General features: G+C 71.6%; 54 protein-coding genes and 1 pseudogene (2 of these 55 cut by a window edge). 20 read left to right on the forward strand and 35 right to left on the reverse strand.

The window, feature by feature from the left end; translation table 11 throughout:
• Positions 1–285: the 5' end (the start) of a prepilin peptidase gene (locus tag ACFVSL_RS04295; protein ID WP_386938785.1), read on the reverse strand. Its footprint begins 375 nt before the window's first position; only the first 285 of its 660 coding nucleotides appear in the window; its start codon is at positions 283–285; its stop codon lies beyond the left edge, outside the window.
• A 107-nt stretch (positions 286–392) separates the two neighbouring features.
• On the opposite strand from ACFVSL_RS04295, the gene ACFVSL_RS04300 reads away from it, so the two are divergent.
• On the forward strand, positions 393–845 hold the full coding sequence (locus tag ACFVSL_RS04300; protein WP_386938786.1) for an acetyltransferase: 453 nt from the start codon (positions 393–395) through the stop codon (positions 843–845).
• A 50-nt stretch (positions 846–895) separates the two neighbouring features.
• Here the strand turns inward: ACFVSL_RS04300 and ACFVSL_RS04305 are convergent, their stop codons facing one another.
• The 7 genes from ACFVSL_RS04305 to ACFVSL_RS04335 form a co-directional block, all read right to left on the reverse strand.
• Positions 896–2278: an FAD-dependent oxidoreductase gene (locus ACFVSL_RS04305; protein ID WP_386938787.1), complete on the reverse strand. Its 1383-nt coding sequence runs from the start codon at positions 2276–2278 to the stop codon at positions 896–898.
• Between the two features lie 52 nt (positions 2279–2330).
• Positions 2331–3458 (reverse strand): polyprenyl synthetase family protein, encoded by a 1128-nt coding sequence (locus ACFVSL_RS04310; protein WP_386938789.1) that lies wholly within the window; start codon positions 3456–3458, stop codon positions 2331–2333.
• 87 nt (positions 3459–3545) lie between these two features.
• On the reverse strand, positions 3546–4265 hold the full coding sequence (locus tag ACFVSL_RS04315) for a class I SAM-dependent methyltransferase (protein WP_386938791.1): 720 nt from the start codon (positions 4263–4265) through the stop codon (positions 3546–3548).
• Positions 4266–4323: 58 nt separating this feature from the next.
• Positions 4324–5568 (reverse strand): isochorismate synthase MenF, encoded by a 1245-nt coding sequence (locus ACFVSL_RS04320; RefSeq protein WP_386938792.1) that lies wholly within the window; start codon positions 5566–5568, stop codon positions 4324–4326.
• Between the two features lie 43 nt (positions 5569–5611).
• On the reverse strand, positions 5612–6469 hold the full coding sequence (locus tag ACFVSL_RS04325; protein WP_386938794.1) for a polyphosphate kinase 2 family protein: 858 nt from the start codon (positions 6467–6469) through the stop codon (positions 5612–5614).
• 263 nt (positions 6470–6732) lie between these two features.
• Positions 6733–8793 (reverse strand): 2-succinyl-5-enolpyruvyl-6-hydroxy-3-cyclohexene-1-carboxylic-acid synthase, encoded by a 2061-nt coding sequence (gene menD, locus ACFVSL_RS04330; protein WP_386938796.1) that lies wholly within the window; start codon positions 8791–8793, stop codon positions 6733–6735.
• Positions 8786–9223, reverse strand: a complete 438-nt coding sequence (locus ACFVSL_RS04335; protein ID WP_386938798.1) for a PLD nuclease N-terminal domain-containing protein — start codon at positions 9221–9223, stop codon at positions 8786–8788. Before ACFVSL_RS04335 ends, menD begins: the two co-directional genes overlap by 8 nt.
• A 72-nt stretch (positions 9224–9295) precedes the next feature.
• Between ACFVSL_RS04335 and ACFVSL_RS04340 the strand changes: the two genes are divergently transcribed.
• On the forward strand, positions 9296–9592 hold the full coding sequence (locus ACFVSL_RS04340) for a DUF4229 domain-containing protein (RefSeq protein WP_386938800.1): 297 nt from the start codon (positions 9296–9298) through the stop codon (positions 9590–9592).
• Positions 9593–9642: 50 nt separating this feature from the next.
• Here the strand turns inward: ACFVSL_RS04340 and ACFVSL_RS04345 are convergent, their stop codons facing one another.
• Positions 9643–10626 (reverse strand): 1,4-dihydroxy-2-naphthoate polyprenyltransferase, encoded by a 984-nt coding sequence (locus tag ACFVSL_RS04345; protein WP_386939318.1) that lies wholly within the window; start codon positions 10624–10626, stop codon positions 9643–9645.
• A 291-nt stretch (positions 10627–10917) separates the two neighbouring features.
• On the opposite strand from ACFVSL_RS04345, the gene ACFVSL_RS04350 reads away from it, so the two are divergent.
• Positions 10918–11376 (forward strand): hypothetical protein, encoded by a 459-nt coding sequence (locus ACFVSL_RS04350; protein WP_386938801.1) that lies wholly within the window; start codon positions 10918–10920, stop codon positions 11374–11376.
• 91 nt (positions 11377–11467) lie between these two features.
• Here the strand turns inward: ACFVSL_RS04350 and ACFVSL_RS04355 are convergent, their stop codons facing one another.
• From ACFVSL_RS04355 to ACFVSL_RS04365, 3 genes are read right to left on the reverse strand one after another with little or no spacing between them, the layout of a single operon-like run.
• Positions 11468–12643, reverse strand: a complete 1176-nt coding sequence (locus tag ACFVSL_RS04355) for an AMP-binding protein (protein WP_386938803.1) — start codon at positions 12641–12643, stop codon at positions 11468–11470.
• Between the two features lie 43 nt (positions 12644–12686).
• Positions 12687–13604: a 1,4-dihydroxy-2-naphthoyl-CoA synthase gene (locus ACFVSL_RS04360; RefSeq protein ID WP_386938805.1), complete on the reverse strand. Its 918-nt coding sequence runs from the start codon at positions 13602–13604 to the stop codon at positions 12687–12689.
• A 9-nt stretch (positions 13605–13613) separates the two neighbouring features.
• A complete protein-coding gene (locus tag ACFVSL_RS04365) occupies positions 13614–13814 on the reverse strand; it encodes a hypothetical protein (protein ID WP_386938807.1) in 201 nt (66 codons plus the stop codon).
• A gap of 59 nt (positions 13815–13873) precedes the next feature.
• On the opposite strand from ACFVSL_RS04365, the gene ACFVSL_RS04370 reads away from it, so the two are divergent.
• Positions 13874–14881: an o-succinylbenzoate synthase gene (locus ACFVSL_RS04370; RefSeq protein ID WP_386938809.1), complete on the forward strand. Its 1008-nt coding sequence runs from the start codon at positions 13874–13876 to the stop codon at positions 14879–14881.
• Between the two features lie 27 nt (positions 14882–14908).
• On the opposite strand, the gene ACFVSL_RS04375 is transcribed toward ACFVSL_RS04370, so the two are convergent.
• Positions 14909–15184: a hypothetical protein gene (locus ACFVSL_RS04375; RefSeq protein ID WP_386938811.1), complete on the reverse strand. Its 276-nt coding sequence runs from the start codon at positions 15182–15184 to the stop codon at positions 14909–14911.
• Between the two features lie 44 nt (positions 15185–15228).
• A complete protein-coding gene (locus ACFVSL_RS04380) occupies positions 15229–15591 on the reverse strand; it encodes a MerR family transcriptional regulator (RefSeq protein WP_386938813.1) in 363 nt (120 codons plus the stop codon).
• 57 nt (positions 15592–15648) lie between these two features.
• On the opposite strand from ACFVSL_RS04380, the gene ACFVSL_RS04385 reads away from it, so the two are divergent.
• Entirely contained in the window at positions 15649–16857 is a 1209-nt protein-coding gene (locus tag ACFVSL_RS04385) for an MFS transporter (RefSeq protein ID WP_386938815.1), read from the forward strand.
• Positions 16858–17028: 171 nt separating this feature from the next.
• Positions 17029–17454 carry a hypothetical protein gene (locus ACFVSL_RS04390; RefSeq protein WP_386938817.1) on the forward strand — a complete coding sequence of 142 codons (426 nt, stop codon included), beginning with the start codon at positions 17029–17031 and terminating at the stop codon, positions 17452–17454.
• 182 nt (positions 17455–17636) lie between these two features.
• Here ACFVSL_RS04390 and pulA read toward each other — a convergent pair whose 3' ends face one another.
• The 13 genes from pulA to ACFVSL_RS04455 form a co-directional block, all read right to left on the reverse strand.
• Positions 17637–23726, reverse strand: a complete 6090-nt coding sequence (gene pulA, locus ACFVSL_RS04395; RefSeq protein ID WP_386938819.1) for a pullulanase-type alpha-1,6-glucosidase — start codon at positions 23724–23726, stop codon at positions 17637–17639.
• A gap of 177 nt (positions 23727–23903) precedes the next feature.
• A complete protein-coding gene (locus ACFVSL_RS04400; RefSeq protein WP_386938821.1) occupies positions 23904–24152 on the reverse strand; it encodes a hypothetical protein in 249 nt (82 codons plus the stop codon).
• Between the two features lie 117 nt (positions 24153–24269).
• Entirely contained in the window at positions 24270–26852 is a 2583-nt protein-coding gene (locus tag ACFVSL_RS04405) for an ATP-binding protein (RefSeq protein WP_386938823.1), read from the reverse strand.
• Between the two features lie 424 nt (positions 26853–27276).
• Positions 27277–28308 (reverse strand): c-type cytochrome biogenesis protein CcsB, encoded by a 1032-nt coding sequence (gene ccsB, locus ACFVSL_RS04410; RefSeq protein WP_386939320.1) that lies wholly within the window; start codon positions 28306–28308, stop codon positions 27277–27279.
• 80 nt (positions 28309–28388) lie between these two features.
• Positions 28389–30080 carry a cytochrome c biogenesis protein ResB gene (locus tag ACFVSL_RS04415; protein ID WP_386938825.1) on the reverse strand — a complete coding sequence of 564 codons (1692 nt, stop codon included), beginning with the start codon at positions 30078–30080 and terminating at the stop codon, positions 28389–28391.
• Positions 30064–30819: a cytochrome c biogenesis CcdA family protein gene (locus ACFVSL_RS04420; protein WP_386938827.1), complete on the reverse strand. Its 756-nt coding sequence runs from the start codon at positions 30817–30819 to the stop codon at positions 30064–30066. Before ACFVSL_RS04420 ends, ACFVSL_RS04415 begins: the two co-directional genes overlap by 17 nt.
• 1 nt (position 30820) lies before the next feature.
• Positions 30821–31414 carry a TlpA family protein disulfide reductase gene (locus tag ACFVSL_RS04425; RefSeq protein WP_386938829.1) on the reverse strand — a complete coding sequence of 198 codons (594 nt, stop codon included), beginning with the start codon at positions 31412–31414 and terminating at the stop codon, positions 30821–30823.
• Positions 31411–32076 (reverse strand): histidine phosphatase family protein, encoded by a 666-nt coding sequence (locus ACFVSL_RS04430; RefSeq protein ID WP_386938832.1) that lies wholly within the window; start codon positions 32074–32076, stop codon positions 31411–31413. The genes ACFVSL_RS04425 and ACFVSL_RS04430 overlap by 4 nt, the downstream gene beginning before the upstream one ends.
• A 129-nt stretch (positions 32077–32205) precedes the next feature.
• The gene (locus ACFVSL_RS04435) at positions 32206–32544 is read right to left on the reverse strand and encodes a hypothetical protein (RefSeq protein WP_386938834.1); all 339 of its coding nucleotides are present in this window, start codon (positions 32542–32544) and stop codon (positions 32206–32208) included.
• Positions 32545–32611: 67 nt separating this feature from the next.
• Entirely contained in the window at positions 32612–33091 is a 480-nt protein-coding gene (locus ACFVSL_RS04440) for a DUF4265 domain-containing protein (protein WP_386938836.1), read from the reverse strand.
• The gene (locus ACFVSL_RS04445; protein ID WP_386938838.1) at positions 33075–34037 is read right to left on the reverse strand and encodes a Dyp-type peroxidase; all 963 of its coding nucleotides are present in this window, start codon (positions 34035–34037) and stop codon (positions 33075–33077) included. The genes ACFVSL_RS04440 and ACFVSL_RS04445 overlap by 17 nt, the downstream gene beginning before the upstream one ends.
• 77 nt (positions 34038–34114) lie before the next feature.
• Positions 34115–34495, reverse strand: coding sequence for a DUF6984 family protein (locus ACFVSL_RS04450; protein ID WP_386938839.1), 381 nt, complete (start codon positions 34493–34495; stop codon positions 34115–34117).
• Positions 34477–34785, reverse strand: a complete 309-nt coding sequence (locus tag ACFVSL_RS04455) for a hypothetical protein (RefSeq protein ID WP_386938841.1) — start codon at positions 34783–34785, stop codon at positions 34477–34479. Before ACFVSL_RS04455 ends, ACFVSL_RS04450 begins: the two co-directional genes overlap by 19 nt.
• Before the next feature lie 193 nt (positions 34786–34978).
• Between ACFVSL_RS04455 and aspS the strand changes: the two genes are divergently transcribed.
• From aspS to ACFVSL_RS04470, 3 genes are read left to right on the forward strand one after another with little or no spacing between them, the layout of a single operon-like run.
• On the forward strand, positions 34979–36328 hold the full coding sequence (aspS, locus tag ACFVSL_RS04460; protein ID WP_386938843.1) for an aspartate--tRNA(Asn) ligase: 1350 nt from the start codon (positions 34979–34981) through the stop codon (positions 36326–36328).
• A 54-nt stretch (positions 36329–36382) separates the two neighbouring features.
• Positions 36383–38083 (forward strand): SulP family inorganic anion transporter, encoded by a 1701-nt coding sequence (locus tag ACFVSL_RS04465; protein WP_386938845.1) that lies wholly within the window; start codon positions 36383–36385, stop codon positions 38081–38083.
• A 9-nt stretch (positions 38084–38092) separates the two neighbouring features.
• On the forward strand, positions 38093–39013 hold the full coding sequence (locus ACFVSL_RS04470; RefSeq protein WP_386938847.1) for a formylglycine-generating enzyme family protein: 921 nt from the start codon (positions 38093–38095) through the stop codon (positions 39011–39013).
• A 363-nt stretch (positions 39014–39376) separates the two neighbouring features.
• Here ACFVSL_RS04470 and ACFVSL_RS04475 read toward each other — a convergent pair whose 3' ends face one another.
• From ACFVSL_RS04475 to ACFVSL_RS04505, 7 genes and pseudogenes are all read right to left on the reverse strand, one after another.
• Positions 39377–41008: a SulP family inorganic anion transporter gene (locus ACFVSL_RS04475; protein ID WP_386938849.1), complete on the reverse strand. Its 1632-nt coding sequence runs from the start codon at positions 41006–41008 to the stop codon at positions 39377–39379.
• Positions 41009–41012: 4 nt separating this feature from the next.
• Positions 41013–41933, reverse strand: coding sequence for an HAD family hydrolase (locus tag ACFVSL_RS04480; RefSeq protein WP_386938851.1), 921 nt, complete (start codon positions 41931–41933; stop codon positions 41013–41015).
• Positions 41934–42009: 76 nt separating this feature from the next.
• Positions 42010–44352, reverse strand: a complete 2343-nt coding sequence (locus ACFVSL_RS04485) for an arylsulfatase (RefSeq protein WP_386938852.1) — start codon at positions 44350–44352, stop codon at positions 42010–42012.
• Between the two features lie 115 nt (positions 44353–44467).
• Positions 44468–45430, reverse strand: a complete 963-nt coding sequence (locus ACFVSL_RS04490) for a Rieske 2Fe-2S domain-containing protein (protein ID WP_386938854.1) — start codon at positions 45428–45430, stop codon at positions 44468–44470.
• An 80-nt stretch (positions 45431–45510) separates the two neighbouring features.
• Positions 45511–45996: pseudogene (locus tag ACFVSL_RS04495) on the reverse strand (NAD(P)/FAD-dependent oxidoreductase); the annotation flags it as partial.
• A gap of 67 nt (positions 45997–46063) precedes the next feature.
• Positions 46064–46333 carry a glutaredoxin family protein gene (locus tag ACFVSL_RS04500; RefSeq protein ID WP_386938856.1) on the reverse strand — a complete coding sequence of 90 codons (270 nt, stop codon included), beginning with the start codon at positions 46331–46333 and terminating at the stop codon, positions 46064–46066.
• 81 nt (positions 46334–46414) lie between these two features.
• The gene (locus tag ACFVSL_RS04505) at positions 46415–46513 is read right to left on the reverse strand and encodes a 30S ribosomal protein bS22 (RefSeq protein ID WP_003792170.1); all 99 of its coding nucleotides are present in this window, start codon (positions 46511–46513) and stop codon (positions 46415–46417) included.
• A 157-nt stretch (positions 46514–46670) separates the two neighbouring features.
• Between ACFVSL_RS04505 and ACFVSL_RS04510 the strand changes: the two genes are divergently transcribed.
• Together ACFVSL_RS04510 and ACFVSL_RS04515 are read left to right on the forward strand one after the other, a co-directional pair.
• Entirely contained in the window at positions 46671–47180 is a 510-nt protein-coding gene (locus ACFVSL_RS04510; protein ID WP_386938858.1) for a GNAT family N-acetyltransferase, read from the forward strand.
• A 55-nt stretch (positions 47181–47235) separates the two neighbouring features.
• Complete coding sequence (locus tag ACFVSL_RS04515; protein WP_386938860.1) at positions 47236–47718, forward strand: DUF1772 domain-containing protein; 483 nt, start codon at positions 47236–47238, stop codon at positions 47716–47718.
• A 7-nt stretch (positions 47719–47725) separates the two neighbouring features.
• On the opposite strand, the gene ACFVSL_RS04520 is transcribed toward ACFVSL_RS04515, so the two are convergent.
• Positions 47726–48142, reverse strand: a complete 417-nt coding sequence (locus tag ACFVSL_RS04520; RefSeq protein WP_386938862.1) for an ArsR/SmtB family transcription factor — start codon at positions 48140–48142, stop codon at positions 47726–47728.
• A gap of 73 nt (positions 48143–48215) precedes the next feature.
• Between ACFVSL_RS04520 and ACFVSL_RS04525 the strand changes: the two genes are divergently transcribed.
• The 9 genes from ACFVSL_RS04525 to kdpB form a co-directional block, all read left to right on the forward strand.
• The gene (locus tag ACFVSL_RS04525) at positions 48216–49658 is read left to right on the forward strand and encodes a TrkH family potassium uptake protein (protein WP_386938864.1); all 1443 of its coding nucleotides are present in this window, start codon (positions 48216–48218) and stop codon (positions 49656–49658) included.
• Positions 49651–50319 carry a potassium channel family protein gene (locus tag ACFVSL_RS04530; protein ID WP_376941983.1) on the forward strand — a complete coding sequence of 223 codons (669 nt, stop codon included), beginning with the start codon at positions 49651–49653 and terminating at the stop codon, positions 50317–50319. Before ACFVSL_RS04525 ends, ACFVSL_RS04530 begins: the two co-directional genes overlap by 8 nt.
• Positions 50320–50418: 99 nt before the next feature.
• Positions 50419–51375 (forward strand): ATP-binding cassette domain-containing protein, encoded by a 957-nt coding sequence (locus ACFVSL_RS04535; protein ID WP_386938866.1) that lies wholly within the window; start codon positions 50419–50421, stop codon positions 51373–51375.
• Positions 51372–52994 (forward strand): ABC transporter permease, encoded by a 1623-nt coding sequence (locus tag ACFVSL_RS04540; protein WP_386938868.1) that lies wholly within the window; start codon positions 51372–51374, stop codon positions 52992–52994. The genes ACFVSL_RS04535 and ACFVSL_RS04540 overlap by 4 nt, the downstream gene beginning before the upstream one ends.
• Positions 52995–53022: 28 nt before the next feature.
• Complete coding sequence (locus ACFVSL_RS04545; protein ID WP_386938869.1) at positions 53023–53544, forward strand: GbsR/MarR family transcriptional regulator; 522 nt, start codon at positions 53023–53025, stop codon at positions 53542–53544.
• A gap of 107 nt (positions 53545–53651) precedes the next feature.
• Positions 53652–53843, forward strand: coding sequence for a hypothetical protein (locus tag ACFVSL_RS04550; protein ID WP_386938870.1), 192 nt, complete (start codon positions 53652–53654; stop codon positions 53841–53843).
• Entirely contained in the window at positions 53840–53929 is a 90-nt protein-coding gene (locus tag ACFVSL_RS04555; RefSeq protein ID WP_386938872.1) for a potassium-transporting ATPase subunit F, read from the forward strand. The genes ACFVSL_RS04550 and ACFVSL_RS04555 overlap by 4 nt, the downstream gene beginning before the upstream one ends.
• Positions 53929–55602 carry a potassium-transporting ATPase subunit KdpA gene (gene kdpA, locus ACFVSL_RS04560; RefSeq protein ID WP_386938874.1) on the forward strand — a complete coding sequence of 558 codons (1674 nt, stop codon included), beginning with the start codon at positions 53929–53931 and terminating at the stop codon, positions 55600–55602. Before ACFVSL_RS04555 ends, kdpA begins: the two co-directional genes overlap by 1 nt.
• 2 nt (positions 55603–55604) lie before the next feature.
• Positions 55605–56328 carry the beginning of a potassium-transporting ATPase subunit KdpB gene (gene kdpB / locus ACFVSL_RS04565; protein WP_386938876.1) on the forward strand. The gene runs 1457 nt beyond the window's last position, so the window shows 724 of its 2181 coding nt (coding positions 1–724); the start codon lies at positions 55605–55607; its stop codon lies off the right edge, out of view.

Below are 56328 nucleotides of genomic sequence, written 5' to 3' on the forward strand. Positions count from 1 at the left end.
CACCGCGTTCGGCAGCCGCTTCTCGACGAGGTCGACGATGGAGAGCACCGTCGCGCAGGCGGCGAACGCGAGCAGCGCCGGCAGCAGCCAGTCGAGGCCGAAGCGCAGCCCGAGCAGGCCGAAGGTCGCCGCGGTCGTCACGGCGGCGGCGATGCGCAGGGTGGTGCGCCGAGGCATCCGCTCGCCCGTGATCGAGTGCGCCGACCACGCGGCCAACGGCCACCAGCCGATCGCGAAGCCGGCCACCGCGAGGGTGAGCGCGGTCAGCGGCACGAGCATCGGCATGCTGAGCAGCGTAGCGCCGACGGGACGCGCAGCGGCGGCGCCGTGCACAGGGCCGTCGAGCGGAGCCCGGTAGGATGACGGGTTCGCACCACCCGAGGAGATCCCCCGTGCCCGAACTGCGCATCCGCCCGTCGATCGGCGTCGCCGAGTACCCGGCGCTCGTCGCCATCTGGCGCGGGGCGGTCGACGCGACGCACGGCTTCCTCACCGAGGCGGATCGCGACGAGATCGAGGCGCATCTCGCGACCGACTACTTCCCCGCCGTCGCGCTCTCGGTCGCGGAGCTCGACGGCGAGCCCGTCGGCTTCGCCGGCACGCTCGACGGTGGTCTCGAGATGCTGTTCGTCAACGCCGACCGCCGGGGCGGCGGAATCGGCTCGGCGCTCCTCGCCCACGCGATCGCCGAGCACGGCGTGACCCGCGTCGACGTCAACGAGCAGAACGACGCGGCCACCGGCTTCTACCTCCGCCACGGGTTCGAGGTCGCCGGTCGCAGCGAGACCGACGAGGCGGGTCGGCCGTACCCCCTGCTGCATCTGCGGCTCAGCGCCTCGCGCTGAGGGCTGAGTCGGTCTCGATACGCTTCGCTACTCGACCTCCGGGGGCCGCGCTACGCAACCTCGCCGCGCGAGATGTCGACCATCTCGTCGCGGGGCACGACCTTGATGCGCACGCGCCCCTCGGCCTGGCCGAGCTCCTGCTCGTGCCCGTCGAGGCGGTGCCAGCCGTCGAGGTCGGTCCAGCGGATTCCGCGCGACTCGAGCAGCTCGACGACCGACTCCTCCGACGGCGACTCGGGGCGCCACCAGTTGCCGAGGTCGTTGATGACGTGCTTGATCGTCTCCATCGCGTCCGACTTGGTGTGGCCGATCAGGCCGACCGGGCCGCGCTTGATCCAGCCGGTCGCGTAGACGCCGTACATCTGGCGCGACTCGCCCGTCTGCTTGTCGCGCATGAGCACCTGGCCCTCGTGGTTCGGGATGACGCCGAACTTCTTGTCGAAGGGGATTCCGGGCAGCGGCGAGCCGAAGTACCCGACCGCGCGGTACACGGCCTGGATCGGCAGCTCGCGGATCTCGCCGGTGCCGACGACCCCGCCGGCGCCGTCGGACTCGGTGCGCTCCCAGCGGATGCCGCCGACGTGCCCGTCGCCGTCGTCGACGATCTCGAGCGGCTTCGCGAAGAAGTGCAGGTGCAGGCGGCGCGAGGCCTGGCCGACCTCGCGCTGGCGCCACTGGTTCAGCACCTTGTCGATGACGAAGACCTGCTTGTTGCCCGACACCGCCGCGCGGGCCGCGTCGTCGTAGTCGAAGTCCTCGTCGTAGACGATCATGTCGACGTCGCGCAGCTCGCCCAGCTCGCGCAGCTCGAGCGGCGTGAACTTCACCGAGGTCGGGCCGCGACGGCCGAACACGTGCACGTCGGTCACGGGCGAGGCCGCGAGGCCGGCCGCGACGTTCGCGGGGATCTCGGTCGGCATCAGGTCTTCGACGTGCTTCGCGAGGATGCGCGAGACGTCGAGCGCCACGTTGCCATTGCCGATCACGGCGACCTCGCGGGCCTCGAGCGGCCACGTGCGCGGGAAGTCGGGGTGCCCGTCGAACCAGCTCACGAACTCGGCGGCCCCGTACGAGCCCTCGAGCTCGATGCCCGGGATGTTCAGCGAGGCATCCTTCACCGCACCGGTCGCGAAGATGACCGCGTTGTAGTGCTTCTTGAGGTCGTCGAGCGTGATGTCCTCACCGAAGCGCACGTTGCCGAAGATGCGGATGTCGCCGCGGTCGAGCACCTCGCGAAGCGCCGTGATGATGCCCTTGATGCGCGGGTGGTCGGGGGCGACGCCGTAGCGCACGAGCCCGTAGGGCGCGGGGAGGTGGTCGAACAGGTCGATCGACACGTCGAAGTTGCGCTCGGCCTTCAGCAGGATGTCGGCGGCGTAGATTCCGGCGGGGCCCGCCCCGACGATCGCCAGTCGCAGCTTGTTCCTCGTCACAACTCTCCTCGCATTCGAAACTCGGAGACGGCGGGCGCGGTCGGCGCCGCCGTCAGCTCTGCCGCTCGACGATCGTCTCGGCGAACCGCGTGAGCGCCTTCTTCACACTTCCTTCGGGCAGCGGGGCGAGCGCCGCGACCGCCTCGGCGGCCCAGCGGTGCGCCTCGGCGAGCGTCGCCTTCGTGGCCTCGTGCTCGCGCAGCTCGGCGACGATCGCGTCGACCGTCGCACGCGACGGCACGATGCGCGAGGCGAGCGTGTTCGTGTCGAGCGGGTCGCCGAGGTCGGCGGTCGCCGCGGTCACGGTGATCACGTCGCGCTCGATGCGCGCGAGCAGGTCGGCGGATGCCTCGTCGGTCTTCGCCATCTCGGCGAGACGCAGGAGCGGCAGCGTGACGACGCCGGCGCGCAGGTCGGTGCCGGGCACCTTGCCGGTCTCCTCGGGCTGCGGAGACAGGTCGATCACGTCGTCGATGAGCTGGAACGCGACGCCGATCTTCTCGCCGAACTCGACGATGGGCGCCTCGTAGGCGGGATCGGCGCCCGAGAACACGACGCCCGATTGCGCGGCCGCCGCGATGAGCGAGCCGGTCTTGTCGGCGAGCACCTGGATGTAGTGCTCGATCGGGTCGTCGGCCTCGGTCGGGCCGACCGTCTCGTGCAGCTGGCCGAGCACGAGGCGCTCGAAGGTGTCGGCCTGCATGCGGATCGCGCGCTCGCCGAGGCTCGCCATGAGCTGGCTCGCACGCGCGAAGAGCAGGTCGCCCGTGAGGATGGCGACGGAGTTGCCCCACACCGCGTGCGCTGCGGGCACTCCGCGGCGGCGGTCGGAGTCGTCCATGACGTCGTCGTGGTACAGCGAGCCCAGGTGCGTGATCTCGATCGCCTCTGCGGCGGTGATCACGTCGTCGGTCGCGCCGGCGCCGAGCTGCGCGGTGAGCAGCGTCAGCATCGGGCGCACCCGCTTGCCGCCGGCCTCGAGCAGATAGCGCGTCGAGACGTCGGCGATGGAGTCGGCGAACTGCACCTCGCGGACGAGGCCGGACTCGACGCGTTCGATGCCGGCGTCGATCGCCCGGGCCATCGCCTTGTCTGCCGCGGACGCGAAGACGCGCTCGCTCAGACCCAGGTTGGCGGCGAGCGCGGAGCCGCGACGGGCGACCGGGTGGCTCGGATTCACGTCTCCCAGCCTACCCGTGCGCGCATGCGCGCCCGTGTCAGCGACGGCGAACGGATGTCGCGTGGTTCGCCCTGCCGGCGGTCGGGGCTACTCGACCACCGGCTGGAGCGGCTTGCGCCCGCGGTGCAGCGCGACGACGCCCATCGTGAGATTGCGCCACGCGACGTCGGCGTAGCCGGCCTCGCGGATCCACGCGGCGAGCTCGGGCTGCTTCGGCCACGCGTTGATCGACTCGTTGAGGTACTCGTAGGCCGTGTCGTTCGAGCTCGAGAGCTTCACGAGCGGCGGCATCACGTACCGCTGGTACACGCCGTAGCCGAACTGCACGAACTGCGTCGGCGGGGTCGAGAACTCGCAGATCACGAGCCGGCCCCCGGGCTTCGTCACGCGGAAGAACTCGGCGATCGCCTGTCTGGGCTCGTTCACGTTGCGCAGGCCGAACGAGATGGTCACGGCGTCGAAGGAGTCGTCGTCGAAGGGGAGCTTCGTGGCGTCGGCCTCGACGAAGACCAGGTTGGGCACGTGCGCCTGCCTGCGGCGACCGACCTCGATCATGCCCGGCGAGAAGTCGGCGGCGACGACCGAGGCGCCCGACTTCGCGAGGCTCGCGCTCGAGGTGCCCGTGCCGGCGGCGACGTCGAGGATGCGCTCGCCCGGCTTCGGGTCGACCGCGCGCGTGGTCGCGACGCGCCAGAGCGGGGCGTTGCCGACCGAGAGCACGTTGTTGGTGCGGTCGTACGCGGCGGCGACGCGATCGAACATCGCCGACACCTCGCGGGGGTCCTTGCCGAGGTCTGCGCGGGTCATCCTCCGATTCTACCGGCGGGCGCCCTGCACCGGACCGGTCGTCGGAGGCCCGGACCGGCTATCCGCCGAACGCCTCGACGATCGGACGGAACTTCATGTCGGTCTCGGCGAGCTCGTCGGCCGGCACCGAGTCATGCACGATGCCGCACCCGGCATATGCGGTGACGGTGCCGTCGGGGTCGACCTGCGCGCAGCGCAGCGCGATCGCCCACTCGCCGTCGCCGTCGCCGTCGACCCAGCCGACGGGGCCGGCGTAGCGCCCGCGGTCGAAGCCCTCGAGCTCGAGGATCGCGCGCAGCGCGACCTTGCGCGGCGTGCCCGCGACGGCCGCGGTCGGGTGCACGGCCTTGACGAGGTCGAGCGAGTTCGAGCCGTCGCCGAGCGTGCCCTTGAGGTCGGTCGCGAGGTGCCACAGGTTCGGCAGCTGCAGCGTGAACGGCTCGGGGCTCGTGTCGAGCCGGGTCGTGTGCGGCTCGAGGCGCTGCACGGCGCTCGCCACGGCGAGCGCGTGCTCGGCGAGGTTCTTCTCGCTCGCCGCGAGGGCGGCGGCGTGATCGCGGTCGGATGCCTCGCCCGCGCCCCGCGGCGCCGTGCCGGCCAGCACGCGCGCCGAGACGGTGCCGTGGTCGACCCGCACGAGCGTCTCGGGGCTCGCGCCGATGAGCCCGTCGACGGCGAAGACCCACGTGTCGGGGTAGTCCTCGGCGAGGCGGTTGATGGTCGCCCGCAGGCCGGCGTCGTCGCTCAGGGTGCCGACGAGCTGCCGGGCGAGCACGGCCTTCTCGAACTCGCCCGCGTCGATGCGGCGCACCGCCTCGGCGACGGCCGACTCGTAGGCCTCGGGCGGCAGCGAGCCCGGCGCGAACGCCACCCGCGGCACCTGCCGCTTCGGTGCCGGCTCGGGAATGGTCACCTCGGCGGGGGTCTCGAAGCCGATGCGCGTCACCCACGCCCTGCCGTCGCGGCGGCCGATCACGAGCTCGGGCACGATGAGCACGCTCGTCGCCTCCGACTCGTCGGCGAACGCGAACGCGCCGAACGCGACGAGCCCGGTGCCGGGCAGGCCGACGCGGTCGTCGATGTCGGCGTCGGCGGCGAGCGAGGTCCACGCCGAGGCGGCGTCGTCGATGCGCGACGGGCCCGAGGACTCGATGCGCAGCACCTCGCCGAGTCCGACGATGCCCTCGCCGCGGCGCATCCAGACGAGCGGGTGACGCGGGTCGGTGCGCGGAATCAGCGGTTCGGTCTCATCGACGGCCACCGTCCTGACGACGAGGCGCGCCGGGGCGTGCGTCTGACTCACCTCTCAAGCCTAAGCCTCGTGCCCGAGCCGGCGGTCGAGCGGCTCAGCTGGCCGCGAGCCGCGCCCGCTGCTCGGCCACGTCGTAGTCGGCCAGCGGCCAGCTGAGCTCCATCGCCTCGAGGGCGTCGATGAGCAGGTGCTGCACCGCGAGCCGCGCGTACCACTTGTGGTCGGCGGGCACGACGAACCACGGGGCATCCGGCGTCGTCGTGCGCTCGAACACGAGCTGGTACGCCTGGCCGTACGCGGGCGCGAGCAGTCGCTCGTCGATGTCGCCCGGGTTGAACTTCCAGTGCTTGTCGGGCCGGTCGAGCCGCTCCTGCAGGCGCTCCCGCTGCTCCTCGGGCGAGATGTGCAGCATGACCTTGATGATCGTGGTGCCGCTCGCGACGAGCCCGCGCTCGAACTCGTTGATCGCGTCGTAGCGACGCTCGATCTCCTCGGGCGGGGCGAGCTCGCGCACGCGCCCGATCAGCACGTCCTCGTAGTGCGATCGGTCGAAGACGCCGATCATGCCGGGGCCGGGGGTCTCCTTGCTGATGCGCCAGAGGAAGTCGTGGCCGAGCTCCTCCTCGGTGGGCTTCTTGAACGCGGCGAGCTGCACGCCCTGCGGGTCGACGGCGCCCATCACGTGCTTCACGATGCCGCCCTTGCCCGCGGTGTCCATCGCCTGCAGCACGAGCAGCACGCGCCGCTTGTGCCCGCCCATGCGGCTGCCCGCGAAGAGCTGCTCCTGCAGTTCGGCGAGGATGTCGGCGCCTTCGGCGAGCGCCGCCTTGGCGTCGCGCTTCTCGCCGTCGAAGCCCGGATGCGACGCGGGGTCGACCTCGGCCAGCTTGAACCCCTCGCCGACGCGGAGGAGGTCGGAGGGATCGGCGGTCCAGAACGATTCGCGACTCATGTGGTGTTCCCCCTCTGCGGCGGCGCCGCGCCGCGATGCTCCTCACATCCTGCCGAGCCCGGGTGCGCCCCGGCAAGGGCCCCCGCCGACTCCTCCGTCACTGAGTCGCCCCTGGCATCACCGATGCCACCGGAGACTCAGTGACGTAACGCATGAGCAGGAGACACCGGCGGACGGAGCGCGGCCTGGCCGCGTCGCTCGAAGCCCCCGGTCTCGATGCGCTTCGCTCCTCGACCGCCGGGGAGGACTCGACCGCCGGTCCGTCAGCGCGGCAGCGGCACCTCGAGGATCGTCGGGCCGTCGATGCGCGTGCCGAGCGCCTCGTCGAGCTCGCCGCGGGTCGTCGCCCGCGAGTACGCCCAGCCGTACGCCGCGGCGAGCGCGGCGAGGTCGACGTGCTGCGGGGTGAACTGCACCCGGTCGAAGGCGTCGGCCGGGGCGGTGCCGGCGACCTCGAGCGCGTCGAAGATCGTTCCGCCGCCGTCGTTGCCGACGATGACGAGCAGCCGCGGCCGGGTCTCGCCCTCGCCGAGCAGCAGCGAGCCGACGTCGTGCAGCAGCGTGAGGTCGCCGATGAGCGCCCGGGTCACGCCGGCCGAGGCGACCGCCGACGCCGGGCGCGCCGCGACGGCCCGCTCGACGGCCTCGGCGTGCGCGAGCTCGGTCGCGAAGTCGGCACCGGTCGGGGCGGCGAGCGCGCCATTCGGCGGTCGAGGAGCGGAGCGTCTCGAGACCCCCTCGGCGGGTGTCTCACCGGCCCCGGCCTCGGCGGGCTCGGCGGGGCGCGCGAGCGCGGGGGCATCCGTCTGGCTGGCGATCGCGATGCCGAGCGCGGTGGCGACCGTGCCGTCGATGCCGGCGAGGCCGCGGTTCGCGTGGGCGGCGATGCGGCGGCCGGGCACGGCGCGGTCGGCGTCGCGAATGAGGCGGGATGCCCCGAACACGAGCCGGTCGTGCGGCCACGTGGCGCCCCAGATGGCGTCGACGAGCATGCGGCGCGAGATCGGCGCGCGAGCGGCCGCGAGCTGTGCGCGCATGAACTCGCGGTGCAGTTCGAGGTCGCCGACGTGGCCGGTCTCGTCGATGCCCTCGGCGACGGCGGGTGCGGCCGGCGGCAGGCCCGACTCGACGATGATGCGGCTCGCGTGCACCCAGCGGCGCACCCAGGTGCGCTCCTCGGCCGTCTGCGGCGCGGCAGGGGTGACGGGCTCGGCGTGCACGGCGCGCTCGAAGCGGCGCACCCGCCTGCCGGGGTTGAACCACTCGATGCCCGAGGGGGCGACGACGATCGTCTCGACGTCGTCGCGCTGCACGAGCGCCGGCACCTCGCGCGAGAGCGTCGGATGCCCGAACACCACGACCCGCTCGACGGCATCGCCGAAGTCGGGCTCGCGCAGCAGCTCGCGGTACGCGACGACGAGGTTCGGCCCGAAATGGGCGCCGCTCGTGACCTCGGCCGCGAGCGGCCAGTCGCCGTCGCGGGCGAACGCCTCGGCCTCGGGTCCGGCGCCGGCCCCGGCGACGACGAGGGTGCGCGGTCCACGGGCGATCAGGGCTCCGGAGGTCGCGGCGGCGACGTTCGCGGTCAGGGGCTCGGTGCGTTCGGCGCGCTCCGCGCGCTCGGTGCTCTCGGTGCGCGAACGGGCGACGGCGTCGCGGTCGGGCATCGAGACGTCGACGGGCGACGACAAGGGCTCGCGCAGCTGCAGGTTGAGGTGCACCGGACCGGGGCCGGGATGGGCGACGAGGCCCCCGTCGGCGTCGCGGCCGAGGGCGGCCGCGACCACCTCGCGGGCGAGCTTCGCCGCCGCGGCCGTCTCGCCCGGTGCCCCCTCGGGTGCGGTGACGTCACGCTCGAGGCGCACGGCGCCCGCGAAGATGCCGGGCTGCATGGTGGTCTGGTTCGACCGGATGCCACGGAGCTCCGCCGGGCGATCGGCCGTGAGGAGCACGAGGGGCACGCCCGAGTGGTGCGCTTCGAGCACCGCCGGGTGCAGGTTCGCGACGGCCGTGCCCGAGGTCGTCACGACGACCGCAGGTCGGCCCGACTCGACCGCGAGCCCCAGGGCGAGGAACCCCGCGCCGCGCTCGTCGAGGCGCACGTGCAGGCGCACGAGACCCTGCTTCTCGAACTCCGCCGCGGCGAGGGCGATCGCCTGCGAGCGCGAACCGGGGGCGACGACGACGTCGAGCACGCCGGCGCGCACGAACTCCTCGAGGAGCGCGACCGAGAACGCGGACGACGGCGCGGGCACGCCGCTCGATGCAGTCGGCGCGTTCGGCACCGCCGGGCCGTTCGGCGCCGTCGGCACCGGGTCAGGCATTCGGGCGGGGCGACGGCCCGGTCTCGCCGGGGGCATCGGGATTGTCGGGTCGCTTGCCGGGCTCGGCCTTGCGGCCCGCGCCGGGGCCGCCGGCCGAGGCATCCGTCTCGCCGTCGAGCTCGGCGAGCTCCTCTTCGAGCCGGCGGATGCGATCTGCCTGGACGGCGTCGTCGCCGAGGCGTCGCAGGAACTCGGTGTCGTCGTCGGGGGCGACGGTGCGGCTGCGACCGGCGGGGCGGTTGAGCGAGCCGCCGCGGCCGACGAAGAACCAGAGGAGTCCGCCGATGACGGGGACGAAGAGGATCACGACGATCCACCAGCCGCGCTTCAACCCTCGGATGCGCAGCCGGTCGAGCAGTGCGCAGTCGACGACCGCGTAGACCGTGAAGATCACGACGGCGACGCCGAGTCCGAAGAGCAGCCGGGCCATGGTGCCAGTCTAGGCTCGCAGGGTCACGGCTGGCTGGGAGCCGCCCCCAGAGACCCCGCCTACACTGTCAGGGTGAAATCCGTGCCCGTCTGGATCTGGTACACGGCGATTCGAGTCCTCCTCTTCGCCGTGCCGCTCGCCGTCCTCCTGATCGCCGGGGTCACCCCATGGATCGCCGCCCTCGTCGCCGCCGTGTTCGGCTTCAGCGCGTCGCTGCTGTTCCTGCGTCGCCCGCGCGAGTCGATGTCGAGCGAGATCTACGCCGCACGGCACCGCGAGAAGCCACTCGTGCGCGAGGACGACGAGGCGGAGGACGCGGCGATCGCCGCGGTCGAGCCGACCGCCGCGAAGAAGCCCGCGGCGGAGTAGCGCCGGGTCGCCGCCTCCGTGCGCTGCGCGGCAGCCCGCCCCGGCGTTCGTCAGAACGCGAAGGCGAGCCCCAGCCCGACGCCGTAGAGCAGCGCCGTCACGCTCGTGAGCTGCAGCGCGAGGATCAGCTCGCGCGCCGTCTTCGCGGTGAGCACGATGATGCAGGCCGGCACCGCGGCGAGCAGTGCGAAGAGCACGAGCCACGCCGTCGGGTAGAAGAACGCGAAGAACACGGCGATGCCGAACGGCACGAGCGTGAACAGCACGAACAGGATGCGCCCCGCGAGCGGCCCGATCAGCACGGCGAGGGTGCGCTTGCCGGCGACCCGATCCTGCTCGACGTCGCGCAGGTTGTTCGCCATGAGCACCGCGCAGGCGAGCAGGCCGACGCCGACGCCGCCGAGCCAGGCCTCGAGGTTCACGGTGAGCGCCTGCACGAAGGCCGAGCCCGCCGTCGCGACGAGGCCGAAGAAGATGAAGACGAAGACCTCGCCGAGCCCGGCGTACCCGTACGGGCGCTTGCCGCCGGTGTAGAACCAGGCCGCGACGATCGCCGCGGCGCCGACCGCGATGAGCCACCACTGCTGGGTGATGACGACGAGCGCGAGGCCGGCGAGCGCCGCGAGCGCGAAGAACGAGAGCGCGACGACGAGCACGTGACGGGGCTTCACGGCGCCCGAGGCGGTGAGCCGCGCGGGCCCGACCCGGTGATCGTCGGTGCCGCGCACCCCGTCGGAGTAGTCGTTCGAGTAGTTGACCCCGATCTGCAGCGCGAGGGCGACGACGAGGGCGAGCAGCGCGCGAGCCGGATGCCACGGGCCTTCGGCGATCGCGATGACTCCGGCGCCCGTGCCGAGCGCCACGGGAGCGATGGCGAGCGGAAGCGTGCGCAGTCGCGCACCCGAGATCCAGTCGGCGGCGGTCGCCGGGCCGGCCGGTGCCGCTCCGGCCGAGCGGGGGCTCGTCGCCTTCGCGGGGTTGCCCGATCGGCCATGCGTGCGCGAGCGCTTCGCGAGGTCGTCGGCGGGGTTCATCCGTTGGGGTTTCGGGCGTGCCACACCCCAATGCTAGTTCGCGCGCGTCGGCGCCGGCCGAGGACGGCGCGGACGCGACTCCGCTCCTGACTCCTCCTCCACAGTCGCGGATGCACGCCCGCCATGCCCCTACGTCACCTCGGCGCCGAGACACCGCCGCGCCGGGCGGGAGTATCTCCCTGCAGAAACACTCTGCGACTCTGCTCCACCACCGTTTCTCCGACGAGACTCCCCCGGCCGGACGAGGAACGGTGGTGGCGCACCGTCTCGCCGCCTCGATCGGAGAAACGCATGCCCGACGTCTCGATCAAGGTCGACGCCGACACCCATCGCGCATTGACCGACCTCGCCTACCTGCTCGACACCACGAAGAAGGCGGTCGTGGCCGACGCGATCGCCGACTTCACCGAGGCGTACGGCGCCGTCGTCCGCGCGCCCGGCAAGGTGACCTTCGACGAGCTCTCACTCATGGACCGTCTCGCGCTGCGACGACCTGCGCTCCTGCGCACCTTCGCCAAACGGGACGCGACCGACGCCCGCCTCATGCACCGCGACGACGACGATCCCGATGCGCCGATCCGACTCCTGGTGACCACCGATCTGGCGCGTGGCGGTGGCGAGGCGTTCGAGCTCGAGCGCCTCGCACGCATCCTGCTGCGCGGACCTGTCGAGGTCGAATCGGCGACTCGTCTGCGGCTCTTCGACGAGCCAGCCCTTCGACAGGCGATCGCGAACTCCGCGCCGTTGTAGCCCGAGCAGCTCGTGTGATGGCCGTCGGCATGTCGGGCGAAGCAGGAGCGGCATCGCCTCCGTGGTGCGCCGCGCGGCGGACCCGGGATGCTCAGTCAGCAGTCGCGGCGTTCGCGGCAAGCGCGGCGAGCGCCCGGCGGTCGGGCTTGCCCGAGGCGAGCGTCGGCCAGGGGTCGGCGACGACGAGGTGCACGGGCCGGGCGGCCGGGCCGAGGCCCGCAGCATCCGTGGTCTCGCGAAGGCGCAGCAGCACTGCGGCCGCGTCGCCGACCGACGCGGCGACGACGACCGCCGCGCGCTCGCCCCACTCGGCGTCGGGCACGGCGACGACGACGGCCGCGTCGAAGCCCTCGAGGCGGCGCACCGCGCGCTCGACCTCGCCGAGCACGACCTTCACCCCGCCCGAGATCATGACGTCGTCGGCGCGACCGCGAACCCGCAGCCGCCCGGTGACGCCGTCGAGCTCGCCGAGGTCGCCCGTGCGGTACCAGCGGGTTCCGCGCTCGGCGACGAATGCCGCGGCGGTGCGATCGGGGTCGTCGAGGTAGCCGTCGGCGAGGCTCGAGCCGCCCAGCTCGATGCGCCCGTCGACGAAGCGGATGCGGGTGTCGCCGATCGGCACTCCGTCGTAGACGCAGCCGCCGGCGGTCTCGCTCGAGCCGTACGTGCGCACGACGCGCACGCCCGCGGCCTCGGCGCGCTCGGCGAGCACGGGCGCGAGCGCCTGCCCGCCGACGAGCACCGCGTCGAAGGAGCGCAGCGCGGCGCCGACGAAGGCGTCGCGCTCGGCCGCGTCGAGCAGCCGCGCCAGCTGCGTCGGCACGAGCGAGGTGTAGTGGGGCACGTGGTCGTGCATGCGGGCGGATGCCTCGGCGAACGCCGCCGGATCGAACGCACCCGCCGGCAGCGCCACGGTCTCGGTGCCGGCGACGAGCCCCCGCACGATCACCTGGGCCCCGGCGATGTAGTGGCCCGGCAGCGCGAGCAACCACTGCCCCGTGCTGCCGAGCGCGTCGTGCGTGGCGTCGGCGCTCGCGACGAGCGCGTCCGCCGAGAGCAGCACCCGCTTCGGGGCGTCGGTCGATCCGCTCGTCTCGACGACGAGCGCGATGCGGTCGTCGACCTCGGTCGCGACCGCCGCGGCATCTCCGGCGGCCGCGCCACCCACCTCGGGCACCGGCCAGACGGCCGGCCCGCCGTCGAGCGCGGCGGCGAGCGCACGGGTCAGCTCCGCGACATCCGCCTGAACCCTGATGAGCGGTTTCACCGGCGGCACCGACACCGGCTCTGCCGGTTCGCCGTAACCGGCATCAGAAGTGCCACGGGTAGGGGCCCCAGTCGGGGTCGCGCTTCTCGAGGAACGCGTCGCGGCCCTCCACCGCCTCGTCGGTGCCGTAGGCGAGGCGCGTCGCCTCGCCCGCGAACACCTGCTGCCCGACCATGCCGTCGTCGACCGCGTTGAACGCGAACTTCAGCATGCGGATCGCCGTCGGCGACTTGGTGAGGATGGTGCGCGCCATCGCGATCGCCTCGCGCTCGAGCTCGGCGTGCGGCACGACGCGGTTCACCGCGCCCATCTCGTAGGCGCGGTCGGCCGAGTACTCCTCGGCGAGGAAGAACACCTCGCGGGCGAACTTCTGCCCGATCTGGCGGGCGAAGTAGGCCGAGCCGTAGCCGGCGTCGAACGAGCCGACGTCGGCGTCGGTCTGCTTGAAGCGACCGTGCTCGCGGCTCGCGATCGTCAGGTCGCAGACGACGTGCAGCGAGTGCCCGCCCCCGGCCGCCCAGCCGGGCACGACCGCGATGACGACCTTCGGCATGAAGCGGATCAGCCGCTGCACCTCGAGGATGTGGAGCCGGCCGACCGCCGCCTGCCCCTCACCCGAGACGACGGCCGTCTCCGCGTCGGAGTACTTGTAGCCGTCGCGCCCGCGGATGCGCTGGTCGCCGCCGGAGCAGAACGCCCAGCCGCCGTCCTTCGCGCTCGGGCCGTTGCCGGTGAGCAGCACGACGCCGATGCGCGGATTCGTGCGCGCGTCCTCGAGGGCGCGGTAGAGCTCGTCGACCGTGTGCGGGCGGAACGCGTTGCGCACCTCGGGCCGATCGAACGCGATGCGGGCGATGCGCCCGTCGATCGAGTGGTGATAGGTGATGTCGGTGAACGACGCACCCGCGGGAGCCGCGGCCCACTCGCTCGGATCGAACAGTTCGGAGACCTCGGCACTCATGCCTCAAGCCTATTCGGCGGGGCTCCCGAGCAGGCCGGCCACGACGGGGACGACGGCGGTCACGCCGACCAGCAGGGCCCACACGATGGGGATGCCCGCGGCGATCACGAGGAGGATGCCGCCCACCCCGATCGCGAGGTTGCGGCCCGTCGACTCGGCCTCGACCTCGCTCGCCGTGAGCCCCAACTCGTCGATTCCCGCCCCAGTCATCCCTCCACCCTAGGCGCGCGCCCTCGCCGCGGCGAGCGCCGCGGTGCGAGACTGGGCCCATGACGCCCGCCGCCCTGCCCGAGCCGAGCGAACTGCTCGCCACCGCCCGCGTCGTCGCGCTGCCGCTCGTCACCCGCTTCCGCGGCATCGAGGTGCGCGAGGCGATGCTCTTCGAGGGCCCGCAGGGCTGGACGGAGTTCTCCCCCTTCGCCGAGTACGACGACGACGAGGCATCCGCCTGGCTGGCCGCCGCGATCGACTTCGGCTGGAGCGCCCCGCCCGCCGCGCTGCGGGACCGCATCCCCGTGAACGCGACCGTGCCCGCCGTCGACCCCGACAGCGTCGCCGCCGTGCTCGCGCGCTTCCCCGGCTGCCGCACGGCGAAGGTGAAGGTCGCCGGCTCCGACCAGACCCTCGCGCAGGACGTCGCACGCGTGCGCGCCGTGCGCGCGGCCCTCGGCCCCGAGGGCCGCGTGCGCCTCGACGCCAACGGCGGCTGGAACATCGACGAGGCCGAGCACGCCATCCATGCCCTCGCCCCCTTCGACCTCGAGTACGTCGAGCAGCCGTGCGCCTCCGTCGAGGAGCTCGCCGAGATCCGCCGTCGCACGAAGTACATGGGCATCCCGATCGCAGCCGACGAGAGCGTGCGCCGCGCCGACGACCCGCTCGCCGTCGCCGAGGCGGGCGCCGCCGACCTGCTCGTCATCAAGGCGCAGCCGCTCGGCGGCATCCGACGCGCGCTCGGCATCGTCGCCGAGGCCGGCCTGCCCGTCGTCGTGTCCAGCGCGCTGGACACGAGCGTCGGCCTCGCGATGGGCGCGCACCTCGCCGCAGCGGTGCCGTCGCTCGAGTTCGACTGCGGGCTCGGCACCGCCTCGCTGCTCGCAGCGGATGTCACGCGCGCACCGCTCGTGCCCGAGGACGGGTCGATCGCGGTGCACCGGGTGCTGCCCGACCCCGAGCTGCTCGAGCGCTACGCCGCCCCGCCCGAGCGGGTCGACTGGTGGATCGAGCGGCTCGGCCGCTGCCACGCCGTGCTCGCGGCGGCCCCGGCGGTCGAGTAGCGAACAGCGAGGCACCCGCCGGTCAGCTCAGACGGCCGGCCCGTCCTCCGACGAGACGAGCGCCTCGATCGCGGCGAAGAACGCCGCGATGCCCTCGCGGTTCGCGCCCTTCGCCCGGGACGCGGCGAGGTCCTCCGCCCGCTCCCACTCGACGAGGTCGAGCCATTCGTCATCGGCGAGACGCACGAGTCGGGCGCCCGCGAACCCCGCACGGTCGTCGCGGAAGTCGGCCAGCATCGCGGGGCGGGCGGCCAGGAGCGCCGTCGCATCGCTCGCCCTGAATCTCGTGACTTCGACGATCACATCGGTTCCCTTCGTTCGATGGAGCGGGTTCGGGTCGCGCCGGCTCACCCGGTGATGACGGCCCGGTCGAGGTACGCCGTGATCGCGTCGCGGTTCTTGGCGAGGCATCCGATGCGCTGGTCGAGCTGCGCCCGACGCGCCGCGAGCGACTCTGCGAGCGCCTGCTGGATGACCGGCGCCTCGGGGTCGGTGACGCTCGCGAGGCAGGGGAGCAGGTCGAGGATCACCGCCGTCGGGATGCCCGCGTCGATGAGGTCGCGCACGCGGCCCACCCGCTCGACGACGCCTTCGGCGTAGTCGCGATACCCGTTCGCCTCGCGCTGCGAGGAGATGAGTCCCTGCGCCTCGTAGTAGCGCAGCAGGCGCGTCGAGACGCCCGTGCGCGAGGCGAGTTCACCGATGCGCATGCCCCTCCTGCCGCCGACTTGACCTTAACACTAGTGTCAAGGTTCGACACTGTCGACATGGCTTCTCCGATCACCGCGCCCACACCCGCCGCCGCCTCCTCGGCCGCGACATCCAAGACCCGGCTGCCGCTCAACGGGCTGCTCGCCCTCGCCTCGATCGTGTTCGTCGGCGTCGTCACCGAGATCCTGCCGGCGGGGCTCCTGCCCCAGATGAGCGCCGACCTCGGCGTCTCCGAGGCGCAGGTCGGCTGGCTCGTGGCCGCGTACGCCGTCACGACGGCGGTGACCGCGATCCCCCTCACCGCGCTCACCCGCAGCGTGCCCCGCAAGCAACTGCTGCTCGCGCTCGTGGTCGGGTTCGCCCTCGTCAGCGGCATCACGGCGATCGCGGGCGACTACACGACGATCCTCGTGGCGCGCACGGTCGGCGGCATGCTCGCGGGCCTCCTCTGGGCGATCGCGGCGGGCTACGCCATGCGCATGGTCGAGCCCGAGCACTCGGGCCGGGCGCTGTCGATCGCGATGGTCGGCACCCCGCTCGCATTCGCCTTCGGACTGCCGATCGCGACGACGCTCGGTTCGCTGGTCGGCTGGCGCGCGGCGTTCGCGGTGCTCGCGGGGCTCGCGATCGTGCTCGCCGTGTGGGCGGCGCTCGCGCTGCCCGCATTCCCCGGCGAGCGAGCGGGGTCTCGACCCGGGCTCGGCACGGTGCTGCGCCTGCCCGGCCTCGTCGCCGTGCTCGCGACGACCGCGGCCTTCGTGCTCGCGCACAACGTCGCCTACACCTACATCGCCCCGCTCGCGGTGGCGTCGGGGCTCGACCGGCGCCTCGACGTCGTGCTGCTCGTGTTCGGCGTCTTCGCGGTCGGCGGCGTGCTCGTCTCGGGGTCGCTCGTCGACCGGCACCTCCGCGCGATGGTGCTGATCGCCGCGGCCGCGCTCGGCGCCGCCATGATCGCGATCGGCCTCTTCGCCGCGCAGCCCGTCGTCGTGTTCGGCGCGGTCGCGCTCTGGGGCGTCGCCTACGGCGGTGCGCCGACCCTGCTGCAGGCGGCGCCCGCCCGCATCGCGGGCAGTGCCGCGGACGTCGCCCAGTCGATGGTCGTCGCCACCTGGAACGGGTCGATCGCGGTCGGCGCGTTCCTCGGCGGCGTCGTGCTCGACGCGGCGGGCGTCGGCGGTCTGCCGTGGATCGCGCTCGCGCTCGTGGCGGTTGCGGCGCTCATCGCCACGACCTCGCGCGCGGCGTTCGCGCCCCTCGGCTGAACGCGGGGCTCCGGCTCCCGGTGCTGCTCCCCCGCACTGGGGGTCGGCGAGCGCGGCCTCGGCGCCCGACGTCAGGGCGAGCACGGATGCCGCGCCCGCACGCCCGGGCGACGGTGGAGATCGTGCGTGCGCCGCCCGGGCGCGCCACGTACCCACCCGAAGGGAAGACACATGTCCAAGCGGACCTGGACCAACATCACCGCGGGCGTCGCGCTCGCAGCGGCGGGCGTGCTCGCCACCGGCGCCGGCGCGTACGCGCACGAGTGCTTCAACCCGAACCGCTCCGAGCAGGGCAACGCCGGAGCGTCGAACTCGCAGTCGTGGTTCACCGTGCACGTCGAGGAGCTCACCTTCGGCCTGCCCGCGGAGGACGCGGAGTGCGTGCTCGACGCCTACGCCGAGACCGGAGCGCCGAGCTCGTTCACGATCAAGGTGAAGGGCGCGAACGGCTCGGGCGGAACCATCGGCGCCAACAACCCGAACCGCGACGTCAAGGCCGCCGACGGCAAGGGCATCGACGAGATCTTCGCCGCGCACGGCGACGACATCGTCGGCAGCTTCATGTCGTGCGGGGTCGACCTGCCGTTCCCGGTCTGACGATCGGCCCGGTTCCGGCGAACACCGACGCGCCCGGCGCTCTGCCCGCAGCACTCCGACACTGACCCGCCCAGCGACTCAGTGTCGGAGTGCGGCCGACCGGCGGCCACCGGCCCCCGATCGTCGCGGACGGTCGCTCACCCTGTCGGGGAACGACCGTCCGCGGCGGATCGAGGTGCGGGCTACCAGAGCAGGATCGGCAGCGGCACCGTCTGCGTGTCGCCGTAGCCCTCGTCACCGGTGAAGACCGCGTGCACGAGGTGGACCCCGCGGCCGAGCTTCGGCAGCTTCAGGTTCACGCGGCCCTTGTCCTTCGCGGTCAGCGAGACCTCGGCGAGCTTCGTGCCGCCCTCGTAGACCGCGAAGGTGCCCGTGGGCGTCGAGCCGTCGAGCGCGACGACCTTCGCGACGTACTTCACGGCCGAGCCGGCCTTCGCGACGAGCTTGTCGGGCGCTCCGACGGCGAGCGTCGCGACCGCGGGCGGAGGCTGCTCGTCGACCAGCACGGCGACGCTGCGGGCGGGCACCGTGACGGTTCCCGTCGAGGCATCCCAGGTGGTCTGCTTCACGACGGGGTCGGCACCCGACGCCTGCGCCTCGGCGAGCGCGAAGTCGCGCCCGGCGAGCCCGCCGACCGTCTGGCTGACGGCCGTCGGCGAGGCGTTGAACACGAGCAGCGCACCGTCGAGCTCGGGGTCGACGTCGTCGCCCACGAGGTCGTCGACCTGCATGACGATCACGCCCGGCGTCGCGTCGGGGCCGCTGTTCGGGAAGGTGACCTTCTCGTCGATGAGCTCGGCGGAGCCCAGCTGCAGCAGGTCGACCGACGAGCGCACCCGCAGCAGGTCGAGGGCGGATGCCTCGGCCGCCGCGATGTCGGCCGCGGTCGGCTTCAGCGCGAGGTCGGCGAGGAGCGGTGCCATGACGGGCCACTTCGTCCCGTTGTCGGCCTCGCCCGGCAGGCCCGAGCCGAAGGTCGACTCCTGGCCCGTCCAGTCGACCCGGTTGAACCAGTCGCCCGAGTTGTAGCTGTTGCGATCGAGCGACTTCGACCGCAGCAGCTCGGTGCCGGCGTGCCAGAACGAGGGCGACTGCGACAGCGTGACCGTCGCGAGCGACAGCGTGTTCATGCGCACGCGGTCGGCCATCGAGGTGCCCTGCGGCAGCTTGAACACCGAGAGGTCGTAGAGCGTCTCGTTGTCGTGCGCGTCGACGTAGTTGATCACCTCGTCGGGCTGGTCGGCGTAGCCGGCCGGCGAACCCCGGTAGTCGAGCTGGTCGCCGCGCACGGTCGCGCCCGTGGCATCCGTCAGTTCGTACCCGCGCAGGTTGCCGGCGAGGCCGAGCTTCACGAGATCGGTCTGGTGCGCGAGGTCGGCGAGCTGGTCGGCCTGCGTCGGCGTGCCCGGCCGGCCGTTCGGATCGGTGCCGAGGCCCGTGCCGAAGCCCTGCTGGAACGTCGACGAGGCGTCGACCGGACTGCCGCCGTGCACCGCGTCGCGCAGGCGGTCGTTGAAGGTGCCGATGCCCGTGCCGCCGAGCTGGCCCTGCGTGGCCTGCTCGAACAGTGCGTTGTTCGCGACCTCTCCGAAGTTCCAGCCCTCGCCGTAGAGGTACACGGCCTTGCCGTCGACCCCGTCGCCCTCGAGGGTGAGCTCGTCGAGCGCGGCCCGCACGGCGAGCATGTTCTCCTTCGAGTGGTGGCCCATCAGGTCGAAGCGGAACCCGTCGACCTTGTACTCCTTCGCCCACAGCACGACCGAGTCGACCATGAGCTGCTGCGCGACCTCGTGCTCGGTCGCCACGTTCTGGCAGCACGTCGAGGTCTCGACGGCGCCGACCGCGTTGAGCCGCTGGTAGTAGCCGGGCACGATGCGGTCGAGCACCGACTTCTGCCCCTGGCCCGCCTCGGCGGTGTGGTTGTAGACCTCGTCGAGCACGACCTGCAGGCCGTCGGCGTGCAGTGCGCCGACCATCTCGCGGAACTCCGCGACGCGCGCCCCGCCGTCGGGGTCGACGGCGTACGAACCCTCGGGCGCCTGGTAGTGGAACGGGTCGTAGCCCCAGTTGAATCCGTCGAGGTCGCGGACCCGGTCGATGCACGCCTGCTGCTCGGCCGAGGCCGGGCCGAAGCTCGCGAGGTCGCAGTCGGGCACGGCCTGCTTCGCGCGCTCCTCCTCGATGGTCGCGAGGTCGAAGGTCGGCAGCAGGTGCACCGTATTGATGCCCGCGTCGGCGAGCTCGCGCAGCTGCTTCGTTCCCGCCGAGTCGCGGGTGAACGCCCGGTAGGTGCCGCGCTCGGCCTCGGGCACGGTCTCGTCGGAGATCGAGAAGTCGCGCACGTGCAGCTCGTAGATCGCCCGGTCGACGGGGCGCTCGACGACGGGCGCGGGCGTCTCGGCCCACTGCTCGGGGGCGAGGGCCGGGTCGTCGAGGTCGACGACGACGGTGCGCGCCGAATTCGTCGTGAGGGCCACGGAGTACGGGTCGGTGACCGAGTTGGTCTCGATCTTCCCGGTCGACGGGGCGTACACCTCGACCGACCAGCGCACTTCGTCGCCGGCGGCGAGTCCGTCGACCGACCAGGTGCCGCTCGCGTCGTCGCGCACGGCGGCGAGGCGCTCGGGGTCGCCGGCCGCGCCGGCGCTCCAGCGCTCGAGCGCCACGTCGCGCGCGGTGGGCGCCCACAGGGTGACGGTCGCCTCGTCGCCGTCCCAGCCGGTGCCGAGCGGGGCGGATGCCACGGCGTCGGCGTAGAGCTCGTCGAGCACGCCGGGCAGCTGCACGCCGGTGAAGGCGGTGAGCTCGTCGCCGACCCGCTGCGCGACGGCGAGCTGCTCGGTGAGCAGTGCCGCGACCTCGGCGCGGTCCGCGCCGACCACGTGCAGTGCCAGGTAGCCCTCGAGTGCCGGGAACTTCTCGAGCTGCGCGTCGGAGAGGCCAGCCGGGTCGAGTTCGAGCTCGACGGCGTCGCCGCCGCCGGAGACGTCGCCGTCGGTCACCGCGAGACCCGCGTCGGGCGCGTGCTCGAGCGACCACGAGGCATCCTCGGCCTTCGCGCCGCCGAGCAGTGCGGCGGGCCAGGCGATCGTCTGCTCGCCCACCCAGTGCGCCTGCGACTGCCCGCTGCCCGCGAGCGGCGGGTCGGTGACGACGATCTCGAGCACGTGCGTCGCGAGCGTGTAGCGGAACTCGACGAGCTTGCCGCCGGTCGCGGTGAACGTGTAGTTCGCGCCGCCCGGGGCGCCGCCGACGCCGTAGTTCTCGTCCCAGCTCAGGCCGTGCGCGACCTTCGCCTCGTACGAGCCGTCGGGGATCTCGGTCGTCGAGAAGGTGTACACGCCGTCCTTGTCACCGTCCTGCATGAGCGAGGCGAGGCAGTCGGGCGCCCAGTCGCCGGCGCAGCCGATCTCCTGCTGGAAGCTGCCCGGCAGGGTCACCGTGGGGCCCTCGGCCGTCGAGGAGCCGACCTTCGTGACCGGGTTCCAGTAGAAGGTCACCGGCTTGGTGCCATCGGTCGAGTAGGTGATGTTGCCGCCGTTCTGCTCGCCGTTCGCGCCGTAGTTGACGTCCCAGCTGCCGTTGAGCGCGACCTTGTACTCGTAGTCGCCCGCGGGCACCTCGAAGGTGCCGGCGTAGATTCCGTCGGCGCGCAGCGTGAGCTTCGCCGCCTCGCAGCCCGGGGTCCAGTCGCCGGCGCAGCCCATCTCGCTGTTGTGCGAGCCGGGCACGGTGACGAGGTCGATCGGCTGCTCGGGCTCCTCGCCGCCCTCGGCGAGGTTCACGGCGTTGCCGACGGACGCGTAGCTCGACGCCGCCGAGCGCTGACCCGCGGCGTCGGTCGAGACGGCGCGGTACTCGAGGAGCGTGCCCTTCGCGAGGCCCGCCGTGTCGTGGAAGACCCGCGGGCTGGTGTCCTCGGCCGTGCCGAGCGCGTGCCACGCGTCGTCGCCCGTCGCCCCGGCGACACGCCAGGCGAAGCTCGTCTCCTGCCAGGTTGCGTCGTCGACGTCGGCGGCGACCGGGGTCACGCCGGTCACGCCGGCACCGGCCGCGGGCACCGAGATCGAGATGGCGCCGGCCGCCTCGGGCGCGCTCACCTCGCGGTCGGCGCGCAGCACGACCGTGCCGAGCGCGGGGACCGTGACGGAGGCCACGCCGTCGGCGTCGGCCGTGACGGCCGCGCCCCCGGCGCCGCCCGTGCCGCCCTCGTAGAGCACCTCGAACGCCCCGCCCTTCGTGAGCGTCGGCACCTCGACGGTGCGAGCCTCCGCCGCGTTGTTCGCGGCGACGAGGTACTCGACCTTCTCGGTGCGGTCGACCCGGCTGAACGCGTACACGCCCGCGCCGTTGTCGACGTAGCGCTCGATCTGGGCGCCCGTCGAGAGCGCCGGGTGCGCCTGGCGCAGCGCCGAGAGTGCGGCGATGTGCTCGTAGAGCGGAGCATCCGTGCCGAAGCGGTCGACGCTGCCGGCCTGCTCGCCCGTGACGAGCTGCTGGTCCTGGTACTCGGTCACCTGGCTCGCGAAGAGCGACTGGCGGGCGTCCTTGTCGCCGCCGGTGCCGGCGAAGCCCTGCTCGTCGCCGTAGTAGACGACGGGCTGGCCGCGGGTCAGGAAGAGGAGCTCGTGCGCGAGCTCGTCGCGCTCGAGCGGGGCGCCCGTCGACTGCAGGAAGTAGCCGACGCGGCCCATGTCGTGGTTGCCGAGGAAGGTCGGCAGCGCCGTCGCCGAGGAGTCGGGCGTCGTGTAGTAGTCGTCGCCGGCGAAGAGGGACTGCAGGTTCTTCGCCGAGTTGCCCGCGGCGAAGCTCACGGCCTGCGACTGGAAGGTGAAGTCGAGCACCGAGTTCATGTCGGTCTTGCGCACGTACGGGCTGAGCTTGACCGGGTCGGCGTCGTAGACCTCGCCGAACATGAAGAAGTCCTCCTTGCCGGCGTCGTGCGCGTAGTCGAGCACCTCGGTCGCCCACTGCTCCCAGAACTCGAAGTTCACGTGCTTGGCGGTGTCGATGCGGAAGCCGTCGATGCCGAGGTCGACCCACTGCTGGTACACGTCGACGAAGCCGTTCACGACGGTCGGGTGCTCGGTCATGAGGTCGTCGAGGCCGACGAAGTCGCCGTACGTGACCGACTCGCCCTCCCACGTCGAGTCGCCGCGGTTGTGGTACAGCGTCGGGTCGTTGAGCCAGGCCGGCACCTTGAGGTCGGCGTCGGCGGGAGCGATGGTCGGCGTGTAGGGGAAGCTCGTCGCCGCGTCGAGCTCGGGGAAGTCGGCGGCCGTCTCGGCGCTCGCGTACTTCGCCGGGTCGAACGCCGTGCCGTCGGCGCCGAGGTACGGGCTCGTCTTCTGGTCGATGTAGCCGTAGGCCTGCTCTTCGTAGTCGATGACGTCGGCGGTGTGGTTCGTGATGATGTCGAAGTAGACCTTGATCTCGCGGTCGTGCGCGTCGTCGATGAGCGCCTCGAGCTCGGCGTTCGTGCCGAGGTGCGGGTCGATCTGGGTGAAGTCGGTGACCCAGTAGCCGTGGTAGCCGGCGCTCGCGTTCGCGCCCTCGCCCTGCACGGGGCGGTTCTTGAAGCTCGGCGTCAGCCAGATCGCGGTCGTGCCGAGCCCCTCGATGTAGTCGAGCTGCTCGCGGAGGCCGGCGAGGTCGCCGCCCTGGTAGAAGCCCTTGTCGGCGGGGTCGAAGCCGGTCGTGAGACGGTCGCCGGTGAGGCCGCCCTCGTCGTTCGCGGGGTCTCCGTTCGCGAAGCGGTCGGTCATCACGAAGTAGAAGGTCTCGTCGCTGCCGGGCTGGCGCACCGGCTCGTCGACGAGAGCCGGGTCGGATGCCTCGTCGTAGCCGCCGGACATCGCGTCGGCCGTGAGCTCGAGGCCGACCTTCTTGAGGGTGTCGTCGAAGACGACCCGCACCCGGGTCTCGCCGGCGACCGTCAGCGGGATGTTGTCTCCCCCGCCGTTCAGCCCGTACGCCTCGTCCCACGAGTCGTTCACGGCGACCTTGTACTGCCACGCCCCCTCGGGAACCGTGAACTCGGCGGCGTAGACGCCCGCGGTCGCCGTCGGCAGCAGCTCGGTCTCGGCGCAGGCGGGCGCCCAGTCCTCGGCGCAGCCGAGCTCGGTCTGCAGGTCGCCGACGAGCGCGAAGCTGCGCTCCTCGGCCGCCGCAGCGGCGAGCCCGAGACCCGGTGCGAAGCTCAGCGCCGTCACGGCGAGCCCCCCGGTCACTGCGGCGGCGAGCCACCTGCGTACGAGTGAGCGTTGCGTCATCTTCGACTCCCGATTCCCGGCACGACTCCGTGCCACCGACACTGCTCGCGAACGTAGCAGCGCGGACTCGGTTAATGCAAGCGTTTGCAGTCGGGATGATCAATGATGACGCGAGAACATGGTCCGCCGACGTGGCCGAAGTGCAATCGCTGTCACTTCGACCTCGACGGGCCCGGTTCAGAGCAGGCGAGCGAACGCCCCGGTCCGGAACTGCTCCTCGCGCAGGCGGCGCGCCTCGTGGCGCAGCTGGTGGAGCCGGGTCTGCTCGTCCCGGTCGAGGGTCTGCGCCGCGCCGCGGCTCTGCACGGTGCGGGTCAGGACGGTGCGGCTCGCGTCGGCGAGCCGGCGGGCGAGCCGGCCGAGCCGTGTCGAGCGTCGGGTCGGGCGGATCGTCGTGACGACGGATCCGGCGAGTGCGGTGTTCATGATGGTCCCCTGTCGGTGACGGTTCCCGCCTCCGCGGGCCGTGATTCCATCCCACCGCGGGGCGCTCTCCGGCGAATCGGCGAGCGCTACCGAGATCGGCGGCCCGCACTACCGAGATCAGTCGGCCAGCAGCTCGCGCTCGTGGGCGATGCGCACGGCGTCCTGCCGCGAGGCGACCCCGAGCTTCGCGAGCACGGCGGCGACGTGGCTGTCGACCGTGCGCACCGAGACGACGAGACGGTCGGCGATCTCGGCGTTCGTGAGTCCCTCGGCGAGCAGCCGCAGTACGTCGAGCTGCCGGTCGGTGAGGCCCTCGGGGTTGCGGCGGGTGACGCTCGACGGCCCGCGGGGAACGCTGCGGACGCCGCGGTCGCGGAGCTCGGACCTGACCCGGCGGGCCAGCGGTGCCGCCCCGATGCGGTCGAGGATCGCGAGCGCCTCCACCAGGTCGGCCGGGTCGGGGCTCTCGGCGAGCGCGGATGCCTCGTGGTAGGGCGCACCCGCCGTGCGCCACGCCTCGGCGGCGGCGCGCCAGTCGCCGCGGGCCTGCATCGAGAACGGATGCGGGTCATCGACCTCGACCTCGACCTCGTCGCCCGCGCGCCGCAGCAGGTAGGCGAGCTCGGCGCGCAGCGCCCGTGCCTCGCGGCGATCGGCCTCGTCGAACTCGACGCGCGCGATGGCGCGCGCCGCCTCGAGGTCGCCGCGCAGCAGCGCCGCCTCCGCCCGGGCGGCCGCGACCGGTCCCCGTCGCTGCAGTTCGCCGAGCTCGACGGCGAGGCGGTGGGCGGCGTCGAGGGTCTCGTCGGCCCCGTCGTCGCCCCGCCGCGCCGCGACCGTGCCGGCGACGGTGAGCGCCACGCAGCGGGCGTGCGGCATGCCGGGCGGCGGGTCGACGAGCGCGAGCGCGTCGTCCCAGCGGGCCCGGGCCAGGTCGAGCCGGGCCTGCTCCATGCGCTGGTAGGTCGCGAAGCCGATGAACTCCGAACGCTCGGTCAGCTCGAGCGCGCGCGAGAGGTGCCGCTCGGCCTCGGCGAGCCGGTACTGGTCGAGCAGCGCCCACACGAGGTTCACGAACGCACGCGCCGCGTCCTCGATGTCGTCGACCGACAGGGCGGCCTCTGCGGCTTCGAGCAGCTCGTCGACGCCCTCCTCGCGGCCGATGAACAGCAGGCCGGTGCCGTGGTTGTTGAGCGCGTGCGAGAGCACGCGGCGATCGCCGGTCTCGCGCGAGATGACGATCGCACCGGCGGCGAGGTCGAGCGCCCTCGGGGTGTCGTGGGCGAGCAGCGCGAGCTGCGCCTCGTTGCTGAGCGCCATCGCGTGGAGGCTCGGATCGCCCGCACCCGAGAGCACCGCCGACGCCTCGCGGGCGGCGGCTTCGGCGTCGGCGCGGTGGCCGTCGAACCAGTCGAACCGCGAGAGCCAGCGCAGGCTCGCGCCGAGCCGGCGGGCGTCCCCCAGCTCGCGACGCATGGCGACGGCGCGTTGCTGCGCGTCGACTGCCGCACTCGCCGCCCCGATCGTGTACGACTCGATGGCGAACTCCTCGGTCAGTTCGACGAGCTCGGCCGCCGCATACCGGTCGGGGTGGGCGAGCGCCGCCGCGTAGTGGGCCGCCGCCTGCCGGTGCGCGCCGGAAGCCGCGGCATCCCGCGCGGCGCGCGGCGCCCACTCGACGATCGCGTCGACGTCGCCCGCGGCACCGGCGTGGTGCACGAGTCGCGCGGGGTCGGCTGCGCCCGACTCGAGCAGTGCGGCGAGCACCGCGCGTTCGAGCTCGATGCGGCGCGATGCCGGCAGGCCGTCCACGACCGCCCGCCGGGTGAGCTCGTGGCGGAACCGCACGCCCTCGGGCCGCACGTCGAGCAGGCCGCCCTCCTCCGCCGCGCGCAGCGCCCCCGCCGAGCCCGGAACGAGCCGCGCGAGCAGCTTCGCGTCGACTGCCGAGGGCACGACCGCCAGCTGCTCGACGTGCTCCTGCGTCTGCGGGTCGAGCCGCCGCAGGCGGCCCGTGACGGCGTCGACGACCGTCTGCGGCACGCCCGATTCGTCGGCCGAGGCGATCACCTCGCGCACGAAGTACGGGTTGCCCCCGGTCGTCGCGAACACGCGCTCGGCGTCGAGACCGCTGCCGGCGATGAGCGCGCCGACGGCGTCGGAGCTGAGGCGGTCGGGGGCGAGCCGTCCGACGCGGTCGCCGTGGCCGAGGTCGCCGAGCAGCCGCCCCAGCGGATGGTCCCGCTCGAACTCGTCGCGGTAGGTGACGACGAGCGCGGCCGGCAGTTCGTCGATGCGGCGTGCGAGGAACCGCAGCGCGTCGAGCGTGGCCTCGTCGGCCCAGTGCGCGTCCTCGACGACGAGCACCGTCCCGGTTCCGTCCGAGAGCTCGTCGCGGAGTGCCGCGAAGATCTCCTCGCGCTCGCCGGCCCGCAGGGCCTCGCCGAGCCGCGGACCGACCGACGACTCGAGGTCGCGGAGCGGCCCGAGCGGGCGCGGCGTCGACATCGCGTCGCACGACCCGAGCAGCACCCGGACCCCTGCGGGCGGATCCGCCCGCAGCGCGTTCACGAGCGTGCTCTTGCCGATGCCCGCCTCGCCGTGCAGCAGCACCACGCGCCCGCGGCCCATCGACGCGTCGTTCGCCGCGACGCGCAGCTCGTCGAGCTCGCGATCCCGCTCGAGCAGATCCCTGCCCATGCAGCGATCGTGCCCGCCGCGTGGCGGCGCCGCAACCCTCGCGAGAAGCGCACGCACGACGGCATACTGCCGCTCACTGGATGCTGGATGCTCGGTGCTCGGGCTCGGGCTCGGGCTCGGGCTCGGGCTCGGGCTCGGGCCTCGGGGCTCGGGGCTCGGCCCGAGGAGGGTCGAGTCCGCGCCGTTACGTCACTGAGTCGCTCCTGGCATCACCGGCTTCGGCCCGCGCCGCGCCGCCTACGTCACTGAGTCGCATCCGGCATCGGCGATGCCAAGGGCGACTCAGTGACGTAGGCGGCATGAGGGACGCCCCGGGGACAACAGCACGAGTACCGAGTACCGAGTACCGAGTACCGAGAACCGAGAACCGAGAACCGACCGAACCGGAGCTGAACGCGGCCGACGGTTGCGCGAGTGCGGGGGCTCAGAGACCCGAGTAGGCGTGCAGTCCCTTGAAGAAGAGGTTCACCACGGTGAAGTTGAAGAGCACCGTCGAGAAGCCGATGATCGCGAGCCAGGCCGAGCGCGAGCCGCGCCAGCCGCGCGTCGCACGCGCGTGGATGTAGCCGGCGTAGACCACCCAGATGATGAAGGTCCACACCTCCTTGGTGTCCCAGCCCCAGTAGCGGCCCCAGGCCTTCTCGGCCCAGATCGCGCCCGCCATGAGGGTGAACGTCCACATGATGAAGCCGATGATGTTGACCCGGTAGGCGAGGTTCTCGAGCGAGACCGCGTCGGGCAGGGTCGCGAGGAAGCTCGCCTTCACGGCCTTCGCCGAGGCGATCATCGCCTCGCGGCGGGCCTGCATCAGCTGCACGACCGAGAGCGCGAAGCCGAGCGCGAAGAAGCCGACCGAGGCGCTCGCGACGAACACGTGGATCACGAGCCAGATCGACTGCAGCGCCGGCGGCAGCGGGATGGGGCTCACGTAGAAGTTGATGGTCGCGATGCCGAGCAGCACGAGCACGAGGCCCGTGACGAAGGTGCCGAGGAACCGCAGGTCCTGCTTCACGACGACGAGCACGATGAGGAACACCGTCGTGATGATGAGCGTGCCGGTCAGGGCGAACTCGTACATGTTGGCCCACGGCACGCGGCCCGCGGCGAGGCCGCGCAGCACGGTGCCCGAGAGGTGCAGCAGCCAGGCGAGCACCGTCATCGCGACGCCCACGCGCAGCGCGGGCGAACGCCCGTAGGCGATGGATGCCCCGGCGCCCGGGCCGCCCGCGGCGCCGAGCTTGATCTTCGCCGGCTGCGCGGGCCCTGCGGCTGCGCCGCCCTCGGCCGCCTCGGCCGCCGCGCTCGCCTTCGCCGCCGCCGCGGCCTGGAGCACCCCGACCGGCTCGGGCGTCTCCGCCGTCAGCTCGGGCGAGGCATCCGACGCGGCCGTGGCCGCTGCCGAGCGCTTGGCGAGGTCGATCGAGAACGCGATGAACGCGATCGCGTACACGACCATGGCCGAGTACACGCAGAGGATGGAGATCTCGTCGAGCTGCACCGTTCTACCTTACGTCGAATGCGGGGTTGGTCTGGGGGTTACTTGGAATCGCCGGCTTCGGCGGCTGGCGCGGGGCCGGCGTGCTTGTCGGCGAACGCCGTCACGGCATCCTCCAGCGTCGGGTCCTCGCCGCGGGCGAGGCCCGCGTACTCGAGCACGACACTGCCGTCTGGCTTCGTGATCGCCTTCACCCACAGGCGGCGGCGAGGCACGAAGAGCGAGACGAGCAGCCCGCCGAGGATGAGCGCCGCGAACACGAGCACCCAGATCTGCGTCGGGTCGTGGTGGATGTCGAAGCTCGCGAAGCGCGGCACGCTGTTCGAGTAGTCGCCCTCGGCGGCGTCGGGGTCGGCGTTCTCGAACGTCACGGTGCCGAGCCCGTTCGGCAGCTCGGTCGTCTCGCCCGGCATGAGCTCGATCGAGTCGACGCCGGTGTCGCCGCCCGTGAGCTGCTCCATCGTCGAGGGGTCGAGCGTGTACACCGAGGTGGGCTTGCCCTCGTTGATGCCGAGGTCGCCCTGGTACACGTTGAGCGTCAGCACCGGGTAGACGAGGTCGGGGTAGGTCGAGGCGTACGCGCCCGTGTCGAGCGTCTCCTGCGTCGGGTAGAAGAAGCCGACCATGCCGAGCTGCTCGTCCATGCCGTCGGGCACCTTCACGACGCCGATCGAGGTGAGGTTCGCGTCCTGCGGCAGGAACGGCACCGAATCGGTGAAGACGACGTCGCCGTCGGCGTTGCGCACCGTGATCGTCGGGGCGTAGCCGTTGCCCAGCAGGTACACGTCGGTGCCGTGCGTGTAGAGCGGCTCGTTCACCTTGACCGTGCGCTCGACCGGCTCCTCGTCCTTGCCCTCGACGGTCACGTGCGCCGTGAAGTCGATGGGCTGGCCGAAGGCCTTGCGGTTCTCGATCTCGTAGACCGCGTCGAGCTCCTCGAGCGAGAGCGAGTACGGCTGCAGCCGGGTGTCGTCGAAGAAGCGCCCCGGGTTGAACGAGTCGAAGGCGGCGAGCGTGTTGACGAAGCTCTGCCCCTCCACGATCACCCGCTGGCCCGAGAACCCGAATCCGCCGCCGAAGCCGACCGCGACGAGCACGCCGAGCAGCGCGGTGTGGAAGACGAGGTTGCCGGTCTCGCGCAGGTAGCCGCGCTCGGCCGAGACCGAGAGCACCCCGCGCTGCTCGTACCGCTCGACGCGGTACCCGGCCTGGCGCAGCTGGGTGGCCGCGGCGTCGATCGCCGTCTCGGCGTCGATGCCCTCGGGGGCCGTGCGCTCGGTGTAGCCCGCGAGCCGCGCGAGACGCGCGGGCGTGCGCGGCGGCCGGGCGCGGAGCGCCTCGAAGTGGTGCTTCGTGCGCGGGATGATGCAGCCGATGAGCGACACGAACAGCAGCAGGTACACCGCCGAGAACCACGCCGAGGTGTAGACGTCGAACATCTGGAAGCCGTCGAGGATCGGCGCCAGCGTCGGGTTGTCCTCGAAGTACTGGGTGACGCCGTTGGGGTCGCTCGAACGCTGCGGCACGAGCGAACCGGGCACGGCCGCGATCGCGAGCAGGAGCAGCAGGAGGAGCGCCGTGCGCATGCTCGTCAGCTGCCGCCACGCGAAGCGGAGCCAGCCGACGAATCCCAGCTTGGGCTGGTTGACGGAGGACTCGGCGCCGTCGGGCTCGGCCGAGTCGATGTGGTCGGCCGGGCGCGAGGGCGCACCGGGGTCAGATCGGGAGGTCAAAGCCCGTGATCACCGCCTGCAGTTCGTACATCCAGATGGACCAGATCCCCGACACCATCAGCACGCCGATGACGATGAGCAGCGCGCCGCCCACGAGGTTCACGACGCGGATGTGCTTGCGGAGGAAGGCGAGCGAGCCCGTCACCCAGCCGAAGCCGGCCGCGACGAGCAGGAAGGGGATGCCGAGGCCGATGCAGTAGACGAGTCCGAGCAGCACGCCGCGCCACGCCGAGGCCGAGTCGGCGCTGAGCGTGAGCACCACCGCGAGGGTCGGGCCGATGCACGGCGTCCAGCCGATGCCGAACACGACGCCGAGCAGCGGCGCACCCGCGAGGCCCGTCGCGGGCCGCCAGCTCGGCTTGAACGTGCGCTGCATGAAGCTGAACTGCCCGACGAACACCAGGCCCATCACGATGAGCAGCACGCCCGCGACGCGGATGATGACGTCGGTGTACTGCATGAGCCACGCCCCGGCCACCCCGGCGACGAGGTTGAACGCGACGAACACGACGGTGAACCCGGCGACGAAGAGCAGCACGCCGAGGAGCAGCCGCCGACGGTTGCGGCGCTCCTCCGCGGCGTCGGCCGAGGCATCCGTGAACCCGCCGAGGAAGCCGAGATACCCGGGCACGAGCGGCAGCACGCACGGCGAGAGGAACGAGATCAGGCCCGCCGCGAGTGCGATCGGCACCGCAGCGAGCAGCTGCCCGCTGAGCACGACCTCGCCGACCCCGCCCACGCTACGCCTGCTCGGCGAGGAGGTCGTCGATGATCGACGAGAGGATCGAGGCCTCTTCGAGCTGGCCGAGCACGCGGGCCGCGACGCGGCCCTCCTGGTCGAGCACGATGGTCGTCGGCACGGCCGCGGGCGGCACGCGCCCGGCGAAGGCGAGCTGCACCTCGCCCTCGTTCACGTCGAGGATCGAGGGGTAGGTGACGCCGTAGTCGTCCTCGAAGGATGCCGCGGTGCCGGCCTGGTCGCGCACGTTGACCCCGACGAATCCGACCTTGTCGGGGTCGACGTCGGAGTAGACGTCCTCGAGGATCGGGGCCTCGACGCGGCAGGGGGCGCAGCCCGCATACCAGAAGTTGACGACCTGCACCTGCCCCGAGGCATCCGCGCTGTCGTACTGCTCGCCGTCGACCGTCTCGCCCGCGAACTCGATCGGCTCGCCGCGGTCGCCCTGGTCGTAGACCGAGATCGTGCCGTCGCCGGCGATGTAGTTCTTGCCGCTGCCTTCGCGGAACTGGTCGGCGAGCGGGTCGCTCGCGCAGCCCGTGAGGGCCAGCATCGAGGCCACGGCGACCGCCGCGACGAGTGCACTCTTCTTCACACCGCTCCAACGTCCGTCGCCTGTGCGGCGAGCCCCGCCGCGGGATCCGTGTAGCCGACCTCGACGAAGCGGTGCCCGGCTGCGCTGCCGGCGACGCCCTGCATCTCGAGGGTCGTGATGCTCGACAGCGCGCAGCGACGTCGCCGCGGGTCGTGCGAGAGCCGCTCGCCGGCGAGGTGGCGGTGCACCATCCAGATCGGGAGCTGGTGGCTGACGATGACGACGTCGCCGCCGTCGGCCGCGTTCCACGCGTCCTGGACGGCAGCCATCATGCGGGCGGCGATCGAGCCGAAGGGCTCGCCCCAGCTCGGCTCCCACGGGTTCACGAGCAGGCCCCAGTTTCGGATGTCGCGGAGCGCCCCGCCCGGGCCGCGCATGCGCTTGCCCTCGAAGCGGTTCTCGGGCTCGATCACGCGCTCGTCGAGCGTCGGCTCGAGGCCGAAGGCCTTCGCGATGGGCTCGCCCGACTGCTGCGTGCGCTGCAGCGGCGAGGTGATGAGCGCCGAGACCGGACGGCCCCGCGCGACGAGCTCGTCGGCCGCGGCCTTCGCCATCAGGCGGCCGAGATCGCTGAGCCCGTAACCCGGGAGACGACCGTAGAGCACGCCCTGGGGGTTGAACACCTCGCCATGGCGCACGAGATGGATCTGCTCGGCCGGCACGGGTTCCAGTCTAGAGAGCCGGTTCCTTTGAATCCGCCGAGTATCCGGCGCTGCTCAGGGGTCCGTCGGTCGAGGAGCGCCCGACGAAGGAGGGCGCGTATCGAGACCACCGTTACCACACCGTCGCGGTCAATCTCCGGCTTCCGAAAACAGAAGCCAGATCGCATCCGGCTCGCTCGGGTCATTGGACCAGACCTCGACTTCAACGGCCTTCGGAGTCGTCGTGGAAAGCAGAACATCCGAATCGACCGTACAGATCGCCAACCGCCCGGAAGTGTTCAGCGTTCCCGTCCATCGCCGTACGAGCTCGGACTCAGCCGGAAGGTTCGCCAGCTCAGCGAAATAGACCTCGGTCTCACCGTCGAACTCCGACAAGGTCCCGATCGCGAGACTGGATGTCGTCGATGCAATCGCATTGCTTCCCAGCGATTCGGGCAACTCGCCAGAAATGGGGTCGAGCACGAGCAACAGGCTCCTCGTCGGCGCAATGCGAATCCGCTGAATCACCGAGTCCTCCGGTTGAGATCCGATCCCATCACGCAGTCTTCCCGGTCTCGTACTCCAGCCAAGCGTTCTGCTCCCGATCATGCAGGTAGTCGGCGATCGCCTGAGCGTGCTCGGCATCACGGGCGTCGACCGCGAACATGCTCTGCGACGACCACTCCACGAGCGCGCCGCGCTCCGCGAGCCCGAAGACGACCTCGTCTCGATATCTCAACCTCGCCTCCTCGAAGTAGGCGCGGAACACGTAGCGGCCCGAGGCCGCGCTCACCCGCTCCACCTGATACCCGGAATCGACCTCGACGATGTCGCCGAGCGCCAGGTCGTAGACGAAGAACGGGATGCAGCAGATCATGAAGTGCGTCTCGTCGACCTTGCGCGCCCAGAGTTGCTCGCTTGTGACATCCGTATCGGACGAATCGATCTCGACCCCGATGATGAAGTCCGCGCGGTCGCGCCAGATGGGGTCACGATGAACCGCTTGCCGATTTCGCCCGCTAATCGGCCACCCCATTCGCCAGCCCCTCCAACAACTGCAGCGACGGCACGAAGAACGTCGTGCCCGTCGCGGCGGTCGAGACGTCGAGGAGTCGGTCGTAGTAGCCCGGAGGGTCTCCGAGGAACATACGCTGCAGCATCCGTTCGATCACCCACAGCCGGCGGGTGTAGCCGATGAAGTAGGTGCCGTACTCGCCGGCCGCGGGGCTGCCGAACGGCATGTTGTCACGCAGGATCTCGAGCTCGTTGCCATCGTCGTCGGTGATCGTCGCGAGGGTCTTGTGCGCGCGCTGCGGTTCGGTGTCGTCGAGCTCGATGTCGTCCGCCTTACGGCGGCCCATCACGGCCTCCTGCTGTTCGGTCGTCATCGCGTTCCACGTGGCGAGATCGTGCAGGTACTTCTGCACGACGACGTAGCTGCCGCCGGCGAACGCCTCTTCCTCGTCGCCGATGAGGGTGGCGTCGGCCATGCCGCGCCCGGTCGGGTTCGCCGTGCCGTCGACGAAGCCGAGCAGGTCGCGCGCATCGAAGTACCGGAACCCGGTGACCTCGTCGACGACCTCGACCGAGTCGCCCAGCTGCTCGAACAGCAGCCGCTCGAACTCGAAGCAGAAGTCGGGGCGCTCGGCGCGGATGTGGAACAGGAGATCGCCGGGCGTCGACGGCGCGGTGTGCTTCGGGCCGTCGATCGCGACGAAAGGACGCAGCTCGGCGGGCCGTTCGGTGCGACCGAGCCGATCCCACGCTGCGGATCCGATGCCGACGATGCACGAGAGGTTCGCACCGAGATCGCGGAACCCGACCGACTTCACGAGGTCGTCGATGCCCGCGACGACGTCGAGCGCTGCTCGGAGCTGCTCGGGTCGCGGGCCGATCTTCACGACCAGGAACACGGCCGATCGCGAGAGCGGGGCATCGACCTGCTGCGCGTCGAACGGGACTCGGCGGCCTGCGGCATCCATCGTGTGCTCCCCCTACGTCGGCGACGACCTTGCGGCCACCCTAGGAGATCGCCGTCGGCAGCGACACACTTTCTCGATCACATCCGCAGTGTCGGCCACGAACGCACGGCGGTGAAGTCGGCCTTGAAACTGTCCAGCTCGTAGAGGTCGCCGAACTGATCCGCCGTCAATTCCACCGAAACCGGTACCCCGTCAGTGTCGATGAACTCGTCGGTCACGACACGCGAAGCACGGCGCCTGCTTGGCCTCATCGACGCGAACCGAAGGCTTCCCATCCCTCCATCCGACAGTGGACCGACCTTCGCGGAAGTCAGTCCGCGGACTCTGTCATCGTCCCCGACTCGCTCCAGCAGCCGCACGAGATATCGGTGTTCATCCAGGGTCAGAGATCGAGGCTCCCCTTCGGGCGCACCCGCCCCTGCCGTCCGCCTTTGGCCGTTCACAGGTTCGACGTCCACGTCATCGGGTTGTCGCGGAGCGCCGAGTTGCGCTGGGCGAGCCCGGTGAAGCCCACCGTTCCGAGCAGCAGCGGCGCCGGGACGGTGAGCACCCAGAACGAGCCGAGTGTGAGCGTACCCGCGATGCCCTCCGAGATGAGCCACACGATGATCGGCAGGTAGGACACGGTCGCGACGACGCCGGCCACGATGAGGAAGAGCCGAACGCGGCGAGCGCGCAGCGGGGCGTACTCGTCCACCTCGACATCTCTCGCGCGCTCCTTGCGACGGCGCTGTCCGCTCGAACCCATCTCACCCGAATCTCTTCGATGCCGGCGACCGGATCCCTTGCGCAGGATGAGCGGACCACCACTCTCGCATGCGGAGGTGCCGGCGCGCTCGTCCTGTTCGAGCCCGGCATCGGCGGGGTCTCGAACGCTCCTTCGTCGCTCCTCGACCACCGGGCCCGCCGGCACGAGAAAGCCGCAGGTAGGATGGACGATCGTGAACAACCGCACCCTCGTCAAGAACCTCGCCGCGCTCCCCGACGGCCCCGTCACCGTGTCCGGATGGGTCGAGACGGTTCGCGATCAGAAGAAGGTGCAGTTCGTCATCCTGCGCGACGAGTCGGGCGCGGTGCAGGTCGTGAACCCGGCCACGCGCGAGCTCGACGAGAGCCAGCAGGGCGACGCCGAGGCATCCGCCCGCCTGGCGACGACCGAGGCGATCTCGGGCCTCGCCCACGGCTCGTTCATCACCGTGACCGGCGAGCTCAAGCACGACGAGCGCGTCAAGCTCGGCGGCATCGAGGTCAAGCTCGCGACGCTCGACGTCGTCACCGCGGCCAACCCCGAGACGCCCATCGCCGCCGACTCGAGCCTCGACAAGCGCATGGACTGGCGCTTCCTCGACCTGCGTCACCCGAAGCAGAACCTCATCTTCCGCATCCAGACGACGTTCCTGCACGCGCTGCGCGGCGTCTGGGTCGAGAAGGGCCTCATCGAGATCCAGACCCCGAAGCTCATGGCCTCGGCCTCCGAGTCGCGCGCCGAGCTCTTCGAGGTCGACTACTTCGAGGGCAAGGCGTACCTCGCGCAGAGCCCCCAGTTCTTCAAGCAGATGGCCCAGGCCGCGGGCTTCGGCGGCATCTTCGAGGTGGGTCCGGCCTTCCGCGCGGACCCCTCGTTCACCTCGCGCCACGCGACCGAGTTCACCTCGGTCGACACCGAGATCAGCTGGATCGACTCGCACGAAGACGTCATGAACCTCCACGAGGAGCTGCTCGTCGCGGGCTTCCAGGCGGTCGTCGACAAGCACGGCGCCGAGATCCAGGAGCTGTTCGGCATCGAGCTCCAGGTGCCGAGCCGGCCGTTCCCGCGCATCCCGCTCGCCGAGGCCAAGCAGATCGTCGCCGACCACGGCTACGTCATCCCCCGTACCGACGCCGACATGGACCCCGAGGGCGAGCGCCAGATCTCGGCGTACGTCAAGGAGACCTACGGGCACGACTTCGTGTTCCTCACCGACTACGCGTCGAGCATCCGGCCGTTCTACCACATGCGCCACGAGGGCGACCCGAGCCTCACGAACTCGTACGACCTCATCTACAACGGCGTCGAGATCTCGACGGGCGCGCAGCGCGAGCACCGCATCGACGTGCTGATCGAGCAGGCGCGCGACAAGGGCATGGACCCCGAGGAGCTCGAGTTCTACCTCGACTTCTTCCGCTACGGGGTGCCGCCGCACGGCGGCTTCGGCATGGGCCTCGCGCGCGTGCTGATGCTCATGCTCGACGAGCACTCGATCCGCGAGACGACGTACCTCTTCCGCGGCCCGACGCGCCTGACGCCGTAGGCGGCCGAGCGGCGGCATCCCCGATAGCGTGAAGCCACGCGAAGGGGGTTCCGCATGGCTCGACGACTCGCCACGACGCTCGGCCAGTGGTTCCCCCGCCCGTTCGCGGGGCTGACGCGCAAGAACCTGCTGCGCGAGGCCGGCGCGGGGGTGACCCTGCTGGCGATCGCCGTGCCGCTCAACATCGGCTACGCGCAGATCGTCGGACTGTCGCCGACGGTGGGCCTGTACGCCCTCGTGCTGCCGCTCATCGTGTGGGCGCTCACGGTCTCGTCGCGACAGCTCGTCGCCTCGCCGGATGCCGCGGCGGCCGCGCTCATCGCCTCGTCGGTCGGCGGGCTCGCCATCGCGGGCACGGGCGACTACCTCTCGCTGGTGCTCGCGCAGACGGTGCTCTGCGGCGGGCTGTTCCTCCTGGCGGCGGTGTTCCGGCTCGGGTTCCTCGCCGACTTCCTCTCGAAGCCGATCCTCGTCGGCCTCCTCGCCGGCCTCGCGCTCGACATCCTCGTCGGCCAGGTGGCGAAGATGCTCGGCATCTCGGTGCCGGCCGGGGGCGAGTTCTTCGAGAAGCTCGTCGCCCTCGTCACGGGGCTGCCGTCGACGAACGCCTGGTCCGCGGCGATCGCGGCCGGATGCCTCGTGGTGCTGCTGCTCGGACGACGTCTCGCCCCCACCGTGCCGTGGGCGCTCGTCGTGCTGGTGCTCGCGACCCTCGTCACGACGTTCGGCGGGCTCGCGACGAAGGGCGTCTCGACGCTGGGCCCCGTCGAGGGCGGGCTGCCGACGTTCTCCTGGCCCGTCGTCGACTGGTCCGACTGGGCTGCCGTCGCACCGTCGGCGGTCGCACTCTTCCTCGTCGGGGCGGGCGAGGGCCTGCTCGTGTCGCGCGCGTACGCCGACAAGCGCGGGTACCGGGTCGACGCGAACCGGGACCTGTTCGCCTTCGGGCTCGCGAACGTGGCCTCGGGCACCACGGGCAGCTTCGCGATGGGCTCCTCGACGGCTCGCACGGCCGCACTCGACGAGGCGGGCTCGCGCACCCAGTTCCCCGCCATCGTCGCCGCACTCGGCGCGACCCTGCTGCTGCTCTTCGGCACGGGCCTCCTCGAGGACGTGCCCGGCCCGGCGATCGGCGCCGTGCTCGCCGTCGCCGTGCTGCCGCTGCTCGGCATCCCCGACTTCGCGAGCCTCTGGCGGCGCGACCGCGCGGAGTTCGCCATCGCGGGGGTCTGCTTCGGCGTCACCGTGGCGTTCGGGTCGATCGCCGGCATCACGATCGCGTTCGTGCTCGCCCTCGTCAACCTCGCCCGTCGCGCGGCGACCCCCGACATCGACGTGCTCTCGCTCGACGAGTACGGCGCCTCGTCGGCCGAGGGCCTGCCGACGGGGCGCACCACCGCGCCGGGCGTCATCGTCGTGCGGCTCGCGGCACCGCTCTTCTTCGCGAACGGCACCGTCTTCCAGGACGCGGTGCAGCGCGCGGTCGAGTCGGCCGAGGAGCCGGTGCAGCACGTCGTCTTCGACATGGAGGCCGTGAGCGACGTCGACGTCACGGGCGCCGAGGCCTTCGAGCGCTTGCGCTCATGGCTCGTCGATCGCGGCATCGAGGTGCGCTACAGCCGGCTGCGCCACGAGACGCGCGACCGGATGGAGCGCCTCGACCTGCTGCACGGCGAGGCGGTGCACCAGAGCAACCGCGAGGCGCTCGCCGCGCTCGGCGCGCGGCCCGGCGGGTCGACCCCGTCGAACCCGTAGGCTCGGAGCATGGTCGACGTCACCCCGCTCATCCGCATCGAGGGCGGCACGTTCCGCATGGGCTCCGACGAGTTCTACGCCGACGAGACGCCCGTGCACGAGCGCTCCGTCGACGCGTTCGAGCTCGAACGGCACCCCGTGACGAACGCGCAGTTCGCCGCCTTCGTCGAGGCGACAGGCTACGTGACGGTGGCCGAGCGTCCCCTCGACCCGGCCGACTTCCCGGGTGCCGACCCCGCCGAGCTCGTGCCCGGCGGACTCGTCTTCACCCCCACCTCCGGCCCGGTCGACCTGCGCGACTGGCGCCAGTGGTGGCGCTGGGGCGCCGGCGCGAGCTGGCGGCGCCCCTTCGGCGCCGACGGCCCCGACGCCCTCGCCGAGCGCCCCGCCCACCCGGTCGTGCAGGTGAGCTTCGAGGATGCCTCCGCCTACGCCGAGTGGGCCGGCCGTCGCCTGCCCACCGAGGCCGAGCTCGAGTTCGCCGCGCGCGGCGGGCTCGAGGGTGCGCGCTTCGCCTGGGGCGACGAGGAGACGCCCGACGGGCAGGTCATGGTGAACCGCTGGCTCGGGCACTTCCCCTACGAGACGACGGTCGGATTCGCCGGCACCTCCCCGGTCATGAGCTTCCCGGCGAACGGCTACGGCCTCTTCGACGTCACCGGCAACGTGTGGGAGTGGACGACCGACTACTACACGCCCCGCCACCAGGTGCCCGGGCAGCAGCCGGTCGACGCCGGTGCCCGCTCGAACCTGCTGGCCGCGGCATCCGCCGAACCCGGTTCGCGCATCCCCCGCCGGGTGCTCAAGGGCGGTTCGCACCTCTGCTCGCCCGAGTACTGCCTGCGCTACCGCCCGTCGGCGCGCTCGCCCCAGGCCGACGACACGGCAACGACGCACATCGGCTTCCGCTGCGCGCGCACTCCGGGCTGAGCTGCGCCTGCGCGCGCCCCCTCGCACCGCACGGCACCGCACCGCACCGCATCGCATCGCAGCGCATCGCCAAGGTTCTCTCCAGAGCTCTGCCAGTTCCGCCTCATCGTGAGGCGGAACCGGCAGCGCTCGAATGCGACTCCGACTCGACGCGAGACCAGCCGCCGGAGCCGACTCCCGGCACGCCAGTCGTCCGAACGCGGTTGAGCGTGAAACGGGTCCTCGACGAGCCGGGGTTGTGGATGCCCCGGGGCCCGAGCAGACTCCGCAGCGCGACGGCCGCGCCCGAATCCAGGTGCGGATACCCCCGAGCCGACCCCGTGGCGCGCCGGTCGCACCGAGTCGGCTGCGCCGGCCGCCACGTCAGTCGATCGGACCCGCGACCGCGTCCTCGAGCGTCGGGTAGACGCGTCCGTCGCGCTCGAGCCCGGCGAACCAGCGGCCGCGCCGCGACATCGCGGCGCCGCCCTCGGGCACCGCGGCGAGGCGCAGCTCGACCCCGAGCCCGGCGAGCTCGCGGTCGAGGTCTGCCAGCGCATCGAGCACCGTGACCGAGACGACCTCGAGTCGGGTGAGCTCGAGCGCGACCGAGGTGATGCCCGGGTTCGCGCGCGCCGCGTCGATCACGGCGTTCTCGTAGGCGAGCACGTTCGCCGTGTAGAGGGGGCCGAGCAGGCGCACGGGCAGCACGCCGTCGCGCGGCTCCGCCGCCTCGAGGCGCACCCGGTTGAGCTCCTTCAGCACGACGATCATCGTCGCGATGATGCCGACGGCGACCGCGAGCAGCAGGCCTGCGGTCAGGCCGACGATCGCCGTCGAGACCGCGATCCAGAAGTCGTTGTGGCTGATGCGCCAGAACCTCGCGAGCGCCCCGATGTCGATGAGGCCGACCACCGCGACGAACACGAGCGAGGCGAGCGTCGCCTGCGGCAGCAGGCTCAGCACCGGCCCGAGGAACAGCGCGACGAGCACCGCGAGGGTCACCGTGACGAGCGTCGAGAGCTGCGTGCGGGCGCCCGCGCCCTGGTTCACGGCGCTCTGCGAGAACCCGCCCGCCGACGGCAGCACCTGGAAGAACGAGCCGACCGTGTTCGCCGCGCCGGTCGCGAAGAGCTCCTGGTTGCTGTCGATCTGCGGCTCGCCCGGCTTGCGGATGCCGCGAGCGACCGCCGTCGACTCGAGGAACGCCATGATCGCGATCGCGCCCGCGCCGGGCAGCATCGGGACGACGTTCGCGAAGCTCGGCAGCTCGAAGGCGGGGAAGCCCTGCGGCACCGGCGAGATGAGGTCGACGCCCTGCTGCTCGATCGGCGTGAACGCGACGAGCAGGATGCCGACGGCGACGACGATGAGCGGGCCCGGCACCTTCGGCAGGAACGCCTTCAGCAGGAACAGCGCCGCGATCGACCCCGCCGAGAGCAGCACGGTCGTGAGATGCGCCGACGGCAGCGCCTCGAGCGCGGCGAGGATCGAGCTGAAGAAGCCCTCCCCCGACGCGTTCTCGGTCTCGCCGAGCAGCTTCGGCAGCTGGCCGACCGCGACGGTCGCGCCGACGCCGATCTGCACGCCGACGATCGTCGCGCGCGAGATGTTCTCGACGAGCGAGCCGAGCCGCGCGAAGCGCGCGATGAGCAGGATCACGCCGACGATGAGGGTCAGCGCCATGAGGTCGGGCACCGGGTCGTCGGAGCCCGCGGCCACGCCCGCCGCGACGAGCGTCGTCGCCGTGAGCGTCGCGATCGTCGACGTCGTGGAGACGCTCATCGCGCGCGATCCGCCGAGCATCGCGTACACGAACATCGGCACCATGCACGTGTAGAGGCCGATCTGCACGGGCAGGTTCGCGATCGTGGCGTACGCCATGGCCTGCGGCACGACGACGGCGCCGGCCGACAGCCCCGCGAGGATGTCGGCGCCGAGCCATCCGCGCTGATACCCGGCGAGGGTCGGGAAGAGTCGCACCCGGCGGGCGGCCGGGGTCGAGGTCGAGGTCACCGGGTCACTGCTCCGGGTGGATGCGCGACCAGTCGCGCTTCACGCTCACGACCGTGTACCCGCGCTCGGATGCCTCGGCGAGCGCCCGGTCGGCGCCCTTGTCGTAGGGCGGGTCGCCGCCGGTGTCGTCGTCGTGGTGCACGAGCAGCGCGAGCCCGCCGCCCTTGCGGGTGAAGTCGAGCATCGGCTGGTCGCCGTTCGAGTTGCCGCCGGCGATGAGCGGTCGCCGGCCGATGCGGCTCCAGATGCGCACGGGCTTCTCGGGCCCGTCGTCGAAGAAGTCGAGGCCCGCCGTGTAGCGCACGTCGCCCGACTCGGCGTCGTAGGCGAGGCCCAGCGCCGAGCCGACCACCCGCTCGGGCGGGATGCCGTAGTACTGCTCGGTCATCGGCCGCATGAAGTCGCGCTCGCCGCCCGAGACGATGTACACGGTGAAGCCGTGCGTCTCGAGGTAGCGCAGCAGCTCGACCATGGGCGCGTAGACCGCGTCGGCGTAGGGGGTTCCGAGCGTCAGGTGCTTCGCCGTCTCGTAGAACTCCGACACCGACGCGGCGTAGTCTTCGACGCTCATGCCCGCCGTCACGCCGACGAGCGAGCCGATGAGCACCTTCAGGTCGCTGTCGTCGCCCTCGTAGTGCTTGTCGACGGCACCGCCGAGCCACGCGTAGTCGCCCGTGACGGCCGCCTTGTACGGCTGCCGGTCGGCGAGCGAGGGATCGGCCTCGGCCTGCGCCTTCCACTGCTGCACGATGTAGTGCAGCTGCGTCGGCATGGGCTTCTCGGTCCACAGCGTGCCGTCGTTGTCGAAGACCGCGACGCGCTCGCGCTCCGGCACCGCGTCGGCGCCCGTCGTCACGCGCTCGACGAAGTCGACGATCGCGGCCCGGGTCGGGGTGTCGGCCCAGGAGGGCAGTTCGTTCGGCATTTCCGGTCCTCTCACGAGACGGCGGCGGGGACGCCCGGTACCGGGACCCCCGCCGCCATTCTGGCAGTGCGCTCGCTCAGTCGCGCGCCATCGCCGCCGCGAGGTGCGCCTCGAGGTCGAGGTACGCGTCGTCGGCGATGTCGAACACCACGCGCGCGATCTCGCCGCCCGTGAAGTCGAAGCCGTAGCCGTACAGCGACGACACCGGGTCGGCGCTGTCGCGGCCGATCGTGAGCCCCTCGCCGCAGAGCGAGAAGTGGCCGAGCACGGTGCGGATCGGCTTCTCGCCGACCTGCTGCTCGTCGATGTAGAGCTTCACGGGCCCGGTGGCCTCGCGGTACTCGCCCGTGCCCTCCTTGACGAACTCGACGCCGATGATGTGCCTGCCCGACGTCGGGGCCGGTGCCGAGACCCGGTCCTCGGGCGGGATGCCGAGGAAGTTGTACACGTAGTGGATCTGCCCGTCCTTCACGACGAGCGCGTGCCCGCCGAAGCGCGAGCCGTGCGCGAAGACGACGCCCTCGGTCTCGGGGGTGAAGTCGATCTCGGCGGCGATCTTGTACGAGACGCCGTGCACGTTCGCCGCACTGCGCTCGGGGATCTCGCTCGTGCCCGGGTAGTAGACGAACCGGCCCGACGGCGGCGCCGGCTGGTGGAACTCCATGTGGACGAAGGTCTCGAAGTCCTTCGGGTTGCCGATGATCTGCAGGTCGTTCAAGGGCAGCACGTTGTTCTTCTTCGCCTCCTCCATCCAGAGGGCCTTGAGCTGCTCGAGCTTCTCGGGGTGCTGGGCGGCGAGGTCGTTCGACTCGGAGCGGTCCTCCTCGGTGTGGTAGAGCTCCCACACGTCGCCGGGGAAGTCGCCCTTGCCGCTCACGGGACCGTGCACGGTGACGGCCTTCCAGCCCTCGTGCCAGATGCCGCGCTGACCGAACATCTCGTAGTACTGGGTCTGCTTGTTCGTCGGGGCGTCGGGCGCCGCGTCGAACGACGGCACCATCGAGACGCCCGAGAGCGGGGTCTGCTCGACGCCGTTGTAGGTGTCGGGGAACGCGACCCCGCACGCCTCGAGGATCGTCGGCACGATGTCGGTCGAGTGGTGGTACTGGTGACGCACCTCGCCGCGCGCGGCGATGCCCTTCGGCCACGAGATCACCAGCGGGTCGGCCACGCCACCCTGGTACGTGTAGCGCTTGAACATCTTGTACGGCGTCGAGAACGCCGACGCCCACCCCGTCGGGTAGTGGTTGTACGTGTCGGGCGAGCCGAGCTTGTCGACGAGCTTGAGGTTCTCCTCGAGCGAGTCGGGGTAGCCGCCGAAGATCTTGCCCTCGTTGACCGAGCCGTTGGGCGACCCCTCGCCCGAGGCGCCGTTGTCGGCGCAGTAGATGACGATGGTGTTGTCGAACTGGCCCGACTCCTCCAGGTAGTCGATGATGCGGCCGACCTGCGCGTCGGTGTACTCGCTGAAGCCGGCGTACACCTCGGCCATGCGGCTGAACATCGCCTTCTGCTCGTCGCTCAGCGAGGCCCAGGGCAGTACCTCGTCGGTCTGCGAGAACGTGCCGTCGGGCATCGGGTTGAGCTCGGTGAGCGCGGTGTCGGCGGGCAGGATGCCGCGTTCGATCATGCGCGGCAGCACCCACTCGCGGTAGGCCTCGTAGCCGTCGTCGAACTTGCCCTTGTACTTCGCGATGTACTCCTCGGGCGCGTGGTGCGGTGCGTGGTTCGCGCCGGGGCAGAACCACAGGTACCAGGGCTTGCCCGGCTCGGTCTGCTTGACGTCGCGGATCATCTTGAGCGCCTGGTCGGCGAGGTCCTTCGACAGGTGGTAGCCGTCCTCCGGCAGGTACGGCTGGTCGATGTAGCGGTTGTCCTCGGCGAGCGAGGGGTACCAGTTGTTGGTCTCGCCGCCGATGAAGCCGTAGAACCGGTCGTAGCCCTGCGCGAGCGGCCAGTTCTTCTTCGAGGCGCCCGCCGTCCACTCGTCGATCGGCACGTTGTGGTTCTTGCCGACCCAGAACGTCGACCATCCGGCATCCCGCAGCAGGTGCGCCATCGTCACGTTCGACGGCGGGATGTGGGAGTTGTACCCGGGGAAGCCCGTCGACGACTCCGAGATCGTCGCGAAGCCGTTGAGGTGGTGGTTGCGCCCCGTGAGGAACGTCGAGCGCGTCGGCGAGCACAGCGCCGTCGTGTGCCACTGCGAGTACGTGAGCCCGTTCTTCGCGAGCCGCTCCATGGTCGGCATCTCGATGCCGCCGCCGTACGGCGACCACGCGGCCATGCCGGTGTCGTCGTAGAGCACGACGAGCACGTTCGGCGCTCCCTCCGGCGCCTTCTCGGGGAGGAACGCGCCCCAGTCCCCCTGCGAGTCGCGAACGTCGAGTTCGATCTTGCCCTTGAATTCACGCGCCACGGCGTTGTCCCCTTCCAACGAGCGAGGGCAGACCCGTGCCCCCGTTCGTCACCCTAGCCATTGGTTCGCGGCGGGCGCCACCGCTTCACGGCGAACTCCCCATGATGAGGAGCACTCAGCGGCCGGCGACGTCGCGGCGCGAGCCCGCGCGCAGGTCGCGCGTCGCCGGCCCTTCGATCAGGCGGCCGGATGCCTCGAACCGCGAGCCGTGCAGCGGGCAGTCCCAGCTCGACTCCGCGTCGTTCCAGCGCACCACTCCCCCGGCGTGCGGGCACACCGCGCACACGGCCGTCGTGCGTCCGCCGACCGTCGAGACGCCGTACGGCACCCCGCCCCGATGCACCACGACGCCCTCGCCCTCGGCGGGGCGCGCCGCCGGCGCGGGGCGGCCCAGCGCGTCGGCCCACCCCGACACGAGCTCGCGGCCGACCGCCGCGTTCTCGACGACGCCTCGGGCGAGGTCCGACGGCGCGGTGGTCCGCGTGCCGAGCACCTGCACCCACGGGCGGTGCTCGCGCCACGGCTCGCCGAGGATCTCGGCGCTGATGCGGAGCCCTGCGGCCGCGCCGTTCGTGAGACCCCACTTGGCGTAACCGGTCGCGATCCAGATGCGGCGGCGGCCACGTGGCATCCGGCCGACGAAGGGCACGAGGTTGAGCGACTCGTAGTCCTGCGCCGACCAGGCCGCCACGAGCGAGGCTCCGTCGAAGTACTCGTTCGTCCAGGCGACGATGCGCTGGGCCTCGACCCGTGTCGACGCGACCCTGCCGACGGGGTGGCCGCCGCCGCCCACGAGGAGGAGCGGCGGGCCCCCGGTCGCGACGTCGGGCGTCGTCCTGATCGAACGCGTCGGCGCGTCGACCGAGAGGAAGAGGCCCTGCGCCGGAGGCTCGGCCACCCGGAACGCCGCGAGGTACGACCGCGAGTGACGCGTCTTCGCGAAGTAGAGGCCGCGGCGGAGCATCGGGGCCGCGGTGGCGACGACGACCGCTCCGCCCCTGATGGGGCCGTGATCGGTCGAGACCGTCGCCGGACGGCCGGCTCGCACGCCCCGCGCACGCACTCCGGTGACGAGCATTCCGCCGAGCCGGGTGAATCCTCGGCGAGCGCGTCGGCGAGCACCACCGGGTCGAGGGCGAGCTGGTCGGCGAGCGACACCCCGCCCGCGAACGGGAACGGCACCGGCAGGCCCTCGACCCGCTCGACCGGCAGGCCCGCCTCGCGGGCGGCGGCGAACTCGGCATCGACCCGTCGCAGGCCCCACGCGTCCTGCGCGTAGCTCACCGCGGGTTCGACGGCGAACGGCACGTCGTGCTCGCGGGCGAAGTCGGCGATCCATCGCTGCCCGTCGAGGTTCGCCTCGACGTAGGCGCGCGTCACGTTCGCCGAGTGCGCCCGCCTGATGGTGCTGAGCCTCGCGCCCTGCAGCACGGTCGCCTTGCCCGTGTTGCCGCCCGAGGCGAGCGCGGCGACCCGTCGCGCCTCGATGAGCGCGACCGAGCAGCCCTCGCGCGCGAGGATCACGCCCGTGACCAGTCCGGTGATGCCGGCGCCGATGACGACCGCGTCGAAGCGGCCGCCGGGCAGGCGGTCGGAGCCGACGGCGACCGGCGCGTGCGATTCGGCGCTCCAGATCGAGATCATGCCCCGAGTCAAGGCGGGAGCGTCGCGCCCGGCAAGCGGGTTGACAGTCGGGCGACCGGCCTCGCGGTCAGCCCTTCGCGCAGAGCGCGGTCTTCAGCCGTACCGGGTCGACCCGCCAGTACGTGTGCACCTCGCCGTCGATGAGGAGCACCGGGATCTCCTCGGCGTAGCGCGCGCGCAGCGCCTCGTCGTCGAGGATCGACTGCTCGTCGAGCGAGATCCGCCGCGCGGCATCCTGCTCGAACTCGGCGACGACCGCCTGCACGACCTCTCTCGCATCGTCGCAGAGATGGCAGCCTGGCTTGCCGATGAGGGTGAGCTGGATGTCTCGGGCCATGCTCCGATCGTACGTCGCCCGAGGACAGCGAAAAGCGCCGAACCCCGGTGGGGCTCGACGCTCAGCTGCAGTCGCGAGCGACTACTTCTTGTTGCGACGCTGGTGGCGCGTCTTGCGAAGAAGCTTGCGGTGCTTCTTCTTCGCCATGCGCTTGCGACGCTTCTTGATGACGGAACCCATCAGAACCTCACAGAAAGATCGTGCCGGCCGCGCGTGCCGCAGCCGAAAGGCAGAATGCCTCGGAGTAGTCTAGCGGATTCGCGGAGCGTTCTCGTCCGCGTGCCCGACGGCCCCGGCCGGCACGTCGCACGACGCCGTCACCCGCTAGCGTCGAGGGATGCACAGCCCCGAACTCGTGATCCGCTCGACGACCGCCGGCGACTGGCAGGCGGTGCGCGCACTGCGCCTCGAGATGCTGCGCGACTTCCCCATCGCGTACGGCGAGACGCTCGAGCACGCGCTCGACGTCGACGAGGAGGGATGGCGCCTGCGCGGCGCCCGCGGCGAGCGCGCCGACCAGGCCGTGAAGGTCGCGGTCGACGGGGCCCGGTGGGTGGGCACGATGGCGGGCTACATCCCGGATGCCACGACCGGACCGATGCTCGTCGGCGTCTACGTCGCCCCCGAGTACCGCGGCGATGCCGCCGGCGTCTCGCGGATGCTGCTCGAGGCGGTCGAGGGCTGGGCGCTCGGGCACGGCGACACCCTGCGGCTCGAGGTCCACGAGACGAACGCGCGGGCGATCCGGTTCTACGAGAAGCTCGGCTTCACGTTCACCGGGCGCAACCGCCCCTACGATCTCGCCCCCGGCGGCCTCGAGCTCGAGATGATCAAGCCCCTGCGCTGATCGCGCACGCGGGCGCGTTTTCCGCACCGGGCGCGCGGTCGGGCAGACTGGCACGATGAGCGCCGCCGCCACCGTCCTGCTCGTCATCGCCGTCGTCGGCACCGGTCTCGTCTCGGGGGTCTTCTTCGCCTTCTCGGGGTTCGTGATGCAGGGACTCGACCGCCTCGCGCCGGCCGACGCCGCGCGGGCGATGCGCGAGATCAACGTGACCGCGGTACGCGCGCCGCTCATGCTCGCGATCTTCGGCACGGCGCTGCTGCTGATCGTCGTCGCGACCATGTCGTTCTTCGGCGCGTACCCGGCCGGCGCGTGGTGGATCGTCGGCTCGGCCGTGGTCTACCTCGTCGGCGTCGTCGGCGTCACCGGCGGCGCGAACGTGCCCCGCAACAACCGGCTGGCGGCCGCGCCCGAGTCCGATGCGGGCGCGCTCGGCACGGCGTGGCGCGAGTTCCGCCCGGCCTGGACGGCGTGGAACCACGTTCGCTGGCTCGCCTCGGCGGCTTCGTGCGCGGCCCTCGTCGTCGCGCTGCTCGGCTGAGCGGGCGCTACTTGCGCTTGACGACCTGGGTGACGTCGGCGAAGACCTTGCCGATCGCCGAGGCGAAGGCGCGCTGGTCGTCGTTCAGCGAGGCCTCGTGCGCCTCGGCACCGGCGAGCATCGCGGCGTCGGCCGCGGCATCCGACGACATGAAGGGGATCAGCCAGTCTTCGAGGGTCTCGAGCGGCGCGCGATCGAGCCGGTAGTACCGGTGCTGGCCCTCTTCGCGGACGCTCACGAGACCCGACTCGCGCAGCACCTTCAGGTGCTTGGAGACGGTGGGCTGACTGGTTCCGAGGGCCGCGACGATCTCGGAGACGCTGATCTCGCCGCCCGACTGGGGCACCGCCGACTCGCGTTCGAGCAGCACGGCGAGGATGTCGCGTCTGGTCGCGTCCGCCACCACATCGAAGATGTCAGCCATGCCCCAAGGGTAGCCACTCGCAGCGGGGAGTACCATGACTCACGCGTTCGGTGACGGCACATGAGGGGGGTCGATGCGCGCACAGCGGGTGGCCCGCCTCGGTCGAGTCGATCGGCGGTCCTGGCTCGGGCGGCTCCGTGATGCCGTGGACGCACTCGTCAAGAGCTCGCCGTCGCGGTTCGCGATCCTCGTCTTCGCAGCGCTCATCCTGCTGTTCACGCTGCTCTTCTCCCTGCCGATCGCGAGCGCCGACGGCCGCATCACCCCGCTCCACGACGCGCTGTTCACGGCCGTCTCGGTCATCTGCGTCACCGGCCTCGCGACCGTCGACATGGCGACGTACTGGTCGCCCTTCGGGCACGGGCTCGTCTACCTCGGCGTGAACATCGGCGGTGTCGGCGTGCTCACGCTCGCGACGACCCTCGGCTTCGTGATCTCGCGCCGGCTCGGGCTGCGCGCGAAGCTCATGGCGGCGAGCGACACGAACCCGTCGCGCATCCACGTCGGCCCGGTCGCCGAGCGCCAGGCGGTGCGTCTCGGCGAGGTCGGCGGGCTGCTGTTCACCGTCGCGATCAGCGCGTTGGTCATCGAGGCCGCGATCGCGGTCGGCCTGATGCCGAGCATGCTCGCCGCCGGCTACGACGTCGGGCACTCGATCTGGTACAGCCTCTACTACTCGGCGATGGCGTTCACGAACACGGGCTTCTCGCCGAACCCGGGCGGGCTCCTCCCGTTCGAGCACGACTACTGGATGCAGTCGCTGCTCATGATCGGCGTCTTCCTCGGCAGCCTCGGCTTCCCGGTCATCTTCGCCCTCGCGCGCGCCTGGAAGCAGCCGCGCAAGTGGAGCGTGCACGTCAAGCTGACGCTCACGACGACGGTGATCCTCTTCGTCGCGGGCGCGGCGATGTTCCTCCTGCTCGAGCACGCGAACCCGAAGACGTACGGGCACCTCGACGCGGGGCCGACGATCTTCCAGTCCTTCTTCATGTCGGCGATGACGCGTTCGGGCGGCTTCGCGACGATCGACATGCACGACCTCTACGGCTCGAGCCAGCTCGTCAGCAGCATGCTCATGTTCATCGGCGGCGGCTCCGCGTCGACCGCGGGCGGCATCAAGGTGACGACGCTCGCCGTGCTGTTCCTCGCCGCCTTCGCCGAGGCGCGCGGCAATCCCTCGATGGAGGCCTTCGGCCGCCGCATCCCGCGCGACATGCTCCGCCTGTCGGTGAGCGTCGTGCTCTGGGGCGCGACGATCGTCGCCGGCGCGTCCATCGCCATCCTGCAGATCACGAAGGCGCCGTTCGAGAACGTGCTGTTCGACGTGATCTCGGCGTTCGCCACGTGCGGACTGTCGACCGGGCTCACCGCCGAGCTGCCGCCCGAGGGCGTCTACGTCATGGCCGCGACGATGTTCATGGGCCGAGTCGGCACCGTGACGCTCGCCGCCGCGCTGGCCGCGAGCCAGCGCCGCCAGCTGTTCAAACGACCGGAAGAGAGGCCCATCGTTGGTTGACAAGATCAGACACGACGCCCCGGTGCTCGTGATCGGCCTCGGCCGGTTCGGCGCCGCCACCGCGGGCCAGCTCGACCGCCTCGGCCGCGAGGTGCTCGCGGTCGACACCGACGAGGCCCTCGTGCAGAAGTGGTCGGAGCGGGTCACCCATGCGGTCGTCGCCGACGCCAAGAACATGGACGCGCTCAAGCAGATCGGCGCCCAGGACTTCTCCATCGCGGTCTGCGCCGTGGGGTCGTCGATCGAGGCATCCGTGCTCATCACGGCGAACCTCGTCGACCTCAAGATCCCGCAGATCTGGGCGAAGGCGATCTCGGCGTCGCACGGCAAGATCCTGCAGCGCATCGGCGCGAACCACGTCATCTACCCCGAGCGGGAGGCGGGCGAGCGCACGGCGCACCTCGTGTCGGGCCGCATGCTCGACTTCATCGAGTTCGACGACGACTTCGCGCTCGTGAAGATGTACCCGCCGAAGCCGATCCGCGGCAAGAACCTCACCGAGTCGGGGGTGCGCTCGAAGCACCGCGTGACGGTGGTGGGCGTGAAGAGCCCCGGCAAGCCGTTCACCTACGCGACCGAGAACACGGTGGTGTCGAACCACGACCTCATCATCGTGTCGGGCACCGAGGGCGACATCGAGAAGTTCGCCGCGCTCGAGTGATTCGGTCGATCGAGGAGCGCGGATCGCGGATCGAGACCGCCTGTTAAGGATGCGTTAGGAAGATTCACAAATTTGTGAAACGAGCGTAGCATCGCGCTCATGACGACAGTGATCAGCGCCAGCGGCCTCGAGAAGCGATTCGGCCGCACCGTCGCACTCGACGGCCTCGACCTCGAGGTCGGCGCCGGCGAGGTGCACGGCTTCCTCGGCCCGAACGGCGCGGGCAAGTCCACCACGATCCGCATCCTCCTCGGTCTCGCACGCGCCTCGGGCGGCACCGCGACGCTCTTCGGGCAGGACCCGTGGAAGCGCGCGGGCGAGCTCCACCGCCGCGTCGCCTACGTGCCCGGCGACGTCAGCCTCTGGCCGAACCTGACCGGCGGCGAGGCGATCGACCTGCTCGCGCGCCTCCGCGGCGGCACGCGCGACAAGCGCGACTACACCGCCCGCAAGCAGCGCCTCCTCGACGCGTTCCAGTTCGATCCGCGCAAGAAGGGCCGCGCGTACTCGAAGGGCAACCGGCAGAAGGTCGCCCTCATCGCCGCGTTCGCGACCCCGGCCGAGCTCTACGTGCTCGACGAGCCCACGAGCGGCCTCGACCCGCTCATGGAGCAGGTCTTCAACCGCGAGATCGCCCGGGTGTCCGCCGAGGGCGCGACCGTGCTGCTCTCGAGCCACATCCTCTCCGAGGTCGAGGAGCTCTGCGACCGGGTGAGCATCATCCGCGCAGGCAAGACCGTCGAGTCGGGCACGCTCGCCGAGCTGCGCCACCTCACGCGCACCGAGATCGCCTTCGCCACCGACGGCATCGACCCGACGGCCCTCGCCGCCGAGGTCGACGGCATCCCCGACGCGCACGACCTCATCATCGACCACGGCCGGGTGAGCTTCACCGTCGACAGCGACCGCGTGGCATCCGTGCTGCCCGACCTCGCCCGCCTCGACGTGCGCGGCCTCACCGTGTCGCCGCCCTCGCTCGAGGAGCTCTTCCTGCGTCACTACGGCGACGAGCTCACCGAGCGTGCAGCGCAGGTCACGGAGGAGGCCCGCGCATGAACACCCTCGGCACGCTGCTCGGGCAGCGGCTGCGCCGCGACCGCTGGCAGCTCGTCCTGTGGCTCGTCGGCACCGGGCTGCTCGCCTTCTCGTCGACCGCGGCGGTGGCCGACACCTACGGCGACGAGGCCGACCGCGCCCAACTGCTGCAGCTCGCGACCGCGACCCGCACCATCCTCGTGTTCCGCGGAACGCCCGACGGCACGGACCTCGGCGCCGTCACCTTCTTCGCCCTGTTCGCCTGGCTGGCCCTCATGGGCGGGCTCATGAGCACCTTCCTCGTGACCCGGCACACGCGCGCCGAAGAGGAGCAGGGTCGCGCCGAGCTCGTGGCGGCCACGCCGGCCGGGCGCGTCGCACCGACGGTCGCGACGCTCGTGCACGGCGTGCTCGCCAACCTCGCGCTCGGCACGCTCGTCGCGCTCGGCTTCCTCGCCGGCGGGCTCGACCCGACCGGGTCGTGGCTGACCGGCGTCGCGATCTCCGCGAGCGGCGTCGCCTTCGTCGCGATCGGGCTGTTCACGGCGCAACTGTTCCGAACCTCCCGGGGCGCGAACGGCGCCGGGGTCGCGATGGTCATCGGCGCCTACCTCCTCCGCGGCATCGGGGATGCCACGGGCACGCCCTCGTCCGACCTGCTGCACGTCACCCCGTCCTGGGTGAGCTGGCTCTCGCCGATCGGCTGGGGGCAGGCGATGCGCCCGTTCGGCGACCCCGTCCTCTCTCCGATCTGGCTCTCCCTCGCCGTCTCGGCGGTGATCGTCGCGATCGTGTTCGCCCTGCAGTCGGTCCGCGATCAGGGCGCGAGCCTGCTGCCCGGCCGCAAGGGGCGCGCCGGGGCCGGCGCGGTGCTGTCGAGTTCGTTCGGACTCGCCTGGCGGCTCAACGTGTCGACGCTGATCGCCTGGGCCGTCGGCGGCGCCGTCGCCGGACTCCTCGCGAGCTCGCTCTCGGACCTCGTCGAGCAGATCGGCGGCGACACCCCCCAGGTCGCGCAGACGTTGCAGGCTGCGCTCGGCGGCGGCGCCACCCTCGAGCAGGCGTTCATCGCGACGTTCTACGGCATCATCGGAGTGCTCGCCGCGTGCTGCGCCGTGCAGGTGGGCATCCGGGCGCGACAGGAGGAGGCGCACGGCACCGCCGAGGTCGTGCTGGCGACGCCGGTTCCGCGCACGCGCTGGCTGCTCGAGTACTGGTTCGTCGGCATCATCGTGATCGCGGCCGTGCTCGGCGCGGCCCTGCTCGCGGGTCTCGCGGGCGCCGCCGCGTCGGAGCAGGCCGATGAGCTCGTGCCGCTCATCTCGCAGGCCGCGCTCGCCCAGCTGCCCGTCTCGCTCGTCTTCCTCGGGCTGACGCTCGTCGTGTTCGCCTACCTGCCGCGGTGGACGATCCCGCTCGGCTGGACGGTGGTCGGCGTCGCCGCGATCCTCGGCATCTTCGGGCCGCTGCTCGGCGCACCCGACTGGATGCTCGACCTCTCGCCGTTCACGCACTCCCCCGTGCCGACGGGCGACGACGTCGACTGGACGGGTGGCTTCTGGATGCTCGCCATCGGTCTCGCGGCCGCCGGGCTCGCCGTCGTGTCGATGCGCCGACGCGAGCTCGCCACGGGCGGCTGAACCGGGCGACTGCTGAGAGGATCGACGGATGGCACGCGACGAGCAGGCACTGAGCACGGCGGTCGAGCAATCGGCGGCCGTGCTCACCGCCGCCGGCTTCCCGAAGATGCCCGCCCGCGTGCTGATGGCGCTCCTCGTCGCCGACGACGGCGGGCTCACGGCCGCCGACCTCGGCGAGTCGCTCGGCGTGAGCGCCGCCGCGATCTCGGGTGCGGTGCGCTACCTGCGCTCCCTCGGCATCATCCACCGGATGCCGCATCCCGGAAGCCGGCGCGAGCGCTGGGAGATCTTCGACGACGCCTGGTACACGGCGCTCGCCGGCAAGAACTCGGTCTACGGCACCTTCGCGGAGACGGCAGCTCAGGCGATCGACGCGCTCGGCGACCCAGACTCGGCCGGCACCCGGCGCACGAGCGAGATGGTCGCGTTCTTCCGCTTCATCGAGGGCAAGATGCCCGAGCTCCTCGCCGAGTGGGAGGCGCTGCGCGCCGCCGGTGCCGGCGTCGGCGCCGGCACCACCGCGCCGAACGCACCGTCTCAGGAGAACTGAAGGCGTTCAGGACGATTCCCGGGATTCCGTCCTGACGCGGGCACCATTTCCTGAAACGCGAGCCGTGAGCTTCGCGTAGGGATGCCTCGGGCGGGCGTTAGGAGTCCGTGAGGATCGGCCCCGGGGCATCCAGCGAGGTGTTGGATCGGGGGTGCAGCGCAGGGGCGCTGCCCGTCGCCGCGGGTGCGGGGCGGATCCCGAACCCTGGAGTCTCCGTGCTCGACATCGTCTACCTTCTCGGCATCCTCGCCGTGTTCGCGGTGGTCGGCCTCATCGCCAAGGGGGTCGAGAAGCTGTGATCGTGTTCGAGCTCCTCGCCGCCGCGCTGGGCATCGCCGCCGTCGTCTACCTCGTGGTCGCCCTCGTGAAACCCGAGCGATTCTGATGGGCGTCGCCTTCGCCGTCCTTCAGGCGGCCACCCTCGCCCTGATCCTCGCCCTCCTCTACCGCCCGCTCGGCGACTACATGGCACGTCTCTACTCGACCGATCGCGACTGGAAGGTCGAGCGCGGACTCTACCGGCTCATCGGCGTCGACCCGCGCGCGGAGCAGTCGTGGCCCGCGTACCTGCGCGGTGTGCTCGCGTTCTCGGTCGTCGGCCTGCTCTTCGTCTACCTGCTGCAGCGCGCCCAGGCGGTGCTGCCCTACTCGCTCGGCCTGCCCGCCGTGCCCGAGGGGTTGAGCTTCAACACTGCGGCGTCCTTCGTCGCGAACACCAACTGGCAGTCGTACTCGCCCGAGCTGACGACGGGCTACACCGTGCAGCTCGCCGGGCTCGCGGTGCAGAACTTCGTGTCGGCCGCGGTCGGCATCGCCGTCGCGATCGCCCTCGTGCGCGGTTTCGCGCGCCGTGGTTCCGGCACGATCGGCAACTTCTGGGTCGACCTGTTCCGCGGCTCGTTCCGGCTCCTGCTCCCGCTGTCGCTCATCGGTGCAGTCGTCCTGATGCTCGGCGGCGTCGTGCAGAACTTCAACGGCTTCACCGAGGTGCACACCCTCGCGGGCGGCACCCAGCAGCTGCCGGGCGGGCCGGTCGCGAGCCAGGAGGTCATCAAGCTGCTCGGGACCAACGGCGGCGGCTTCTTCAACGTGAACTCCGCGCACCCGTTCGAGAACCCGACGGCCTGGACGAACCTCTTCCAGAACGTGCTCATGCTCGCGATCCCCTTCGCGCTGCCCCGCACCTTCGGCAGAATGGTCGGCTCGAACAAGCAGGGCTACGCCATCCTCGCCGTCATGGCGACGCTCTACCTGATGTCGCTCGTCGCCCTCAGCACGCTCGAGGCCGCCGGCAACGGCACCGCACCCGAGCTCGCCGGCGGTGCGATGGAGGGCAAGGAGGCGCGCTTCGGCATCTTCGGATCGGCATTGTTCGGCACCACCTCGACCCTCACCTCGACGGGCGCCGTCAACTCGATGCACGACTCGTTCACCGCCCTCGGCGGCATGATGCCGATGCTCAACATGATGCTCGGCGAGGTCGCGCCCGGCGGCGTCGGCTCGGGTCTCTACGGCATGCTCGTGCTCGCGGTCATCGCGGTGTTCATCGCGGGCCTCCTCGTCGGCCGCACCCCCGAGTACCTCGGCAAGAAGATCGGGCCGCGCGAGATCAAGCTCGCGAGCCTCTACACCCTCGTGACGCCGACGCTCGTCCTGGCCGGTACCGCGTTGAGCTTCGCCATCCCCGGGGTCCGCGAGGACGTGGAGGCGACCTCGATCTGGAACCCCGGAATCCACGGCATGAGCGAGGTGCTCTACGCCTTCACGAGCGCCTCGAACAACAACGGCTCGGCGTTCGCGGGCCTCACCGCGAACACCCCGTGGTTCAACACGGCGCTCGGCGTCGCGATGCTGCTCGGCCGGTTCATCCCGATCGTGCTCGTGCTCGCCCTCGCCGGCTCGCTCGCCGCACAGCAGAAGGTGCCCGAGACCGCCGGCACGCTGCCCACGCACCGACCGCAGTTCGTCGGCCTGCTCGTGGGGGTCACGGTGCTCATCACCGCACTCACCTACTTCCCCGTGCTCACGCTCGGACCCCTCGCAGAAGGACTCAGCTAGTCATGTCGCTCACCACCCGCACGCCCGGGGCGGATGCCTCGGCCCCGGTCGTCACCGAGGAGCACCACCCGCACCCCCATCCGAAGCCGAAGGCCCCGTTCGGGGCGACGCAGCTCGTCGCCGCACTACCCGGGGCGCTCCGCAAGCTCGACCCGCGCGAGATGTGGCACAACCCCGTCATGTTCCTCGTCGAGGTCGGCGCCGTGCTCACCACGGCGCTCGCGATCGCCGAGCCGTTCCTCGGCGGCCCCGCCGAGTCGGGCGGCAGCGCCGTGCCGATGAGCTTCACCTGGGCGATCGCGGTCTGGCTGTGGCTCACGGTCGTGTTCGCGAACCTGGCCGAGTCCGTCGCCGAGGGTCGCGGCAAGGCGCAGGCGGACACGCTGCGCAAGACCCGCACCTCGACCGTGGCGCACCGCATCGGGCACTACGACGAGGTGAGCGACGCGCTCGCCGAGCACACCGAGCTCACCGACATCTCGTCGGCGGACCTGCGACTCGGCGACCTCGTCGTCGTCGCCGCGGGCGAGCTCATCCCCGGCGACGGCGACATCGTCCAGGGCATCGCCTCGGTCGACGAGTCGGCCATCACGGGCGAGTCGGCGCCGGTCGTGCGCGAGTCGGGCGGCGACCGCTCGGCCGTGACCGGCGGCACCAGGGTGCTCAGCGACCGCATCGTCGTGCGGATCACCTCGAAGCCCGGTGAGACGTTCGTCGACCGGATGA

Origin of the sequence: Agromyces sp. NPDC058064 (assembly GCF_042885275.1) — a bacterium.
In the GTDB taxonomy this organism is placed as follows: Bacteria; Actinomycetota; Actinomycetes; order Actinomycetales; family Microbacteriaceae; genus Agromyces.

Bases quoted from the DNA above. Each gene is read 5' to 3' on its own strand.
- ACFVSL_RS04345 (WP_386939318.1), bottom strand. From the start codon at position 10,626: ATGAACCCCGCCGACGACCTCGCGAAGCGCTCGCGCACGCATGGCCGA.
- ACFVSL_RS04515 (WP_386938860.1), top strand. From the start codon at position 47,236: ATGAGCGCCGCCGCCACCGTCCTGCTCGTCATCGCCGTCGTCGGCACC.
- ACFVSL_RS04365 (WP_386938807.1), bottom strand. From the start codon at position 13,814: ATGACTGGGGCGGGAATCGACGAGTTGGGGCTCACGGCGAGCGAGGTC.
- ACFVSL_RS04440 (WP_386938836.1), bottom strand. From the start codon at position 33,091: ATGGGGTGGCCGATTAGCGGGCGAAATCGGCAAGCGGTTCATCGTGAC.
- ACFVSL_RS04370 (WP_386938809.1), top strand. From the start codon at position 13,874: ATGACGCCCGCCGCCCTGCCCGAGCCGAGCGAACTGCTCGCCACCGCC.
- ACFVSL_RS04490 (WP_386938854.1), bottom strand. From the start codon at position 45,430: ATGCTCGTCACCGGAGTGCGTGCGCGGGGCGTGCGAGCCGGCCGTCCG.
- kdpA (WP_386938874.1), top strand. From the start codon at position 53,929: ATGGGCGTCGCCTTCGCCGTCCTTCAGGCGGCCACCCTCGCCCTGATC.
- ACFVSL_RS04510 (WP_386938858.1), top strand. From the start codon at position 46,671: ATGCACAGCCCCGAACTCGTGATCCGCTCGACGACCGCCGGCGACTGG.
- ACFVSL_RS04315 (WP_386938791.1), bottom strand. From the start codon at position 4,265: ATGACCCGCGCAGACCTCGGCAAGGACCCCCGCGAGGTGTCGGCGATG.
- ACFVSL_RS04445 (WP_386938838.1), bottom strand. From the start codon at position 34,037: ATGGATGCCGCAGGCCGCCGAGTCCCGTTCGACGCGCAGCAGGTCGAT.
- ACFVSL_RS04385 (WP_386938815.1), top strand. From the start codon at position 15,649: ATGGCTTCTCCGATCACCGCGCCCACACCCGCCGCCGCCTCCTCGGCC.
- menD (WP_386938796.1), bottom strand. From the start codon at position 8,793: ATGCCTGACCCGGTGCCGACGGCGCCGAACGGCCCGGCGGTGCCGAAC.
- ACFVSL_RS04470 (WP_386938847.1), top strand. From the start codon at position 38,093: ATGGTCGACGTCACCCCGCTCATCCGCATCGAGGGCGGCACGTTCCGC.
- pulA (WP_386938819.1), bottom strand. From the start codon at position 23,726: ATGACGCAACGCTCACTCGTACGCAGGTGGCTCGCCGCCGCAGTGACC.
- ACFVSL_RS04480 (WP_386938851.1), bottom strand. From the start codon at position 41,933: ATGCCGAACGAACTGCCCTCCTGGGCCGACACCCCGACCCGGGCCGCG.
- ACFVSL_RS04545 (WP_386938869.1), top strand. From the start codon at position 53,023: ATGGCACGCGACGAGCAGGCACTGAGCACGGCGGTCGAGCAATCGGCG.
- ACFVSL_RS04525 (WP_386938864.1), top strand. From the start codon at position 48,216: ATGCGCGCACAGCGGGTGGCCCGCCTCGGTCGAGTCGATCGGCGGTCC.
- ACFVSL_RS04400 (WP_386938821.1), bottom strand. From the start codon at position 24,152: ATGAACACCGCACTCGCCGGATCCGTCGTCACGACGATCCGCCCGACC.
- ACFVSL_RS04335 (WP_386938798.1), bottom strand. From the start codon at position 9,223: ATGGCCCGGCTGCTCTTCGGACTCGGCGTCGCCGTCGTGATCTTCACG.
- ACFVSL_RS04455 (WP_386938841.1), bottom strand. From the start codon at position 34,785: ATGGGTTCGAGCGGACAGCGCCGTCGCAAGGAGCGCGCGAGAGATGTC.
- ACFVSL_RS04325 (WP_386938794.1), bottom strand. From the start codon at position 6,469: ATGAGTCGCGAATCGTTCTGGACCGCCGATCCCTCCGACCTCCTCCGC.
- ACFVSL_RS04350 (WP_386938801.1), top strand. From the start codon at position 10,918: ATGCCCGACGTCTCGATCAAGGTCGACGCCGACACCCATCGCGCATTG.
- ACFVSL_RS04390 (WP_386938817.1), top strand. From the start codon at position 17,029: ATGTCCAAGCGGACCTGGACCAACATCACCGCGGGCGTCGCGCTCGCA.
- ACFVSL_RS04360 (WP_386938805.1), bottom strand. From the start codon at position 13,604: ATGAGTGCCGAGGTCTCCGAACTGTTCGATCCGAGCGAGTGGGCCGCG.
- ACFVSL_RS04520 (WP_386938862.1), bottom strand. From the start codon at position 48,142: ATGGCTGACATCTTCGATGTGGTGGCGGACGCGACCAGACGCGACATC.
- ACFVSL_RS04535 (WP_386938866.1), top strand. From the start codon at position 50,419: ATGACGACAGTGATCAGCGCCAGCGGCCTCGAGAAGCGATTCGGCCGC.
- ACFVSL_RS04380 (WP_386938813.1), bottom strand. From the start codon at position 15,591: ATGCGCATCGGTGAACTCGCCTCGCGCACGGGCGTCTCGACGCGCCTG.
- ACFVSL_RS04500 (WP_386938856.1), bottom strand. From the start codon at position 46,333: ATGGCCCGAGACATCCAGCTCACCCTCATCGGCAAGCCAGGCTGCCAT.
- ACFVSL_RS04540 (WP_386938868.1), top strand. From the start codon at position 51,372: ATGAACACCCTCGGCACGCTGCTCGGGCAGCGGCTGCGCCGCGACCGC.
- ACFVSL_RS04505 (WP_003792170.1), bottom strand. From the start codon at position 46,513: ATGGGTTCCGTCATCAAGAAGCGTCGCAAGCGCATGGCGAAGAAGAAG.
- ccsB (WP_386939320.1), bottom strand. From the start codon at position 28,308: ATGGTCGTGTACGCGATCGCGTTCATCGCGTTCTCGATCGACCTCGCC.
- ACFVSL_RS04465 (WP_386938845.1), top strand. From the start codon at position 36,383: ATGGCTCGACGACTCGCCACGACGCTCGGCCAGTGGTTCCCCCGCCCG.
- ACFVSL_RS04405 (WP_386938823.1), bottom strand. From the start codon at position 26,852: ATGGGCAGGGATCTGCTCGAGCGGGATCGCGAGCTCGACGAGCTGCGC.